The following is a 56,730-nucleotide window of genomic DNA, read 5'->3' as shown; positions in this document are numbered from 1 at the left end:
GTCCAGTACCAATCGACGCAGGGCCAGGGCCCGGCGCACGCTGTCGAGCAGGTGATCGCTGGCGAAGGGTTTTTCCAGAAAATCGTAGGCACCGGCGCGCATGGCCTGGACCGCTAGCGGCACATCGCCGTGGCCGGTAATCAACAGTACCGGCAGCTCCGAATCCTGGGCGTGGAGCTGGCTCAGCAGTTCGAGGCCGTCGATGCCCGGCATGCGGATGTCGCTGACCACCACGCCCGGCCAGTCACGTGGCAGCTGTTGCGCAAGATTCCTGGCCTCGGGCAGAGGCAGGACTTTCAGGCCGGCCAGGTCGAGGGTCTGGCTCAGCGCCTGGCGCAGATGGGGATCGTCATCGATCAACACCACCTCAATCCGGTTATCGATGGTCATACGCTACGGTCCTCGGACGGTTGCAGGCTCACTCCGGGCGCGCCGGCGCGCAGCTTGAGGGTGATCAGGGCGCCGCCCTCCTTGTGGTTGGCGAACGACAGTTCGCCGCCGAAGGCGCGCATCAGGGTTTCGCAGATTGCCAGCCCCAGGCCGAGCCCCTGGGTACGGGTCTTGGTGGTGTAGAAGGGTTCGCTGGCGCGGCCCAGGGCTTCCATGCAAAAGCCTGGGCCGTTATCGCGGATATACAGGATGACGCCGGTTTCGGTGGCCTGGGCACTGAGCCAGAGCTTACGCGGCGGACCTTTTTCGGTCAGGGCGTCGAGCGCGTTGGCCAGCAGGTTGCCCAGTACCTGGCGCAAGCGGGTTTCACCGGCTTCGACCCACAGTGTGGCGGCCGGAAGGTCACGGATCAGCTCTACCTCCATGGTGCGCCGGCGTTTGGCAAGCAGCGCCAGGGCGTCGTCGAGCGCCGGCTGCAGGGCGACGCTTTCCGGGGCATGGCGGTCGCGGCGGGCAAAGGCACGCAGGTGGGCGATGATCGAGGCCATGCGCCCGGTCAGCTCGCTGATCTGCTTGAGATTGCCGCGGGCATCCTCGGTACGCTGGTGGTCGAGGAGGATCTCAGCGTTTTCGGCATAGCTTCGAATCGCTGCCAGCGGCTGGTTGAGTTCATGGCTGATGCTGGCCGACATGGTGCCCAGGGCAGAGAGTTTGCCGGCCTGTACCAGGTCGTCCTGGGCGCGGACCAGTTCCTGCTGTGCGTGCTCGCGCTCCAGCACTTCTTGTCTCAGCCGCCGGTTCAGTCCTTCCAGGTCGCTGGTGCGTTCGGCCACGCGGCCCTCCAGCTCATGACGTGCCTTGGCTTCGAACGCGATCCGATCCAGGTAATGACGCCTGCGCTGCATCATCAAACCGAGCAACGACATCAGCACCAATAGTGCCGCGCCGCCGGTGGCGACCACGGTGCGCACCGGGCGGTCGATCAGTGTGCGCGGCGCCAGAATGCTCACGCTCCAGCCTGTCTCCTCGATAGACTGGGTTTGTGTCAGCCAGGCGTTGGCATCCAGGTTCAGTGGCTGGGGATCTCGGGTCGGGTAAGGCTGCACGGCGCTGATGGCGATGCGTTCCTGATCGTTCAAGGGACGGGTCGCGCGGAATCGCCATTCCTGCCGTGAAGTCAGGATGACCACGCCGTTGTGGTCGGTGACCAACAGTTGCTCCGGCGTCTTGCCCCACAGGCTTTCGGTGTGGTCCAGATCGACCTTGACCACCAGTACGCCGATGACTTTTTCATGGTCGCGCACCGCGGCGGCAAAAAAGTAACCCCGCTTGCCCGACGTGGTGCCCAGGCCGAAGAAGCGGCCCAGGCGGCCGGCCATGGCTTCGATGAAATACGGCCGGAAGGAGAAATTGCGCCCGACGAAGCTGTCGTGCTTGTCCCAGTTCGACGCCGCCAGGGTCTTGCCGGTAGGATCCATCAGATACATCACTTCTGCGCCGCTCTGGCCAGAGATGTTCTTGAGCAACCGATTGGCGTTGCTTTGGGTCACGCTATCGTCTGGAGCCGATAACGCCGCGCGCAGGGCGGGTAGATCACCGAGAATCTGCGGCAGCACTTCATAGCGATGCAGGGTGCCCAGCAGGTTGGCCACATAGAGATCCAGGGTCTGGCGGTTCTGTCCGGCCAGTTCGCTGCGGTAATACCGTTCGGCCAGATGTTCCAGCGGCCATAGCAAGGGTGCCAGGCACAGCGCCAACAGGGCCAGGCTGCGCCAACGGGGTCTGCGGGGAAGAGTGGAATTCATAAACGTGCGCCTGTAGGAACAGGCGCATTATGCCCGGGCTTGTACGAAAAATACCCGCATGCGACGTACAAAGCCTAGGTTTGTCCGGCGAGGCACTGGTGCAGTGCAATTCGCCAGTTCGGTTGACTCACTTTCCATTCCTGGAGCAGGCGTGTGCAATCGAGCCGTGAGTTCAGCGGACGATGGGCCGGCGTCGGATAGGCACTGGAGGGAATGGGGTCGATCACGGCACAAGGCTTTTGCTGCTCGACCAGATGTTCGCCGATGGCCTGGGCGAAGCCGTACCAGGAGGTTTCGCCCCTAGCCGTCAGATGGTAAGTGCCCCAGGCCCCAGGCTGCCCGACCCGCCAGCGTTCGATGAGCTTTGCGGTGCTTTCGGCGATGGTGGCGGCCCAGGTCGGCGCTCCGACCTGGTCGGCCACCACCTGCAGATTTGGTTTTTCCTGCAGCAAGCGCTGCATGGTCAATAGAAAGTTGCGGCCGTGGGTGGAATACACCCAGCTGGTGCGCAGTATCAGGTGCTGACCTGCTGCTCGACGGATGGCTTCTTCACCGGCCAGCTTGCTGCGCCCATAGACACTCAAGGGATTGGGGATGTCCTCCTCGGTGTATGGCTCGCGCTTGTAACCATCGAAGACATAATCGGTGGAGTAATGGATCAACGGGACGCCCAGGGTGACCGCTGTTTCAGCCAGGATCCCAGGGGCGGTGGCGTTGATGGCAAACGCCAGCTCCGGCTCGCTCTCGGCCCGGTCGACGGCCGTATGGGCCGCGGCATTGATGATCAGGTCCGGTCCCAGGAGGGGGATGGCGGAGCGCAGGTCATCCGGGCGTGTGAGGTCGAGCTGGCCACTGCCGCGCACGATCAGCTCAGCGGTGTCCGCCAGGCGCGATTGAAGCGCCTGGGCCAGTTGGCCGTTTTGGCCAATGATCAAGATGCGCAGGGAGGCTTTCATGGAAACAGATCGGCCTCGTTCAGGAATTTTCCGTTCTGGTCTTTGGGCGACAGGGTCGGGGTGCCCTGCAGTTCCCAGTCGATGGCCAGTTGCGGGTCGTCCCAGCGAATACAGCGTTCGGCCGACGGGGCATAGTAGTCAGTGGTCTTGTAGAGAAAATCCGCCGATTCGCTCAGTACGACGAAACCGTGGGCAAACCCTGGCGGAATCCACAATTGCCGTTGGTTCAGCGCTGACAGACGTACGCTGGCCCATTGGCCGAAAGTGGGCGAATGGCGCCGTATATCCACCGCGACGTCCAGCACTTCACCTGCGGTGACCCGTACGAGTTTCCCCTGGGGTTGTTCGATTTGGTAATGCAGGCCGCGCAGCACGCCCCGGCTTGATCGCGAATGGTTGTCCTGGACGAACTGCAGGGTGCAGCCTGTGGCATCGGCAAACGCTCGGGCATTGAAGCTCTCGTAAAAGAAGCCGCGATCATCACCGAAGACTTTCGGCTCGATGATCAGCACTTGCGATAATCGCGTGGCGATGACGTTCAACGTGACTCTCCGGCGATTTTGAACAGATATTGGCCGTAGCCGGTCTTGCCGAAATATTCGGCGCGCTCAAGAAGATGCTCACGGCTGATCCAGCCCTGTTGATAGGCAATCTCTTCCAGGCACGCTACCTTCAGGCCCTGACGATGCTCGATGGTCTGTACGTACTGCGAGGCTTCCAACAAGCTGTCGTGGGTGCCGGTATCCAGCCAGGCGAAACCCCGGCCGAAACGCTCGACGTGCAGGTCACCGCGTTGCAGATAGGCGTTGTTGACATCGGTGATTTCAAGCTCGCCTCGTTTGGAGGGTTTGATGCCCTTGGCAATCCGGATCACGTCGTTGTCGTAGAAATACAGGCCGGTCACCGCGTAGCTGGATTTAGGCGTGGTCGGTTTTTCTTCGATGGAAATGGCATGGCCTTCGGCGTCGAAGTCGATCACGCCAAAACGCTCGGGGTCCTTGACCCAATAGCCGAATACGGTCGCGCCACGTGGTCGGTTGACGGCGGTTTGCAATTGTTCGCTGAAACGCTGGCCGTGAAAGATGTTATCGCCCAGGATCAGGCACACCGGGTCGTTGCCAATGAATTGTTCACCGATCAGGAACGCCTGGGCGAGCCCGTCCGGCGAAGGTTGCTCGGCATAACTGAACTGCACGCCGAACTGGCTGCCGTCGCCGAGCAGGTTTCGGTATTGCGGCAGGTCCTGCGGCGTGGAAATCACCAGGATCTCCTTTATGCCGGCCAGCATCAGCACCGAGATCGGATAGTAGATCATCGGTTTGTCATAGATCGGCAGGAGCTGCTTGGAAACGCCCAGGGTGATGGGGTGCAGTCGAGTGCCGGAACCGCCCGCCAGAATAATGCCTTTCATCATGCAATCGACTCCTTGCCGTCGAGCGAGCCCAGGCGCTCGCCCTGGTAGCTGCCGTCCTGGACACGTCGGCACCACATCAGGTTTTCAAGGTACCACTGCACGGTTTTACGCAGGCCGGTGGCAAAGGTTTCCTGTGGCGTCCAGCCCAGTTCCCGTTCGATCTTGCTGGCATCGATTGCGTAGCGCAGGTCGTGACCGGGGCGATCCTTGACGAAGGTGATGAGATCGGCATAGCGCTCGACGCCTTCGGGCTTGTGTGGCGCAAGTTCTTCCAGCAGCGCGCAGATGTTGCGTACCACATCGATGTTTTTCTGTTCGTTGTGACCGCCGATGTTGTAGGTCTCGCCGACGCTTCCCTCGGTCACGACCTTCAGCAGTGCCCTGGCATGGTCTTCGACGTACAACCAGTCCCGTACCTGTTGTCCATCGCCATACACCGGCAGGGGCTTGCCCGACAGCGCGTTGAGGATCACCAGTGGGATCAGCTTTTCGGGGAAGTGAAACGGGCCATAGTTGTTCGAGCAATTGGTCAGCAGCACAGGCAAACCGTAGGTGCGCTGCCACGCCCGGACCAAATGGTCAGACGCCGCTTTGCTGGCCGAATAGGGCGAGCTGGGGGCATAGGCAGTGGTTTCGGTGAACAGATCGTCCACGCCATGCAGGTCGCCGTAGACTTCGTCGGTGGAAATATGATGGAACCGAAACGTGCGCTTGCGTGGTTCGGGAAGGGCCTGCCAATAGGCGCGGGTCGCTTCCAGCAGGCTGTAGGTGCCTACGATGTTGGTCTGGATGAAGTCCGCCGGGCCATCGATGGAGCGATCCACGTGGGACTCGGCTGCCAGGTGCATGATTGCGTCAGGCTTGAACCGCTCAAGCACTGCGCTGACAGTCGGTTGATCGACGATATCGGCCTGTACGAATTCATAGCGACTGTCATGATCGATACTGCTCAGCGATTCGAGGTTGCCAGCGTACGTCAGCTTGTCGAGGTTCAGGACGTGGTGTCCCGTATCGTGGATCAAATACCGTATAAGGGCCGAGCCGATGAAGCCGGCACCGCCAGTGATGAGAATGCGCATCCGGTTAAGCCTTTTCCATGAGGCGACAAAGCATGGAGCATAGCTTGTCGAGGTGACGTAGGCGATGCCAGCCGGATGATTCGAGTGGTTTCCTTGAGCAGTGGAATCTCTGGAGCCGGCCGGTGCGGCATGTTGTTTGCGCACAGGGGTTGCTTATCCCCTGACTCAATGGCGAGATAGGCATTCAACAAACCACCCCAGGGGTCGTTCTATGCCACTCGCCACGTTGGTTCACCGTGCCAGTTTGCCAAGCCCACAGCTCAGCGCCGATCAGGCGGTGGTGCTGCTGCGCTCGAATTACGGACTCAGCGGTGACCTGCGACCCCTTGGCAGTCAGCAGGACCTCAATTTCCGCGTCGACAGCGAACGCGGGCGATTTGTACTGAAGATTTGTCATGGCGACTATGCCATTCAGGAGTTGCAGGCTCAGCATGCAGCCCTCAAGCAACTGGCCGGACACGGTGCCGTGAAGGTGCCGCAGGTCATTGCCGCCAGCAACAGCCAGGATCTGTTGACGCTCGATGTGGACGGGCAGGCGGTGCATGTCCGGTTACTGGAGTACATTGACGGTCAACCACTGACCCGGCTCAAACACCTCGGACCTGAGTTGGTAAGCGGCCTGGGGCGCTTGTGTGCGCAAATCGACCTGGCCCTGGCCTCGTTCGACCATCCCGGCCTGGAGCGTACCCTGCAATGGGACCCTCGCCATGCCAGCGCCTTGATCGAGCATTTGTTGCCCGTCATCCCGGATGAGCAACGGCGCCGTCTCGTCGCCGAGGTCGCGCAACAGGCCGAGCGACGCTTGCATCCGCTCAAGGCCCGCCTGCCGGTGCAGGCGATACACATGGACCTCACCGATGACAACGTGGTCTGGCAACGTGATGCCCAGCGCCAATGGCAGGTTCAGGGGGTCATCGATTTCGGCGATCTGATCCGTACCTGGCGCATCGCTGACCTGTCCGTGACTTGCGCGGCGTTGCTGCATCACGCTGATGGCGATCCATTCTTCATTCTGCCGGCGGTCCAGGCTTATCACGCGGCCAATCCCCTGCAGCATGAAGAACTGTTGGCACTTTGGCCATTGATCGTGGCGCGTGCGGCTGTATTGGTGCTCAGTGGTGAACAACAGGCCTCCATCGATCCGGATAATGTCTACAGTCGCGATAACCTGGAACATGAATGGGAGATCTTCCGGGTCGCTCATTCGGTGCCGTTCGAGCTGATGGAGGCGGCGATCCTGTCTGCCGTTGGCCACAGTTTGCCCCCGGTTGCCAGCGAGGGCTTCGCGCCGCTGTTGCCGACCCTGGTGGGCCGTGAGTTTGCCTTGATCGACCTGGGTGTACTGAGCCCGCACTTCGAGGCCGGGAACTGGGAGGCTCCAGGCATCGACCGACGCTTGCTGAGCGAGGCCGCCACCGTCCATGGGCTGGCCGCCAGCCGTTATGGACAATACCGGTTGTCCCGCACCCGGCCGGACAGTGCTGTGGAACCGGATACCTTTGCGTTGCATGTGGAACTGCATATACCCCAGGGCACGCCGCTGGAATCGCCGTTCGCCGGGGTGGTTCACAAGACCGTCGACGGCATGTTGCAACTGGACAGCGCCCAATTGAGCGTGCGGCTCTGGGGCGTGTCGTCGCCGTTGCATTCGGGCGCCGCCCTGGTGAAGGGGCAGGTGCTGGGTGAAGCGACCGGCCCGTTGCTGGTCCAGTTGTGCCGAGGCGCGCAACTCAATCCGCCGCTTTTTTGCACGCCATCCCGGGCCGCGGCCTGGCAGGCATTGTGCCCGTCGCCCTCGGTGTTGCTGGGGCTGGCGTGCGATGCCGAGGCAGAAGTGGACGCCAAGACGCTGCTGGCCCGTCGCGACGCGAGCTTTGCCCGGACGCAGAAGCACTACTACGTCGATCCACCGCGCATCGAGCGTGGCTGGCGCAACCATCTGATCGACATGCAGGGGCGCTCCTATCTCGACATGCTCAACAACGTCGCGGTACTGGGACATGGCCACCCGCGCATGGCGGCGGTGGCCGCCCGGCAATGGTCGCTGCTCAATACCAACTCGCGTTTTCACTATGCATCGGTCACCGAATTCTCCGAACGCTTGCTAGCGCTGGCGCCGCCGGGCATGGACCGGGTTTTCCTGGTCAACAGCGGCACGGAGGCCAATGACCTGGCGATCCGCCTGGCCTGGGCCTACAGCGGTGGTCGGGACATGCTCAGTGTGTTGGAGGCCTACCATGGCTGGTCGGTTGCGGCCGATGCGGTATCGACATCCATCGCCGATAATCCCAAGGCGCTGAGCAGCCGTCCGGACTGGGTGCACCCGGTCACCGCGCCCAACACCTATCGCGGTGAGTTCCGCGGTCCGGACAGCACGCCGGACTACGTGCGTAGCGTCGAACACAACCTGGCGAAAATCGCCGAGCGCAAGCGTCAACTGGCGGGCTTTATCTGTGAGCCTGTGTATGGAAATGCCGGGGGGATCGCCCTGCCACCCGGTTACCTGAAGCAGGTCTATGGGCTGGTGCGGGAGCGGGGGGGCGTGTGTATCGCCGATGAGGTACAGGTCGGCTACGGGCGCATGGGCGAGTTTTTCTGGGGCTTCGAAGAGCAGGGCGTGGTACCGGACATCATCACCATGGCCAAGGGCATGGGCAACGGCCAGCCCTTGGGTGCGGTGATCACCCGGCGGGAAATCGCCGAGGCGCTGGAGGCGGAAGGATATTTCTTCTCGTCAGCCGGTGGCAGCCCGGTGAGTTGCCAGATAGGCATCGCCGTGCTGGACGTCATGGAGGAAGAAAAACTCTGGGAAAACGCCCAGATGGTGGGCCGCCATTTCAAGGCACGGCTGCAAGCCTTGATCGACCGGCATCCCTTGGTGGGCGCTGTGCATGGCTCGGGGTTTTACCTGGGGCTGGAGCTGATCCGCAATCGCGACACCCTGGAGCCGGCCACCGAAGAAACCGCGGCATTGTGCGATCGCCTGCGGGAGCTGGGTATCTTCATGCAACCGACCGGAGACTACCTGAACATCCTCAAGATCAAGCCTCCGATGGTCACCACGCGCCAGAGCGTGGATTTCTTCGTCGATACACTGTCGAAAGTGCTGGACGAAGATCTATGACCGTTCAACAGGGCTGACGCCCGCACCAGGGCTTGCCCGTGACGGCAGCGGACTGATCGATCTTCAGGATCGACGGTCCATTGCCTGCGCGGGCAAGCCCGCTCCCCGAACAATCAAGCTCTTAAATCGATATTTGTCGACTTAAGTCTGCGGATATAGGTCTCAATTAAAATAATATGCTTCTAAAGCCGATTTTTATCGGCTATAAAGTCTTCCGTGAATCGGTGCCTCTGCTCGCGCCTGGGTTCACTCTTCCATCATCGATCGAAGCCAGACTCGGCCCTGCCTGCCACCAGGAGATGATTCATGAGTCGTATCGTTACCGTTGCCGCCACTCAGATGGCCTGTACCTGGGACCTCGAAGCCAATATCGAAAACGCCGAGAGGCTGGTACGTGAAGCTGCGACCAAAGGTGCCCAGATCATTCTGATCCAGGAACTGTTCGAGACTCCCTACTTTTGCCAGAAGCCGAACCCGGACTATTTGCAACTGGCGACCACGGTGGAAGAGAACGTCGCCATCAGGCATTTCCAGAAGTTGGCGAAGGAGTTGCAGGTCGTGCTGCCCATCAGCTTTTTCGAGCTGGCCGGACGGGCACGCTTTAACAGCATCGCGATCATCGATGCTGACGGTCGGAACCTGGGTATCTACCGCAAGAGCCACATCCCGGACGGCCCTGGCTATCATGAGAAGTATTATTTCAACCCAGGCGATACCGGCTTCAAAGTGTGGAACACCCGTTACGCCAGGATCGGCGTGGGGATCTGCTGGGACCAATGGTTCCCCGAGTGCGCCCGCAGCATGGCGCTGCTGGGTGCGCAAATCCTGTTTTATCCGACAGCCATCGGCAGTGAGCCCCACGATGCCACTATCTCGTCCCGCGACCATTGGCAGCGGGTGCAACAAGGCCATGCCGGCGCCAACCTGATGCCGCTGGTGGCCAGCAATCGTATCGGCAACGAAGAGCAGGATGGCTATGACATCACCTTTTACGGCTCGTCATTCATCGCCAATCAGTTCGGTGAGAAGGTTCAGGAACTGAGCGAAACCGAGGAGGGTGTGCTGGTGCACAGCTTTGACCTCGACGAGCTGGAACACATTCGCAGTGCCTGGGGCACTTTCCGGGATCGCCGGCCGAACCTGTACGGTCCGATCAAAACCCTCGACGGCTCACTGGAGTCCTGATTCATGACAACTTTGCATAGCACGCCCCGCACGGATGGTTTCCATATGCCCGCCGAATGGGCGACCCAGACGCAGGTCTGGATGATCTGGCCCGAACGTCCGGACAATTGGCGCCTGGGTGGCAAGCCTGCGCAGGCTGCTCACGTCGCGGTGGCCAAGGCCATCGCCCGTTTCGAACCGGTCACCGTGGCGGTGTCTGCGGCTCAGTACGAAAATGCCCGGGCGCGCCTCGATGTGCCGAATATCCGTGTGGTGGAAATGTCCAGCGACGACGCCTGGGTCCGGGATACCGGCCCGACGTTCGTCATCAATGACAACGGCGAAGTACGCGGCGTCGACTGGGACTTCAACGCCTGGGGTGGTTTCGACGGTGGCCTGTATTCGCCGTGGAACCGGGACTCGCAAGTGGCCAGCAAGATCCTGGAGATCGAGCGCAGCCCGCGTTATCGCACCGAGGGTTTCGTGCTGGAAGGCGGTTCGATCCACGTCGATGGCGAAGGCACCCTGATCACCACCGAGGAGTGCCTGCTTAATCGCAATCGCAACCCGCACTTGAGCCGCGAGGAGATCGAGGCGGTACTCAGTGCGCAACTGGCGGTGAATAAGATCATCTGGTTGCCCGACGGCCTGTTCAACGACGAAACCGACGGCCATGTGGATAACTTCTGCTGCTACGTGCGTCCGGGTGAAGTCTTGCTCGCCTGGACCGATGATGAGAAGGATCCGAACCATGCCCGTTGCCATGCGGCCATGAAGGTGCTCGAAAACAGCACCGATGCCAAGGGGCGCCCGTTCATAGTGCACAAGATGCCGATTCCGGGGCCGCTCTATGCCACCGAAGAAGAGTGCGCCGGCGTGGATGCGGCGGAAGGCTCCCAGGAACGCAATCCGACGGTGCGACTGGCCGGTTCCTACGTAAACTTCCTGATCGTCAACGGCGGCATCATCGCGCCGAGCTTTGACGACCCTATGGACGCCAGGGCAAAAGAGATCCTGCAGAATCTGTTTACAGAGCACGAAGTGGTCATGGTTCCGGGTCGGGAGTTGTTACTGGGGGGCGGGAATATCCATTGCCTTACTCAACAGCAACCGGCGCCACACACAAAATGAGTGGCGATGTAACAGCTGGGTGATATTCACCTCGCCGGCGCTGCGCCGAGGTTTTTGGATCCATTCCAGCGAGCCCGCGTCCCTATTGGGGGTGCGGGCTTTTTTGTGTCCTGGTGTCGCGGGCGCCGATAGATTGGCATAGCTCTTGTATCTGCACACCGGCAGTTCTGGGGAGCGGAGCTGAGTTGTTTTGTCATAAACCTTGGATAGATTAGCCGCTCATCAACCAGGAGAGGGCGCTGGAATGAATATGATAGGCGAGAGCGCATGCCATCCCTTGGCCGTTAATGGTGAGTCGCTTCAAGTATTGGCGCAGTGGTTGAAGTCCAATGGAACGCGTCAGATCAGAGAGCCTGATCCGCGTCGGATGATCATGGAGCGCTACCCCGCTGGCCTGTTCAGCGAGGCGGAGCTGGAGGCGTTGTGGGATGTGATGCAAGGATAGGAATTCGACGGATTGATAAGAAGCGCTGGCCGGCATGGCAGCGCTTTTTTTTATGCCGGGTGTCCGGAGCTGCTTTCGCTGATTGGTTGAAACATGCCTCGACGACGCAGGCATCGACCGACGCGTCAGTGGCCTGCGGTCCGGATGGCTGTTCCAGTTAACGTGTTCTTATACTTTTTTTGCCTGATTAAAGACGATTAACGAAATTGACACATTGTTGAGGGCGCGAATAGGATTCGCCCACGCCTGTGGCTAACAGCCATGATTCTTAAATAATAAAAAGGCCCGACACGATCACTCGTGGGCGGGCCTTTTCATTATTTTCCAGGAGCAAGAGTCCGAAAAAAGAGCGCAACAAGCGCCGTTTCGGTTGTCGGTTGCAGTGCGTATCAACCCGCACAAGGAAAATAAATATGTTGAACAAGCGCATCAGTTTGATCGCACTGGGGATTTTGAGCACCACTCACGCCATGGCCAACGACCAGGCAGAGTCCAAGGGTTTCGTTGAGGACAGCAGCCTGAAAGTGCTGTTGCGCAACGCCTACATCAATCGCGACTACAAGGACGGCAACCGGGACAAGGCCGAATGGGGCCAAGGTGTAATTGGTACGTTCTCGTCTGGTTTCACCCAAGGCACCGTGGGGGTGGGCGTGGATGCCTTCGGCCTGTACGCGCTGCGCCTGGACGGCGGCAAAGGTCGCAGCGGTGCGCAAGGCATCGACTTCTTCAAACAAGGTGACAGCGGCAACGCGGCGGATGACCTGTCCAAGTTCGGTGCTGCGGTGAAATTCCGTGTTTCCAATACCGTGCTGGCCTATGGCGACCAGATGCCGGCCCTCCCGGTGTTGAGCTACGACAACTCACGCCTGCTGCCGGAAAGCTATACCGGTACGCTGATCACTTCCAAGGAGATCAAGGGTCTGGAACTGAATGCCGGACGTTTCACCGCCGAATCGCGCAAGAGCGCCGAAGGCCGTGACAGCGGAGGGCTGAAGTCGATCAACGTGTTGGGCGGCAGCTATCAGTTCACCGAGCAGTTCAAGGCGTCGTTGTATGCGTCGGACGTCGAAGACGTGTTGAAAAAACAGTACGTGAACGCCAACTACGTGTTCCCGCTGGCCAAGGATCAGTCCCTGACCCTGGACTTCAACGGCTATCGCACCCAGTTGGATAACAGCTACGTTCGCGAAAACAACGTCACCGGCGATGACAACAAAATCTGGAGCCTGGCTGCGACATTCGCCACCGGGCCACACAGTTTCACCCTCGCCCATCAGCGCAGCACGGGCGACAGTAACCTGGGCTACGCCTATGGCGGCTATCAGCGTGGACAGAACCGTGTAGGCGATGGTGGCAATACAATCTACCTGGCCAACTCCTACTGGTCGGACTTCAACGCCGAGGACGAGCGTAGTTGGCAGTTGGGCTACGGACTGGATTTCACCACCTTCGGCATACCGGGCCTGACCTACAACGTTGCTTACGTGCGCGGCGATAACATCACCACGTCCACCAGCGAAGGCGGGACCGAGCGCGAAATCTTCAACCAATTCAAGTACGTGGTCCAGAGCGGCCCGGCCAAGGACCTGAGCGTCAGGTTGCGCAGTTCGGTGCTGCGTGTTTCGCAGAAATCCAGTGAATACAACGTCAGTGGTAACGAGCTGCGGGTATTCGTGGATTATCCGATCAACGTCTTCTGATAGCAGGTCGCTTCAGTTGGATTGAAAAGACCCCCGAAGCCGATTCGGGGGTCTTTTTGTCTTTTGGCGCCAGAAATATCACTGAAAACGACCATTTTCCCGATAAAAAGATCGTTTCCACGGGCATTCAACCAAGGTTTCAAGCAAGGCTTGAAATGCCTCAAATTCTTTCTCATGGACGTAAATTCTGCACCTACTAGATTAGGCCGCTCAATGCAGTGGAGACCTGATAAAAAATGATCGTTCTGAACAGGGAAGTGGGCGAAGCGCTTCGACGTGACAAATACGTTAACGTCCGCGGTGGAGACTTCAATCTCTACGGTCATTTCGGCGATTTTGTCCGGCTGACCAAAAGCTGGGAAAACATGGAGCCCGACAGTTATTACGGCCAGGCCGAGTCAGGCATGCGTTTTCGTCGTTACAGCGACTTCGAATACGACCCGAAGACCCGTGAACTCAAGCAACTCGAACACCGGGCCTACATCCAGTCCAAGGCCAACAACAGTTATGTCGGTGGGTTGGAGCGGCACTTCCAGGACTTTTCCGACGAGGTGATCAACTCGCCGGTGATGCGCAGCCTGATCGACACGGACTTCGAGGTCTACAAGAACGTCCTGCCACAGGAACTGCATGATGAAATCTGGCAGTGCCAGATTCATCAGATCCGCATCGAGATCAAGCCGGGCAAGCAATTGGAGATTACTCCCGAAGGGATCCACTGCGACGGCTACCCGTTCAGTGGCGTGCACTTCTGGGGCCGTCATAACGTGACAGGCGCAGAGAGCCGGTTGTACACCGCCCAGGAAGAGCAACTGGCCGCGATTACTTACGAAGACATTCTCGACACGACGTTCTTCCTGGATCGCGACATGCGCCACTATGTCACCCCTGCCCGCAACGTTCACAGCCATGAAATGGCGTTCAGGCAGATCCTGGCGATCTCCTTCTCGCGGCCCGGGACCGCTTTCGACATTGTTCGCTGAACAGCTGGAAACCATGGACGATCCGGTGCAGCAGGTCCTGCTGCGCCGGGCGATGGTCAGGGACGCCGAACGAATGGAGCAGTTCTTTCGCGGTTTCGACGAAGTGTCGTTCTGCGAATGGCAGGATGCCCGATTTTTGCGTGGAGTACTTCTCCAGGAGACCACCACTGCCTACCTGGCCATCGATGCCCGCGGTGAAGTGGTTGGCGCGGTGATTGGCGGCAGGCTGGGTACCCGCGGCACCATCAACCACCTGGCGGTGAGTCCAGGCTATCGCACCCGAGGCCTGGGTCAGCGTTTGGTGGAAGCGGCATCGGCCGACATGAAACGGGTAGGCGTGCTACGCATGTTCCTGTTCGTCGATGATGCTAACCTGGCCGGCAAGCGTTTCTGGGCGGCACAGGGGTTCTACGAACCCCGGGGTGAAATCACTTTCGAGAGGGATCTATGAGCAAGACTTCCAGCCAGCCGCTGGCGGTCGAACCACAAGCCTCGCGCACCTTCGCTGAAGCCAGTCCGGTGGTAGCGGGTTATTTTACGGTGTCGTTCGTGTTCGGTCTGATGGCGGTCAACGCCGGGTTGCCTTTGTGGCTGCCAGTCGCGATGTGCCTCTTCGTCTATGCGGGCGCTTCGCAGTTCGCCGCGCTGGCGTTGCTTTCCAGCGGGGCGTCGCTGACCACCATCGTGCTCACTACATTCCTGATCAATGCGCGGCACATGCTGATGTCGGTCTACATGGCCAAGGCCCTGCGTGCGCTGGGCCTGAGTCGTTTCGAGCGCTGGTGCTATGCTTCCGGGCTCACGGACGAATCGTTTGCCTTCCACAGCGTCAAGCTCGGTAGCGGGGCACCCGTGAGTGTGCGATACCTCATCGGCTTCAACCTCTTCTGTCACACCTCATGGGTGCTCGGGGGCTTGTTGGGCGCCGTTTGTGCACAGTACGCCGCGCATCTGATCAAGTATCAGCTCGACTATGCGCTGACGGCGATGATGCTCTATGTGCTGGTTTCGTTGTGCAACACCCGCAACAAACTGATCGCGGCCCTGGCAGCCGTTGTCTGCATGGGCGTGTTGAGCCTGTTGGGCAGTTCACCGTTCAACGTCTTCATTGCCACTTTCGTTGGCTGCGGGGTGGGCGTATGCCTGACCAAACGTTCCTGATCCTGGTGGTGGCCCTGATGATGGCCGTGACCTTCCTGCCCCGTGCCTTGCCGTTGCAGGTCAATACGGAACACTGGCCGCCCTTCGTCGCCCGTGCGCTGGAATACCTGCCGGTGGCGATCGTCGCTGCCATCAGCATCACCCCGCTGCTGATCAAGGATCAGCAGATACAACTGGACCGCCCAGAGTTCTATGCCGCGATTCCTACGCTGTTATGTGCGTATTTCAGCCGTAACCTGTTTCTCAGTGTGGCGGTGGGCACGGCGGCGTATATCGCGCTCGGTTCGTTCATGTAGCTTCAGGTCCACAACGTCGTGTAGCGCCTGGCTGGACAGCTCCGGATTGTTCACGGCCAGGCGGACCTCGAGAAAGTCCTCGAAGTCCGGGAAAATTGCCAGGCCGTTATGCAACGCCGCCTCTCTGGAGACCAGTCCCAGCCCATCGAGCTGCGTGATCAAGGACAAGGTCAGCGTTTCACTGCAGGAATACACCATCCGCTGGCTCGAGCCATAGTCGCCCAGGCCGGCATCGAGGAAACGAAGGAAGCTGTGGGAGTACGGACATTCCTGTGCCGGACGTACCTGAAACCTGTCGCCAATCGACCCCAGAGAATCGTCCTCGCCGCCGCAATGAGCGCCTACCACTCGCACTTGTACATCCGGCATCGTGATGCTGGGAAAGCCACTCTGCTGCGGCCCGATCAGGATCGCCAGGTCAAAACCTTCGTTCTTGAGCTTGCTCAGGTTCTCCATTGACTCGGCGTAACTGAACTCCAACTGGAATTGAGGAAAAACGGCAATCAACCGATCTATCAGTCGTCGATTGAATTCCGCCGCGAGAGTGGTATTCAGCGCCACTTTAAGTGTGCGTTGCCGAGGTTTCTTGAGTGCTGCGACCTTCTCTTCCAACTGTCGCGTGGCCACCAATACCTGATCCATGAAGGGAGTCAGTTCCGAGCCTTGGCTCGTCAACGTCAACCCCTTGTTCGAACGCCGGAACAATCGAAAACCGAACTGCTCCTCTACCTTGTTCAATTGCGCCGCCAATGCTTGCACCGTGAGGCACGAATGCTCCGCTGCCGCCGACAAAGAGCCGGTCTGCACGATGCGCATAAGGTTGCGTAAGGTTCTGCTATCCATGAGGTAATGCCCTCTGCGTAAGTGGGCTCGCTGTTGTTATGTACCTGGCCCGGGTACAGGCTGTACAGGTGGCTATCATCATGCACCTCGCCGCGGTTGTCGCGATTTTGTGGCGAAAAGCCTTGGCAGGCGATGGTTGGAGCTTATGCGCAATTCATTTTTTTTGCCGGTTCGGTACTTTGTTTGTCCGTTTACGAATTAAATATTAAATTATGTCCGTATATGTACTACTCTTGCGGTATCACGGTAACAACGGAGTCTCATCCCATGGCAACGCCCTCCATTACTTTCAATGCACAGCAACAGCTAGAGTCTCCGGATGCCGGTCGGGTCGCCTTGAAGTTTTTCTTCAATCTCATGGCGCTGTGGGGCTGTAGTGTCGAGCAACAGCGCACGTTGCTGGGCAAGGTAGGAAACACGACCTTCTACAAATACAAGCAACTGCCGGCCAACATACGCTTGCCGCGTGACACTCTGGAGCGCATTTCCTATCTCATGGGTATTCACAAGGCATTGAGTATTATCTTCAGCAACAGCCGGGATCGTGCATACCAATGGGTCAGCACGCCCAACACCGCTGCGCCATTCAATGGCCAGTCGGCGTTGTCCTATATGTTGGCCGGACGGGTGGTAGATATTGCAGATGTGCGGCGATACCTCGATGGAGTGCGCGGTTGATGATGCCTCCACTGGCGGACCCGCAATGGACGCGCGCCTATCGCATCGTCAACAGCTGCTTTCCACCGATTACGCTGTTCGAAGACGTGCTGGACCCGGACGATTTGCCAACGGCCTACGCCTTGGAAGCATTGACCAATGACCGGTTGATGGAGGAAGCGGGGGTGCTGTCCCGTGTACGTCCAGAAGATCGTGTTTCCGGGCCGGGTTCCTCGCCGGTCATGGCGGCGTTTACCCACATCGGCAAGAGCAGCCGCTTCAGTGATGGCACTTTCGGCGTCTATTACGCCGCCAGCAGCCAGGAAGCCGCCATTGCCGAAACTTGCTATCACCAGGCGCGATTCCTGGGAGCGACCAACGAACCGGACCTGGAGTTGACCATGCGTACCTACGTCAACCAGGTCATCAAGCCGCTCCACGACATCCGCCATGATTACCCGCACCTGCACAACCCGGACCCCGACGCCTACGGCCCGTCCCAGGTATTTGCCCGGCAATTGCGTGAAAGCCTGTCCTGGGGCCTGCTCTATAACAGCGTTCGCCTGCCTGGCCATGAGTGCGTCGCCGCGTTTCGCCCGCCCGCGGTTTCAATTCCGGTCCAGGGTAAACATATCCGATATGTCTGGAGTGCCCAGAAGCGCGAGATTTCGTTTGTGTTCGAGGTGAACCAGGTGTGAGTCGCCGTTGGCCCTGCGACATCCCGCGGTGGCGAAGAGCGGATGCCCTCGCCACAAGAATCGAGCCAGGCTGCCATCAGATCTTGAATTGCTGCACCGAAGCTTGCATCGATCCAGCCGCATCGTTGAGCTGGTCCGCCGTTTGCGTCAGGTTGTGAATCGAACGGGTATTTTCCCGTGACTGTTCGGCAATCGATTCCACCCGCTGCGCCATTTCATCACTGGCTTTCGATTGTTCGGCAATGGTCAGGGATATTTCTTCCACCACTTCAGCGGCATGCCGGGCGCCGGTGCGTATTTCGCTGATGGATACGCCAGCCTGCTGAGCCAGGTTTACGCCTTCATCGACGCTGCTTACGCACGCCTGCATATTCGCTACCGCATCCCGCGCGTTGGCCTGGATGCGTTCGATCATCGCGGTGATTTCCTGAGTGGATTGGGTGGTGCGCGCCGCCAGATTTCGTACTTCATCGGCCACCACCGCGAAACCGCGACCGGCTTCGCCAGCGCGGGCGGCCTCGATGGCGGCGTTCAATGCCAGCAGATTGGTTTGCTCGGCGATGCCCTTGATCACCTGGATGATGGAATGAATATCTTCGGACGAAGCATCCAGCGCAGTGATTTTGACGGAGGACTGGTTCACCACCTCGGCAATGCGGCTCATGCCTTCCACTACCCCGAGAATCACCTGCCCGCCGCTGCTGGCAAGGTGTTCGGATTGTGCGGAAATCGTTCGTGCGTTGTCGGCATGTTCATGGATCTGGCTGATATTTGCCATCATCTGTTCCATGCTTGCCGCCATGCTGGTGGCACTCTGGGCCTGGTTGTCTGCGCTGGATACAATCTGCCGCGCGGTATCGCCCAAGGTTCGGGACGTGCCATGCAGTTCATCGCTCTGGCTGCGGATCGTGGCGATCATCTGGCGCAGGTTGGCCTGCATCTGCTCGATCACACCTTGCAATTGTCCCAGCTCGTCGTTGCCATGTGCGCCCATCGACCGCTGCAGGTCCCCTTGGGAAATCGCCTGGGTGTTGAGAATGATCTTGTTCAATGGCGTAAGCACAGCCTTGAGCAGGCTCCATGACAAGAGCACCAGCGCCACGCAGGTGGTCAGCAGTGTCACGATCAACCAGCGTTCCGAGGCATGGATGCTTTGATCCTGATGCTGGCGGGACGAATGGGCCTGGTTTTCGATCAGCTCACTCACGACCTCGTTGCGCTCTTCAAGGGCCGAAAACGCTTGGTCGAACTCCGCCCGTAACGCACGACCATCCTGGGCGCCACTCAAGGCTTTGCCGATGACCTGCCTGGCCCTGTCGATGTAGGTTTCGACCTGGGGCTTCAACTCGACGATCGCTTGCGCCACCTCTTGCGGCAGCTTCGCCTCGGCGTTCTCGGCAATGACCTTGCGCATCCGCGCTGTGTGCTCATCGAACGCTTCGGTGACCTCCCTGGCCGCCCCGGCATCGCCCGGCGCCACGAGCAACGCCGCCAACACATCGGCGCGGATGGCGTCGTGCATCATGTCCGCCTCCATGTGTTTGCGCATGGCGGAAATACTGGTCTCGTTCTGCGCCAGGGCTTCGGTCATGGCGTGATATCCCCACAACCCGATGCCACCGAGCAACAGCGCAAAGAACAGACTGACCAACCCCGAGCCGATGACCTTGGTGCGAATTTTCATCGCCGAATGCTCCTGAGGTGAGGATTTTTGGGCAAGTGTAGTTGAGCGTCAGCGGGGCCTCGTGTTCGGGGCGTGCTGTTATTCCATGGGTATCGGCGGGGAAAATGATTAGCTGAATGCGGTGCGGCATCCTTTCGGCGCAGGGACTTACTCCCGGAACGCCAAAAGCCATTCGTCGAGACTGTCATTTCTGACAGTAGCCATCCTGTCGAAAAAGCACTCAGGCTAGAGCAGGAAAATCGAACTTCACGGTTCCCGATTAACCGCAACGTACCTGCTCAGCCTGGGTGCAGCATAGGAATTCAATCGGCCTACGGTGGTGCCAAGAATGAGAAAGCTCATTATCTCCGCTATTTCATTGGCTATCTCGGGAATGTCCGCTCAGTTGCAAGCCGCAACGCCGACAGCTGACCCCCAGAGCGTTGTCATTGATGGCGCAACGTTTAAAAGTGAGTATGCGAACGTGAACGGCATTCGCATGCATTATCTAGTGAGCGGTAATGGCGACAAGCCGGTCTTGTTGGTGCACGGTTTCCCGGGAAGCTGGCGCAGTTGGGAGGCGTTGATGGGGAGGCTGGCGCGCGCTGGCTATACCCCCGTGGTTCCGGACTATCGTGGTGCCGGGGAAACAGAAATTTCGACAAGTGGCTATGACAAAAAAAACATGGCGCTGGATCTGCATGAATTGATTAAAGCGCTGAAGATGAAGCAGGTGGATATTATCGGCCATGATATGGGCTTGATTGTCGCCTATGCCTACGGTGCGCTTTATCCGCACGAAACAAAGCACATAATTCTAATGGATGGATTTATCCCCGGTATTCCAGGGTGGGAGGTTCCTTATAATGGTAATCCCCAAACCGGTATTTCGAGTAAGTGGCATTTTCGTTTCTATGGAAGCACGGCTGAAAAGATGACCCGAGGTAAAGAAAAAATATACCTCGATATGTTTTTCGATGAGTTCGTGTACGAGGGAAACCCTAAAGTACCCGCCGAGGTACGTGACGTTCTGGTTGCAGATTACTCCCGACCCGGACGCATGGAGGCGGCATTCAAGCTTTATTCTGCGTGGGTAGAGCATGACGCCAATGACAACCAGGCGTTCGCCGAAAACAAACTGACCATCCCGGTGCTCACCATTGGCGGGGATCACTCACGAGGCAAGACGTTGTCCGAACAGGTACAGCACATTACTACGCAGCCTCATTCTCTGATCCTGCAAAACACTGGGCATTGGGTGCTCGAAGAAAAAGCAGAGGCTACCAGCGGAGCGATTCTGGATTTCTTGCGAAAGTAGCGGGTCGCGATATCGACGGACGAACGACTTTTTACTGAATGCACCGTAACTCCCCGTGGCGAGGGAGCTTGCTCCCGCTGGGGTGCGAAGCAGCCCTTCTTCACCCGCGCTCACAGGACTCTCAGACGCAACGCTGCTCGCCCAACTGAGCAGCGCCGCCCTACCTCGCACCTAAGCGGAGTAACTCCCCGGCGTTTCCAGCACCTTCACCACATCATCAATAACGGCCTTGCTCATGTCCTGCAAATAGCACGACGCCCAGGCATAGCGATCCGTGTCGCGAATCATCGCGGCGTCTTCGGCCAGAAGCTTGGCGACGTGGAGTAGATCGGAGGCATGGGATAGGGCTTCGCCGATAGGGACGCCGCTGTTGACACGAAAGAGTGGTCGGTCGGAGTGGAACGAGAAGGGGGTTAGGCCTACGGTTTTTAAGTCTTGCGGGTTTGGCATTGTCTGGCTCCTTGACTATGAGAGCCGCAACCGTCCTTTCCTACGGGATTGGGTGGCGGCCATGCACGGGGTAGGAAAACCGGGAATCAAGGTACCCGGCACACCCGAAGGTGTCCCGCGCACAGCCGCCATGAAGCATTATCGCAGACACAAAAAAAGCGCCTGCAATAATAAGCGGGGCGCATTTGCTGCGCCTTGATTACTTCGGGTTTCCTACGCCCGGTCGCTGAATTGGCAGCGACCTCCGAAGCGTAGCGGGCAAGTGGCTAAGCTGCAATCGTGGCGCGATGCTGGCGTGTCCGGTTCAGGCAGTTTGGTGGCTATTGAGATGGGAGAGTGAGAATGAAACCCGCACTTCTAGCTTCTTATTCCAAGCACCATTGTTGCTGGCGTTTCCACTCATTGGGAAATCCCATGAGCCTCAAATAAGCCAGTTCCTGCTGGTCCATGATTTCGGCCAAGCGAAGCTTCCACTGACTGTCTGGACTGATCAAGTCGGTTAGGTAGGCCAACATTGTCAATACGATGTAGAGGCGCTGCTTAGGCTGGGGCCGGCCGACAGGTGCATTTGGGACGACCCACTCTTTGGGCAAGGCTGGTCGAATCGAGAGCTCTCGGTTCCAGAGTCGAGAATGATGGGCGCAGCAATTTCGAATGAAAGTCAAGGTGTGCAGCCAAGAGGCCAATACGTCGAAGGGCAGATTGAATCTGGCGGCGATAGCTTTCTTATCGGCACTTCTACCTATGGCATTGAAGAGAGTAGATACCGTCCCAAGGCTGAGCTCTTCCAGAATCGCCCAAGCAGGCGGCAACTCAGGGTGAGCATAGGTCGCTCCGTAATATCGAAAATAGTTATCGCGCATGCGGTTTTCTATGCGCTGCTGCTGGAGCCCTTCGGCCTGTCGGCCATTTTTTATGCGCTCAATCTCACGCCTCAGTTTGTTGCGCTCCTTATTCAATTGCTCCCGCAAGGGACGCAACAGATCGAGATGGGCGTATGACGAGGAGAAGGCCGACGCGTCAGCAATCCAGTCGGGCCCATATTTAGGGCACATGTGATTGCTGATAGTCGCTCGTATGGCGACTTCGACACGTTCGATGGCATTCATGGTTATGCGTCGCAACGAACCATCGAAGCGGTAGATGTCGACGACTGCTTTGAGCGTGCTGCCGGGCTTGAAGGTGTGTTCAGCGTCTGTCTCCTGGAAGGGACGCATGTAGGGGCTCAGACGAAACAGCGTGACCACTTCGAGAAAACGCATGGCCCGTTCGTCGTTGGCGACGTGCAGGCCTCGTTGCTTTAGCAGTTCCAATTGCTGTTCTACGCTGAGAGCCGGCTTGTCGAAGGGCCTCATGTAGTTTTCTCCAGGCAAAAAAAACCCGCACGATTTGAGCTTGCTGACTGGGTCAACCTAGGCTTGGCGGGTGTGTTGGGGTGCATTATAGGTAGCTGAAGAAGGTCGTCAACTTAAGGGTGAGGTGAAATTGTAACGGTAACGGGTACTGGAGCACGCAGATTTGGGCGCGGACTGAGCGTGCTCGCAGGGCATTGATCCGGCAAATCATGAGTGGATTTAACGGCCTAATCGCGAGCAGGCTCGCTCCCACACATGCAAAAAGGGGACGTGCAAAAAGGGGACGGATTTATTTTGCTGCTGATTTATTTTGCTGCTTAAAGAGTCGAGTACCCGCGCAAAGGAATGCTAGTTTTGATTACTACATTTCCACAAAGTATCGAGCCAACCCACCCCCTAAGGACACCCCCGCCATGGACCTGCACAATGAATTCGAAAACAGTAAATTCTTCCACAGCGCCCGTATTGATCGACGTGCCGCCGACGCCTTGGTGGGATTGGCAGCAGGGATTACCGCGGACGGCGTCGTAAACACCTCTGAGGCGACTTTTCTGAAGCAATGGCTGGAGAACAATCTCGCGCATCTCAACGACCCGGTGATCAATCTGCTTTATTCACGTCTGGCGTCCATGCTTCAGGACGACGCTCTGGACCCGGATGAGTCTCTTGAGCTGCTTAACATCCTGCGTAGCTTTTCTGGCGTGGGCATCGAGCGTGCGAAGGCCGGCGAAACGCTCCCCATTGCTTCTACCGACCTTCCATTCAATTCACCGGCCCCTGATCTGGTATGGGACGGCCGGATGTTTGTATTTACCGGTGTCATGGCCTTTGGGCCGCGTAAGGACTGTCAGGTGTTAGTCGAGGAACGGGGTGGTTTGATTGGCGGAGCCGTGAGTAAGAAAGTGCATTACCTAGTGGTTGGCAGCGTGGGTAATGAGCAGTGGCGCCACAGTACCTACGGAACGAAGATTATAAAGGCCGTGGAGCTGCGAGAGGCGGGTTCATCGATTGCCATTGTGGGTGAGGATCATTGGCAAAAGATGTTGTTTGGTTGAGGTTGTGACCTAAGAGGCGCAGCCCCGTCTTGGCCGGCAGATCGTCAGTGAATTTGACGGCCTCATCGCGAGCAGGCTCGCTCCCACAGGTTGGAGGTGCCATAAACAACAAAGCCCTCGCATTTCTGCGAGGGCTTGTTTTGTATGGTGCGGCACCAGGAGTCGAAAATAAGTTTAAGCCTATGAAATACAATACTTTTTAATTGAGGTATGAGTGAGTCTATCCCCATTAGTATCCTAATGAGGATGTGACTCAGTTTTTAGGCCGCTACGGCCCGAAGGAGTAATTTTAATTATTTCCCTATGATGCTTCTAAACTCGTTTAGGCATAGTTTCGGAAGGTCCATGGAGTTAATATTTATTGTAGAGAGAATCTCCAAGTAGTCTTCTACATCTACTGCGTCTGTGTTTCCAATTATTTTTTTTAAGCGAAGTGCTGTAAACCGCGAAAAGCCTAGAGACATCAGGCCTAGCTCGACTCGGTTACAAGAACCAAACTCTAAGAAAGTGTGGTATGGGGCTTGCTGAGCGTCGTCTTTTGAAAATCCTCTTTCCAGCAATGCTAGCTCTAAGATGTCTTCATATGCGCTAAGGTACTTAACAAGCCTAAATCTGATTGCGCTTTCGATAACTTTCAGTGTTTCTCTGATTATTGTTGAGGCGCTTTTCTTGTTGTCGTCGTCTCTGCGAACAAAATTCACGCGATCTCTGAGTATTGATCCAATGGATTTTCCTGTAACCCAGTCGTGTGCGAGATTGCATATAAGATTCCTATATTTTATAGAATCTATAGGTGCATCCCATGAGAAGTGACGACAAACGAGATCGATAGCATTTGACATTCTTTCTTTTCCGCCAGCTTCGAACGGGTGTAAAAGCGAAAGATGGTCAATGCTCAATACTCCAGCTATATGATTGTATAGGTTTTGGAGATGATCTGGTCTCAACGAGCGATGAGCTTCGAGTGTTTCATAAGGGAGCGTGATCTCAAGTGATCTTATATGAATTAAGTTTTCGCTGAAAGTGTCTGCTGTATCTGAGGTGCTGTACTTGTCTATCAGTTGTTCATCGTTCGATGCCATGCTTTCATGAAAAAGCTTGCTGAATCCAGCTTCAGCCACCTCTTTATCTTTTTCGTCAGTCAGAGAACGCTTTATAAGCTCTTGGATAATCGTGCCCCCATCGTCCATTATTTTAGCCATGGATGATTTGATTTCTTGTAGAGTATCGCCCTGATAGGACTCGTCGGCCCAACTTTTAGGTCTGATACACCAAATGTTGCCGTGGAACTCTTGAAGAAGTCTTCCGGCTCTACCTGCCAGATTTAAGAAGTCGGATCGCAGCATCGGTTTTGTGCCGCTATATGGATTTTCAATTACAATATGCTTCGCAGGAAGATTGACTCCTTGCAATAAGGTGCTGGTGCAGCATATATATTTTATTTCTCCAGACCGAAACAGGTCTTCAATGCCAGCTCTTACAATAGAAGGGATATCCCCATAGTGGAACGCTACGCCATTTTGAAGACTATTTATCAGTCCGTGCTCTTCGTGGATTTCCCCTTTAATGAAGCTGATAAATTCTTTTATGTTGTTGCTGGGTTCGAAGCTATTGTTGAGCTTGGAAAGTTCGAGTGCTATTTTTTCAGCATCGCTAGGGTCGTTTGCAAATATTATCGTCGAGTCGTCGTTCTTCGTAATCGCATAGGCTAAGTTCGCTCTTTGTTTGAAAATGCTATCTCTAAATCGAAAGCTTAAATTACGCTCTCCAATTGCAATTTCAAACTTGTCCGTAAGCAGCGAAACGTTAACCATGTTTGGCTTTCTGTTTACTTCAGATACTAATAAGATGTTTTGTGATACTGGCGATATCGTTTCTGTAAAAAACTGGCCATTGTCGTTGCGATTAAATAAGCTTAGTAGGTATCCAGGGTTTTTAATGAGGGGGCTAGCAAACATGAGCGATGTTTTAGGGTGTTTAGATAGCGCGATCTCAATCGCGTTATGCAACACAATGCCTCGATTCCCTTTCTGAATCTCATGCGCCTCATCTACTATTAGCGTGGAGATTTTTTGTGTGTTGTTTTTTGGTTTTAGGAGAGTTAAAAGTCTTTCTGGTGTGAGTACATAAACAATGCTTTTAAATTTTGATTCTATTTCCAGCGGAAAAGGTGCGGTCCGAACCGTGGTATCGTCTATGTTCTCGCGCTGAATTGTTTGCCGGATGCGGCTCGAAACTTCACTTATCAAGGCTCGTGTTGGGACTATATACACAACGGCTTTTTCTGTGCAGGATTTTAGTCGGCGGGCTAACTCTATGTTTAGGATGAACGATTTCCCCGCTGAAGTAGGTGCGGAGACGCTTAGAGATGATTGCTTTTGTAGGGCTGCTAAAAGTTTGTATTGAAAGTCTGTTAAAAGTATTCCGTCGCTGGTTGAGTTCTCGGCTTCGCGAGCAACTCTTTCCAGTGCTAGTGAAATTGGAATGCTAGGTTGTTCATCATCTGAATAACGATTGCGAAGCAGTGTGCGCCCAGGGAAATTCCCTAGTCTGGAAAGTATTATGTCTGCGGCGGGGGTTATGTCAAAAGCGGACTCTTTGCTAGACTCTAGGAGTCTGCTCATTATCTCGTAAGCTAAAATTAAGTCTTTGGGGTCTTCGGATAGGGAAAGCGCAGATGACACGCCGATGAGTTTTTTAATCTCATGCTCCGTAATACTGGCTGGGCTATCTGGAACTGGCAGCAGAGACTCTATGTTTAGTTTGTAAAGTTTTTCTATTTGAGGTTGGAACTGTTCGGCAATATTCATGATTTAGTCCAGGGCTGCATTGAATTCATCGCGAAACTGCTGGACAGATGGGAAAGGTAAGAAAAAAACCTCAAAGTTAAGATGTTTTTTTTCAAAGCCTTTAAATTTCGTGTTAAGTACTTTGGAAATGTTTTTGCTCTCGGTAAGCAAAATTTCGCGGAACTGACTGGATAGATCGCATTGCTTGACTTTATGAAGGTTTTGATATTCTTTCCAGTTGTAACCGATCAGGCATGCATGGTTTATTCGAGCTCCAGGGCCGGGTTCGCCTAGCTTAATCAAGTCAACCACTGCATTTTTTGTATTGTCGTCGGCATATTTGAAGTGCTTTGTTATCATTGTGAATTCATGTTTATAAATTTCTTTATCATGGAATTCATTGATGCTTTTTAGGGCGGATGTAATGGCTCCATCAATAGAGCTGTACAGTTTCGATTCGCCGAAATAAAAGTCAACTAACTGATCTTCTTCGCACCACCGCATATGAATGCCATCGGAGCCATTTGACTCTAGCCGTCTATTCGTTTTTAGTTCCATTTTTGCGACGATTTGAGGCGCTTTGAGAATTGCTTCTGTTAAGAAGAAAAGAAGAGTCTCACCAGCCTCGCCAGTTTTATCAGGGTCATCTTCTGAGGTTTCTGGATGTCTGAATAATTTCCGTGCTTCTTTTGTTAGTTGTGCTGACTGTCTATTTGTCAGAGTGTCAGGCCTGTTTTTAGACGCTATACAATAGTCAATGATGTATTGGTATAGTAACTCCGCAAGGGCCTTGGACATTGGCCTACCATTTCCATCAAACTTCAGATGATGAATCCGCACGTTTGCTTTAGCTTCATCAATTGTTTCAGTATGCTCGATTACGTCAATGCAGGATTGGTAGTCTAATTCATCTACTGAGACGTAAAGTGATGAGTTTTCTAAACTGCTCAATTGTATTCTTCCTTGACTTCGTTAAGTTTTAGTTAGAGCTAGTTATTTGGTTTCCACATTTAGAACTCGACGACCCAATGTGTAATCGCCAACTGGTTCAGCCTGACTGGTAATAAGGGTTATCGGATCATAGCCTTGAGAGGTGCTACTGGCCAGCATTCTGCCATCCTTTATGATGCCCGGTGGAATGAGCTGTGTATGGTGCGGTCCGCTGCGTGATGCGCCGGCACACCTCTTCCAGTCTGCATCGACTCAATTACGCTAATCCTCTCATCGTAACGACATTGCTACACCCGTGTGGCTCACCAGCAAGCGTACTCTGCGTCACTTGTCGTATTGCGTCGCTCAATTACATGCCGTGGTAGAAAACCTCTGCCATCGCTTCTACGCACCATGCCATGTCGTTCGCCTCATTTTTCTCCGACCCTCGCCCCACGTCATCCCGCCAAGAATGTTGAGTGTTATCAGGGATAAAGGCCCCTGCGACCTGTGAGGGTTGTCCACTAGCGCGGGACTGGCGGCTCTTTATGACCGAGAGCTTGGGCATCTCATGATCTGGCCTCCTGAACACTTCCGAGGAAGTGGGCGGGTGGAGGCTGCACTGGCTGACGAGACCGGCGCGGCGAGATCCTGGGTCGGGTGAAGGCAGTGAGGCGATGACCGGGGCGTGCCTGACTGTCAGTCAGGTGCAGTCCATTCCGTGGGCTGCGGCACCATCATCTGCATCGCTGTTGCTGGTGACTTCGGTGTTTGTCACGCCGATTGTCACAGAGGGAATTGCCGCAAAGCCTTATACGAGGTGGGCTGCAGCAGCGGTAGGAGCGCCCGTCTCTTTCCGGAAGAAAGAGACGGGCGCAGGTTGGCGCAAGGAAATGGCCAAGCGGATAGGTTGCTGCAGGGCAGCTATGAAAGGGGATGAGTTGCCGCAGTGGGCACACTGGTAAAAGTAGGCATCCATCACATCGCTGTGACCGTGCGAGCCGCCGGACGCTAATCGCACTTTGGGAGAACCACCACCGTGTGGCGTAGCCTTAAAGGTTCTGGCTACTTGGGTTGCTGTCGACGACAGCGCTTTGCCCGATCTTTTCTACGCCTGTGGATAATTCGGGTCAAGACTCCAATTTTCGGGAGTTCTGCGGCTGTGGATGAAATTATCCACCAGTGGAAATCAATAGTTTTCCACAGACAGTTTGCGTGAGCTTTAGATTTTTAAATGAGGTCCATCCAAGCAGGGCGGCTTTGCAGCCCCGCTTGGATGGACCCGCGTGGAAGGGCGGACTGCGGTGATCTCATTGGCTTACCCACGTTTGGATGCGCCACGGCTATTTTGTAGGGCCGTGATGTTGTCGCCGACTGGGTGAGCGAATTCGTGGGGGGTCACATGCCCATGGCGGTTGGCGTCGATGTAGTTGCTCCACCACGCCATGATTAGCCTGCGCTGTTCGAGGAATTCGGCCCTGTGGATATAAGCGGCGCGCACGCGGTTACGTTCCTTATGGCTCATTTGTCTTTCGATAGCTGCGTCGGTCCATAACCCGGACTCCAGTAGGGCGCTACAGGCCATGGTCCTGAAGCCGTGGCCGCACACGTCCTTGCTGGTGTCATAGCCGACGTTGCGGAGCATGGTGTTCACCGTGTTCTCGGACATGGGCTTCCAGTACTTATGGTCTCCCGGTAGCACCAACTCTGAAAAGCGACTGAGGCTGCGCAGGCGCTCCAGTATTTCGATGACCTGCGGCGATAGCGGAACCATTTGAATGTCGCCGTTCATTTTGGTCCCGCGTGTGGAGTTGCGTACCCCTTCAATCGGTGCGCGCGTATCGGGGATTTCCCACATGGCGCGTTGAAGGTCGAACTCACTCCATCGAGCGAAGCGTAGTTCGCTGGAGCGGACGAATACATGCAACGTCAACAGGACGGCAAGGCGCGTCAGCTCGCGACCGTTGTAGTTGTCGATGCGTTGTAGCAGTTCGGGTAGGCGGTTGAGGGATAGGGCGGGGCGATGGACTGTGCGCGGCGCGTGAATCGAGCCTGCCAGATCCAGTGCAGGATTCATGGTGATCTGCCGAGCCCTTTTGGCCCCGCGCATGATGGTGGATAAGTAGTTCTGTACCCTTAACGCCACATCCATGGTGCCGCGTTCCTTGATGCGCTGGGTGATCTCGAGCAGGTCATGGGTATCGAGTTCAGCGATGGGTCGTTGGCCGATCAGCGGGAAGACGTGGGTACGCAGTCGGCTCATCACGGTTTTTGCGTGGCCTTCGGTCCAGCGACGGGACATGTCGGCGTGCCACTCCAGAGCAACGGTTTCGAAAAGCAGTGCCGCCCGTTGGGCTACGATCTTGGCCTTCTTCTTTTCTTCCATTGGGTCGAGGTTGTCGAGCAGCAACGCCTTGGCTTCATCTCGCTTACGTCGTGCGACGGAAAGGGTAACGATGGGGTAATTGCCGATGATGAGCGTACCTTCCTTGCCGCTGGGCTTGGTGTACTTCAAGCGCCAGGTCTTCACGCCATTGGGTTTGACGAAAAGGTACATGCCGCCGCCGTCGAACAGTTTGTAGGCGCGTTCGCGGGTTTTGGCCGTGCGGCATTGCAGGTCGCTGAGGGGGATCGCTAGACGTGCATGGGGTACGCGCTCCTGACCGGGAAATCGCAGTACCCCTAACATACCCTCGGGGAAGGGGGATTTTGTTGGATCCCGACGGAGGGTTCTGGAACGAAAAAACCCGCCAAAGGGCGGGTTTTCGGGGCTTCCAGAGCATTCGGTAGAATGCAGTGGAGCCTAATGTGGTGCCGGCACCAGGAATCGAACCCGGGACCTACTGATTACAAGTCAGTTGCTCTACCAACTGAGCTATACCGGCGTGTGGGCGACGATTATAGCCATTGGGGGATTTCTGTAAACCCCTGAATTCTGACTATTTTTGCATGAGCCGTGGCAAGGGGTGGGGCAGGAGGTGGCGTAATTTGCGCAGGGCTCGCCAGGTGAGGCTGTTCTGGATGGCTGCCAGTTGGGCTTCGGCCTCTTCGGCGCGTTGCAGGGCGGTGGCGAGTTGCTGTTCGGTGTCGCTGAGGGGATGGCTGAATTTGTGACCTTTGCAAAACCGGAAACCATCGAGGTTGCATGGGGGAATGTCGAAGGCAGGTTTCAGGGCCAGGTGCTCTTCGGCGAGGTAGTAGGTGTTGATGCCGTCGAACAGGATGGACTGATAGCCGGCATCGGTGACGAGGGTTTCCCAGGTCTGGTCGCGGGCCCATGGGGTTTCGATCAGGATGATCCAGGGACGCCAGCGGGTGAAATCCATGCCCCGCAGCACAGTTTCTTCGTGGCCTTCGACGTCGATTTTCAGAAAATGGATGGGGCGGTCCGAGGCGTATTGTTCGCAGATCGAGGCCAGGGTACGGGACAGGACGGTCTGTTCGCGCACATCCATGCCTGCGTCGCGGTGTTGCTGGGCGACGCTGGCTTCTACGGTGGATAAGCCCGTGTCGGCAATGGTGTAGAAGGTCAGGCTTTCGGCGTTTTCGCCGGCCACGCATTGCAGGTTGATGTCGTTGGGGCGCTCCTGGCAGAGCGCATCGTAGTAAGCCGACACCGGTTCGATGTTGATCCCACACCAGCCATGGTCATAAAAGGCGCGGGTAACGGAGTCGTCTGTCGGATGGTTGGCGCCGACGTCGAGGTAAAAGCCGTTTTGCACCGACTGAAGGGCGCGCCACAGACGTATGTCTTCGAAATTTTGTGCGTAGGAAATGAACGTCACGACCGGTCCTTGAGTGCGTTGGCATGTGTCAATCAGGATACGTGCGGCTTGTTGTATAGCACGGGCGGGTTGGACGCAATTACTGACGCGGACCAGCACTGAAATCGGCGGTTATGTCGTTTTGCTTGGGCGCTTATGCACAACGGGATGGGCGGGGCAGGTGGCAACTGGTAGATTTTTGTGACGACTTTCTCATTTCGTCGCAAATGCCTGTTTTCATGGTTTTTTATCCATGTGAACAAAAAATGACCAGCCAAGGAGCGGTCAGGAAAATCGCGGAATTCTTGGATCCAGGTTTATTTCATCAACAGAGTTATCCACAGGGTGTTTCGTCTCGGCAACGCTCTGCCAGTAGCATCAGATTCCTCGGTGTCAGCGGCGTTTCGCAGAACGTGCCGAGGCGTACGTCGTAGCCTTTTTGCGTTAGGAAAAGTGCCCGGTCCAGCACCAGCCAAAGCTCAAGCGGCCGTCGGAATAGGCCTCGGACCAGTTCCAGATTACGCACCTCGGCCAGGCGTTGATAGCCAGCTGCTTCCAGCGCAACCCAATCAGGCGAGTCGACTGTGGATAAGTCTTTGAGCGCGGCCAGATCAATGCAGTATTGGGCGAAGGATTTTTCCAGCCAAACGCTGGGTAAGGACGGCGTGGGCAAGTAGTCGACACTGCCGCGAAGTTGACGTTGCAGCAGATCGAAGCCCAGGCGCCAAGCCATGGACTGGTCTCGTTGCCGTCGTACGCGAGCGCCGGCGGTGACGGTTTCGGTCATCGGCAGGCTGAGATCGTCGAGGGACAATTGTAGGGCAGAGCCCTTGGCGGCGTCGGACAGTGCTTGGTAATGCTCGGTGCTGATGCGGTTATAACAGCACGGCGCAATCGCCAGTTGTGCACAGCCGGCGGCATTCGCCAAGTGCATCAGTCGTACATGCAGCTCGCCGCAGGCATGCAACGCCACCGGCGTGTGTTCAGGTCGGATCGCCTGAACGGCATCCGCCGCCAGGACGTCTCGCTGCAGATGCGTGGCTGGCAACTGATGGCGTTGGCTCAGTTGCTGGCCGCCGGCGACCAGGAACGGGTTGTATTCCAGGCAGGTCAGTTGTTGTTCGCCACGCAGTAGGCGCCGACCGAGGTGGCCTTTGCCCGCGCACCAGTCCAGCCAGTGGGTCGGTTCGCTGGCGAAGTGCAGACGGCTGGCGAAGGCCTCGATCTGCTGCCATTTGCGGCCGGGAACATTGACGTTGAGGCGATGAGCGGGCGCTTCCAGTGTGTTGGCTGGCAGTTCCGCGACCGTACTCAGTGTCCGGGACATGGTCGCCAGTTCGCAGAAGGGCGCTGGCGCGTCCTCAATGAGCCATGGCTGATGGTGGTCGTGTTCCGCATCCTCCAGCGAACGCTGGCGTAGCCATTGGGCCAATTCCGGGTAGGCGCTTTCCCAGGGCAGTTGCAGATAAGTGAATGGACGTGGTTTCCACAGTGCCTGATGCGCTGTAAGAAAAGCATCCAGCGCCGTGAAGCGGGCGAGCAGTATCTCGCCCGTCAGAACGCCATTGTCAGCGCCCTTGGCAGGCATCGACGCGCAACCAGCGCTCCAGCTGCTTGAAGCCTTGTACCAGCAGGAATGCCATCAATAGATAAAACATGCCGGCCGCGAAGAAGATCTCCACCGGCAAGTAAGTCCGGGCAATGATCGTGCGGGCCATGCCGGTAAGCTCCAGCAGGGTCACGGTGCTTGCCAGGGCGCTGGCCTTGAGCATCAGGATCACCTCGTTGCTGTAGGCCGGCAGGCCGATTCGCGCGGCACGGGGCAGGATGATGTAAAACAGCGCCTTGGGCCGCGACATGCCCAGGGCTCGAGCGGCCTCGATCTCGCCACGCGGGATGGCCTGGATTGCACCTCGCAGGATTTCGGCGATGTAGGCGGCAGTGTGCAGCGTCATGGTAGCCGTAGCGCACCAGAACGGGTCCCGCAGGTAAGGCCAGAAAGCGCTGCTGCGCACGGCATCGAATTGCGCCAGTCCGTAGTAGACGAGGAACAGTTGGACCAGCAGTGGCGTGCCACGGAGAAAGAAGATATAGGCGTAGGGCAGCGCTCGTACGTACCACAGCCGGGAAGAGCGGGCGATGCCCAGCGGAATCGCCAGCAGCAGGCCGGCGAGCACGGCAATGGCCACCAGCTCCAGCGTCAGGGTCGCGCCCTGGGCCAGCTTCGGCAGCCACTTGATGATAACTTCCCAGTTCATTGGGTGCTCCTGGCAAAGCCGCGGGCGGCGCGTCGTTCCAGCAAATGCATGCCGGCCATGGCCAGGATCGTCAGGCCCAGGTACATGAAGGCGGCCACCATGTAGAAGGTGAACGGTTGCTTGGACACGGTCACGCCGATTTGCGCGTGGCGCATGATTTCTTCCAGGCCGATCACCGAGACCAGTGCGGTGTCTTTCATCAGGATCATGAACAGGTTGCCCAGGCCGGGCAGGGCAATGCGCCACATCTGCGGCAGGATCAATCTGGTGAAGATCCGCCATTTCGACAGGCCCAGCGCCACACCCGCTTCACGGTGGCCCTTGGGAATCGCCAGGATAGCGCCGCGAAACACTTCCGTGGCGTAAGCGCCAAAGCACATCCCCAAGGCAATCACGCCGGCGGCGAAGGCATCGAGGGCGAGGTCGGGATTGCCGAAATGTTCGCCCAATGCACGCATCAGGTTGACGGAGCCGAAATAGATCAGCAGCACCCAGAGCAGCTCCGGGACACCGCGGACCAGTGTCGAGTAAGTGCCGCCCAGCCACTGCAATGGCTTGTACGGGGAAGTCTTGGCCAGGGCGCCGAGCAGGCCGAGCAACAGCCCCAGGCACAGGGCCGAGAGCGCCAGCTTGACGGTCATCAGCGCGCCGGCGGCGAGCGCCGGGCCGAATCCGTAGAGATCGATCATCATGGGTGTGTGTTCATATCGCGGCAGGCTTTGCTAAGGGCCGATGCTGCGGTGCAGCACCGGCCGGGCACGTCAGCATCAATAGATGTTGAACGGGAAGTACTTGTCGTTGATCTTTTTATAGGTGCCGTCGGCCACGATTTCCTTCAATGCGGCATTGAGCTTGTCGCGCAGTGGGTCACCCTTGCGCACGGCGATACCGATCTTGTCACTTTCCACGACAGGATCGCCCTTGAATTCGTAAGCACGGCCGGCGTCGGTCTTGAGCCAGTCGTAGTTGACGTATTTGTCCGCCAGGATCGCGTCGACGCGGCCGGAGGTCAGGTCCAGGTAGGCGTTTTCCTGAGTGTCGTAGAGCTTGGCGGTGATGTCGCTGCCCAGTTCATCTTCCAGCCAGGTGCCAGCCAGGGTGGCTCGCTGTGCGCCAATGATTTTGCCCTTGAGCGAGTCTTTATCGGTTTTGAACTCGACGTTTTTCGGCGCGATGAACTGCAATTTGTTGGAGTAGTACGGGTCGGTGAAGTCCACGGCCTGCTTGCGCTCGTCGGTGATCGACAGTGAGGAGATCAGGAAATCGAACTTCTTGGCGTTCAGGGCAGGGATGATGCCGTCCCAGTCGGAGGTCACCACTTCGCATTCGACTTTCATCTTCGCGCACAAGGCATCGCCGATGTCCTTGTCGAAGCCCACGACCTGGCCGCTGGCGTCCTTGTTGTTGAACGGTGGGTAGGCGGCTTCGATGCCCATGCGCAGCTTTCCATCCGCCATGACGTTAGCCGAGAACACCAGGCCGGCGGCTGCGGCCAGGAGAAACTTCTTGTAGATCTGCATATGTAGTGCTCCGTTAGCGGTTGCTGGACATGAATTGTTTGCAGCGCGCCGAAAGCGGGTTTTCGAAGACCTGCTGTGGCGATCCCTGTTCCTCGACCAGGCCCTGATGAAGGAATACCACTTCGCTGGAAACCTGGCGGGCGAAGCCCATTTCATGGGTCACCAGCAGCATGGTACGGCCTTCCTCGGCCAGGGCGCGGATCACATTGAGTACTTCCTGGACCATTTCCGGGTCAAGGGCGGAGGTGGGCTCATCGAATAGAATCACTTTGGGCTGCATCGCCAGGGTACGTGCGATGGCCGCACGCTGCTGCTGGCCGCCGGACAATTCGGCAGGGTAGGCGTGGCGCTTGTCGGCGATGCCGACCTTGGCCAGCAGGGCCTCGGCCACTTCGACGGCTTCGGCCTTGCTCTGGCCGAGCACGCGGCGTGGGGCTTCGATGATGTTGTCGAGCACACTCATGTGCGGCCAGAGATTGAAGTTTTGAAACACAAAACCGATCTCGCTGCGCATACGATTGATCTGTTTGCCGTCGGCGGCCACCAACTCACCGTTTTTCGCAGGCTTGAGTTTGAGCTCTTCCCCAGCCACCAGAATTTGGCCCTGGTTGGGGTTCTCCAGCAAATTGATGCAGCGCAGGAATGTGGACTTACCGGATCCGGACGAACCCAGGATCGAGATCACATCGCCGTCGCGGGCGGTCAGCGAGACGCCCTTGAGCACCTCCAGCTGTCCGTAGCGTTTGTGCAGGTTGCGGATTTCAAGCGCGGGCGTGGCCTGGGCCATGTGCGGTCCTCATGATATGTGCTCCCTTGCTGTTGGCGGCCTTCCTGGCGAGGCGGCCAAGCTAGCATGCGTCCGAATGGTCGCCAACAGCGTTGCGGGTGGTAAACCGATGATGCGTGGCAGGTTGTCGCATCGGCGCAGCAGACTGTCGCGCCATCAACAACCGAACGGTCGTTTGACTCCGTTTACCGACGAAAAGCCTGGGGGAGTTGCGTAAAAAAAGGCGCGATGGTGCCAGCTTTGGGTTGGGGTGGGAAGGGTTAATCGGATGAGCGTAGCCGCATTAGAAAAACTGGCACTTCTGGTAAGTCCCAATGAATCTAAACCCAGGCACATAACCACAATCAAAAGAGAACTCATGTGAGCCGTTTCCATCACTGGAGTCCTCGCCATGAAGCCCATCCATTTCTTTATATTGCCTCTCATCGCATTGGGCGCGCTGTTGCTGCCCATCACACTCAATGCCACCAACCTCGCGCCCATCGACAACTCAGGCGTGCAAGTCCAACCGCTCCAGCAGAACGGCATTACTTATCTGTCTGGTGGCATCGGTGAGGATGAAGCGCGTGCCATCGGGCAGGCACAGGGTTACAACCTGCACATGACGTTTTCGGTCGGGCCTGAGAGCAAATACATCCCGGACGTAGACGTCACTGTCCAGAATGCGTCGGGACAAACGCTGTTGACGCTTGAGGACGCGGGCCCGCTGGTATATGTGCAGCTACCGCCGGGCAAGTACAAGGTCGTGGCGACGCGTAACGGCGAGGAGCGCCGCGACACCGCTGATGTAGACAGCGGCGCCGTTCGTAACCTGGTGTTTCATTGGGATGGCGACGAATAGCCGAGCGGCTTATTCGCTGGCGGGGCCTTCCATTGACTGGCGATAGCGGTCCAGCGCCTCGCTGAAGTCCTTGATGAATTCCGGGGTGCTGAGCCAGCGCTGGGCCGTTTCACGATCCATATCATCGGCCCACATGCGGTAGTCCACCAGCATGTCGGCGGCCAGGTTGGTGGCTGCCATGCTTTCGTTTTCAGCGTTCTTCAGGTCCAACAGACCTGGACGTTCAGTGATCATCACGCTCAGGGACGACAGCAGTGTGTCGAGCAATTCGCTTCGACCTATAGCCTCGGCTTCGCGCAGTTTGGCGAACAACTCCAATACATAAACGGGTGGCTGTGCGGTGGCGTAGGCCGGATCACCGTACATCGGAATCGCTTTGCGACCGGTCATGCGGATCTGCTTGGCTTTGTCCTTTGCGCGTTTGGCGCGCTTTTGCTGCTTGTTCAATGAGGCCATCGGGCTTCGGTTTCCAATTCGTTAAAAAGTGATGCCTGGCTCAGTTGACTCTCGGCACGGTAAAGCGGAATTCGCTGCCCTTGCCCGGCTGGCTTTCGGCGTGCAGTTTACCGCCATGGGCCTGGACAATCCCCTTGGAAATGTACAACCCCAGTCCGGTGCCGTTGGGGTTGCCTTCCTTGATTGTCCAATAGCGATCAAAAATATGAGGCAACTGCTCCGGCGCGATGCCTTGGCCGGAATCGCGGACGCTGAACACGATTTCATCGCCCATCGACATCGCGCTGATGCCAATGACACCTTCTTGGGGTGTGAACTTGATGGCGTTTCCAATCAAGTTGGACAGCACTTGGAACAATCGCTCGGGGTCAGCCTTGATTTTCAGGTCGGGTTCGGCGTGGAACGAGATATCGATGGCCTTGGCGTTGGCCAGCGGTGTCAGGAGCGAGCAGGCGTCGTCGAATATCTGGCTGACTTCCATCGGCTGGGGATTGATGGTGTAACGCCCGGCGTCAATACGCGAGGTATCGAGCAGGTCCTCCAGCAGCGCGTTCATGCGGCTGGTCGCCTGTTGCATGGTATCGATGGCCGAGGCAATTCGCTTCGAACTGTGGGAGCCGTCGGAGCTGAAGGACTTCTGCATCATGCCGCAGAGCATGGAGATGGCCGTCATCGGACTGCGCAGGTCATGGGAAACCACTGCCACCAGCTCATCGCGAGCTTGCACGGCCTGACGTTCCTTGAGCACCTGCCGGGCCAGATCGTTTTCCAGGGCCGAACGCCGCAGGTCGTTGGCGGCGAAGAGGTCGCCATGGCTCCATTTGGCGCTGATGCCGGCCATTTCGACTTTCCAGATTTCGAAGGACGTCCGGGGTCGCAGGCGCAAGCCGGTGTTGCTGTCTTCCAGGTCCAAGGGTTTTTGCGGGTCACCGCTCCAATGGATGGTTTCCTTCACTTCGGGCCGAAACCACAACACGCCGTTTTCCACTGGCTTGGGCAGGTGAATTGCCAGCACACCGCTTGCCACGTCCTGGTAACCCAGGGCTGGCGAGTAAACGCTGCCCAACTGATGGTGGGAGAATACCGGTTGACCGCTTTCAAGAATCCATTGGTGCAGCGCCCGGATCTGCTCCGGTTCAGGACACCGGCCGTGACGGTGCAGCTTGTTGTCTTCGAAAATCGCGACTCCGCTGGCCCCGGTCAGATCCATCAAGCGATGTGGTTCGTGGGACAAACCGTCGAAGACGTTATCGCTGGACTCGGCCATGGCTTTGGCCAGTATGTCGAGATCGTCAAGCTTGGCGTCTCGTTGGCGGCTCAGCGCCAGGGCCTCCATGGCACTGATCTGCAGCGACAGCACCTGGCCGATGGTCTGGCAGGCTTTGCGCATCTCATGGGGGACAAGCAGGGGCTGACGGTTGCCGCAACTGATCAACCCCCATAAGCGTTCACCATCCATCAGCGAGATGCTCATGGAGGACAGCACCCCCATGTTCTTCATGTATTGCCGGTGGATCGGCGAAACACTGCGCAGGGTTGCAAAGCTCAAATCCAACGGCGTCTGCGTATCGGGACGCAGCTCGGGAACCAGCGGTACCGGCGTGTAATCGGCGTTGGGGATGATTCGCAACCAGTTGGTGCGATACAGCTCACGGGCCTGCTCGGGAATATCCGATGCCGGGAAGAACAGTCCTTTATAGAGTTCCATCGAGGGCGCGCTGGTTTCGGCAATGACCTGCCCATGGCCTTCTTCTTCGAAGCGATAAATCAGCACGCGATCGTAGCCGGTCATGGCCTGGATTTCCCGAACGCTGATGTCGTACAGGGCTTGGAGGGTTTTCGCGCCTTGCAGACGCTGCAGCATGCGGCCCATGTTGGCCTCCCCGTTGACGCCTTCGGGGCGGTAGTCGCTCAGGTGTTGCTCCATTTCGACGATCAGGACACCCTGATGGCGATGGACCAGGGCGTCGAAACGCTGCTGGTTCACCAGGATTTCCAGAGGGGCGTTGTCGTCTCCTGCCTCGACGCGACAGGCGTCACGGATGGCTTCGGCTTGTTTCGACCCGAACAGTTCGTCCAGCGTCTGCCCCAACAGTCGGTTGGCATCATGGCCCATCAGCTGCGTTACGTTGGCGCTGATCTGGCGGATCACGAAGTCGGGTTCGGACAACATCAACAGCACGCCGTGAGGCTGAATGGCCCCGGGGAAGCGAATCGGTTCGTCTGCGCAATTGGCCAGCAGTTCTTCGAAGGCTTCTTGGTTTTCCGGGTTCATAACAGGACCTCCTGGCTGTCCAGCCAGCGTTCAAAGCAGGTAAATGTCGCCTTGGCGGCGCGTGTGACTTCGAGCGTCTGGGCGCTGCCAAGGTTCCTGTCACCCAGGTAATCGAGAAAATCCTTCCAACGCCGCCCGGTCAGTTCGCCGTACACATCGAGAAACGCCGCACCGCTGGAAGCGTCCAGATCAAGCTGTTCGGCTACCCGGCGCCGCAGGATCTGCCCGCCCAAGGTTGCCCCTTCCAGCACATAGGACACGCCGAGCGCGGCGGTGCGAGACTCTATCTCGGGCAGTAGGTGGCAGGTGGGCAGCGCCTCGATGGCGGCGTCATCCAGGCCCAGCGCCACGAGATCCGCCCGCAGGACGGGGAGCTTGATTCGCAGGGACTGATCCAGTCCGGTCGGTGTCAGCGACAGGACATGCAGGCGTTGTTCCAGCGGCTGGTAAAAACCGTAGTAGGCCGCCATCAAGCGCCGGTAGAACTCAAGATCCAGGCCAGCGGAGAAAAACGGCAGACGTTTTTCCAGGGCGACGTGGAGCTCGGCGGTTTCGGTCCGCAATGCCTGGATCAGAGAGGAAGATGATGCAACCGTTGGCATGCGGAAAAGGACTCTTGAGGTGAGGCGTTGCTGAAAAAGCGCATCAAAGCTTACAGGGGTTTTTAAAGTTAGCGGTCATCAGGCGTCGACTTTCGCCTTTCGTTGTCGTGCCGCTCCCCAAGCCGCGCCCGCTCGCGATCCAGCTCAATGCGCAACTCTTCTTTGGGCACAGAGGATAATACCGACGGTGGGTTTGTCGTCGGGGCTGCGCTTCAGGTCGTCGTAGAGGCGCACGTACATATCCATCTGCCCGATGTCCTGGTGGCTCAGTTCGCCGCGCTTGATGTCGACGATCACGAAGCATTTGAGCAGGTAGTTGTAGAAGACCAGGTCCAGGTAGAAGTCCTTGCTATCGGTGCTGATACGTTGCTGACGGGCTATGAAGGCGAAGCCCTTGCCCAGTTCAAGAAGGAAGCCCTGTAGTTGATCGATGAGGGCCTGTTCCAGATCGGTTTCCAACAAGATGCCGGCGTTGGGCAGCCCGAGAAATTCCAGGACGACCGGGTCCCTGACGATATCCCTGGGGCCAAGGTCGAGGGATTTGAGATGGGTGTCGGCCTCTTGCTGCACTGCCGGACGATCGCGGCTCGCCAGCAGGCGTTCGTAGTAAAAGGTGCCAATCTGGCGTTCGAGGGCGCGAGTGGACCAGTTCTGCATGGCCACTTCGTTCATGTACCAATGACGGGCATTGCCATCTTCTATGCGTAAAAGCGTACGGTAATGGGTCCAACTCAATTCGGTACGCACTGCGTTCCAAATCGGAAACTTTTGATAGAAGTCTCTCATGTGGCGCAAGTTGCGCTCATCGAACCCTTTCCCGAACCTCCCCGTTAGCACCTTCGCCAGCGTCGCCAGCAGTCGGGTCCCATAAGCCGCCCGCTCCGCGCCTCCCTGTTCGAATTCAATGATGTGCCGGCCGATCTGCCAGCACGTTTGCACCTGGAGGGTGTCGACGGCGCGCAGGACCTTCTGGCGAGCCTGGCGGATCAGTTCACCGAGTTCGTTGATCAGGGGGGCGAGTTCTGGGTCGTCTTGAGGCAGTAGGGGAGTCATCGAAATGGCAGCCGTAGTGTTGGGCGGCCCAAGAGAATGCTCTAACGGTCGTTTCGATGATGCAGGGCGATGCTGTTTGGCCTGGAGGAATCATTGCAAACTCATGCAGGGCCGGGATGACGGAGCGGCCGGGTGGTGGAGTCTGTGTTGTAGGACATAGTCCTGGAGAATGTCATCCAGGCGTTCGAGGGGCTGCTGCGCAGCCCAGCGGGGATGAATCCCCTCGCCACAGGGCGATGTTTGCAGTTTCAGCTGTTCGCCAAGGCTTGGGACGCGGCGACGTAATCAGCCTGGAATTGCGGGCTCTCGACCCAGTCCAGTGCCGTCTGCTCGTCGACACCCGTGGTCATGCGTCGATATTCGATCAAGGCGGTAATGATAAAGTCGGTGGCTTCCTCTTCGCCTTCCTGCTCCAGCACGAGTGCCAGCAAAGGGTGGCCCAGGAAAACTGCGCACATGGCCTGTTGGCTGACCTTTTCGGCAGCGCGCATGACTTGGAACAGCTCCGACAGGTCCACAGTCTCCAAGTCGATGCGCTCATCATTCGGGTCCAGGAAATCGTTCGGCGCAGCGGCGCGCTGGATCCGGTTCTTCTTGGCTTTCGCCTTGGCGCGCTGGTTTCGCTTCTGCTGTTTGTCTGGCGATGACATGGGTCAGATTCCTGCCATGAGAAATAAGGCCATCTATCCTACAGCTTCACGGCGAGGGCTTCGAATCTTAAGGGAGGTAGCGACGGGAATGTAGCCGGGTCGATGCAGGGGGGGAAGGAAACCCCGGACAATAAAAAACCCGATCAATTGCTTGATCGGGTTTTCGGTATTTGGTGCCCAGAGACGGAATCGAACCGCCGACACGGGGATTTTCAATCCCCTGCTCTACCGACTGAGCTATCTGGGCAACGGGGCGCATTAAACGGGTTTTTCGGGGGGGCGTCAAGCACGTTATCGAAAAATATTTAATTATTACCGTCGCTTACGATTCGCCCCGGCGTCGAGCGGCTTATTCGGACGGCGGCACGTAGCCTTCGGCCTTGGCGTATTCTTCGCCGGAAAAGAACTTGTCCATCTCGCCCTGGATGTATTTGCGGTCTTCGGCATTCATCATGTTCAGGCGTTTTTCGTTGATCAGCAGGGTCTGGTGTTTCTGCCAGTCCGCCCAGGCCTTGGCCGAGACATTGTCGTAGATGTCCTGGCCCTTGGCGCCAGGGAACGGAGCACGCTCCAGGGCGGGCAGTTCTTCTTTGTACTTGCGGCACATGATGGTGCGGGTCATGACGATTCTCCTGCATTCAATACGACGGCCGCGCGTTCGAGCAAGGTTTTGACCGGGGCGGCAAGGCCCAGGCGCGGCGGGGTGGCGAGGTTATACCAGAGCCAGTCGGCCTCGGCCACGTGATGGCCGGTTTCCCGGACCCGGACCAGCCAGGGTTCGATCGCCAACTGGAAATGGCTGAAGGTGTGAACCAGGCTCGGCAGTTCCTGTTGCTTGCCCAGCTCCAGCGAATGCTGCAAGGCCAAGTGCTGCAGGTCTTCAAGGTCGTCGAGTTCCGGCAGGCTCCACAAGCCACCCCACAGGCCGGTGGAGGGGCGACGGTAAAGCAGGATCGCGCCTTCACGGTTGGCCAGCATCGGCATCAAGGTACGTTTCCTGGGGACTTCCTTGCGAGGCTTGGGTATCGGGTAGCGGGTTTCCAGGCCCAACATGTGAGCTTCACAGCCGACTTTCAGTGGGCAGAGCAGGCAGCTGGGTTTGCTGCGGGTGCAGAGTGTTGCACCCAGGTCCATCATCGCCTGGGTATAGGCATTGACCCGATCCTGGGGCGTGAAGCGCTCGGCAGTGGCCCACAGTTGTTTCGCTACCTTGGGTTCGCCCGGATAGCCTTCCTGGGCGGTGAAGCGCGCCAGCACCCGTTTGACGTTGCCGTCCAGGATCGGCGCCCGCAAGCCCATACTGATGCTGGCAATGGCACCGGCGGTGGACAGGCCGATCCCCGGCAACTCAGTAAGCTTCTCCACGTCCCGGGGGAATTCGCCGCCGTACTGGTCGACGACGATCCTGGCGGTTTTCTGCAGATTGCGTGCGCGGGTGTAGTAGCCCAGCCCGGTCCACAGGTGCAGCACTTCATCCTCCGGCGCGGCGGCCAGGGCCTGTACCGTGGGCAGCGAGGCCATGAACCGGTCGAAGTAATTGAGCACGGTGCTGACCTGGGTCTGCTGCAACATGATTTCCGAAACCCACACCCGGTATGGGGTGATGTCTTGCTGCCAGGGCAAATCGTGGCGCCCGTGGCGATCGAACCAGTCCAGGACGGCGGTGGAAAACTGCTCGGCTCTCATCGCTTGAACAGTCCCTTGAGCGCATCCTTCAGCTCGGGGCTGACTTTGTCTCCCAGCTTCTCGTCGATCTTGTCGCCGAGACGGTCGCCTGCCAGTTTCGCCGCGACCTTGCCCAGGCCGTCATTGTCCAGGCGGCAGGCCTTGGCGCCGAGCTCCAGCGGGCCGCGGCAGCGCAACGGCCATTCGACATCGACGTAGCGTTCGTTGACCTGGCAGGCCGGGTCGGGCATGTCGCTCTTGTCGCCTTCGACGATGACGCCAACCCGGTAATCCATGCCCAGCACCCGCAGGTCGATATCGCCGTTGCCGTTCACGGTCATGCCAGGGATGCGGACTTTCAGGTCCGGGTTGCTGGCAACGCCATTGTGGAACACAAGGTTACCGTTGAGCTGCTGGAACGGCGTGTCCTTGCCCCGGGGTTCGCCACTGAGGTTCTTGCGGTTCAGCAGGGCGATGCCTTTGCACAGCTGCTGTTCGAGGTTGGCATTGAGCAGCACGCCATCATTGATGACGAAACCGGCATTGCCGTTGAGGCTTTCGATCAGCGCCTTCTGGCTGTTGCCGCTGGCGGTCACTGCACTGTTGAGCGTCACCAGGCCTTTGACCGGTGGATTCTTGCCTTGGCTCTCGATGATTTTTTCGGCCGGTACCCGATTGATCCGGGTTTGCAGGTTCAATTGCGGCGTGGTCTGGCGTACGTCGAGGGTGCCTTTGGCTTCGAAGTTGCCGCTATACAGATCGCCCCGCAGGTTCTCCAGGGTCAACAGGCCACCCTGGCCGGTAGCCTTGAGGGCGGCATTCTGGATTGGCAGTTTATCCAGCGTCAGTTGGCCAAAGGTCAGGTCGGCATCGATGTCCAGTTTGCTCAAGCGCTCCACCGGAAACAGCCGGTCGTTGCTCCAGGCACCTTGGGTCGGCGAGCTTGGCAGGGGCGTGCTGCCCGCGCCCGCCATGGCACTGGCTTCGGTGTTGTTGACTTCCGCCTCGCGAGCAGCCTTGGCACTGTCGGTCTCGGCGGATTTCGGTGGCAGATAGCGGTCGACGTTGAATGTGTCGGCCTTGAGCTGCGCACGCAAGGACTGCTTGGCGAAATCCTGCACAGCGATGCGGCCGCTGAAGGTGCTGTCGTCGATCTTCAGATTGATGTCATTGAGTTCGACGCTACTGGGCGTACCGGCAATGCGGCTGGCCAGTTCCACTTTGGTCAGACTGCCCTCGGCCATGGTTGGCAGCTTTTGGCCAATGCTGTCGACAAAGTTCGCCAGGTCGAATTGGGCGATCGATACGCCGCCGTTCAGTTGCGGGGTCTTGTCGAGGTCGTTGACCTTCAGTTCGCCCAAGGCACGCAACTGGTTCAGGGACAGCTTGATGCCGGTCCATTCGGCCACGTTGGCGGCCTTGTCCAGGAATAGCTGGCCCTGGGCGTTGAAGTTCAGGGTCTTGCCCTGCAACGGATCCCCCGTGACTTCGCCGGACAATTTGAGGTCTTCGAACTTGTAGCGCTTCAAGGCACGTTCAAAGCGCAGTTCGCCGTTGACTTCGGTGCGCACGCGCACGGCAGGCTGGTTGCTGGAAAGAAAGGCAGTGAGTTTGACCGGAATATTGGTGGAGTCGTGGACCGGCCCGGTGCTCAGCTGGATGCTTTCGGCGCTGAACTGCTTGCCGGTTTGCTCGTCGGTGTATTCGACCCTGGCGTTGTTCACGGTCAGGCTGTCGATGTCCAGCCGGGTCGGCTGCGCAGGTTTTTCCGTCGGGGTGCTGGCGGGCGGGGCGGGTTGGTCGGCCGGTGCAGGAGCGCTCGCCGTCGTGGCGGCCGGTGCCGGCACTTTGCCGATGTCTTCCCAATTGCCGTGGCCACTCTTGTCGCGGTTGAGCCGCAGGTTCAGGCCTTCGACCCGGACATCGCTCATTTGCACTTCTTTGCGCAGCAGAGGAATCACGCGTACCGAAAGGCCGAGCATCTGCAGATCGGCAAAAGGCTGTGTCGGGTTGGCCAGCGTAGCGACGCTGGCGTCGTGCAATTCAAGACCCAGCCATGGAAACAGGCTCCAGCCGATATCGCCATTGAGGGTCAGCTCAATGTGGGCCTTGTCGCGGGCAATCTGGCGGATCTCTTCCTTGTAGTCGTTGGGATCAAAGAGGTGGGTCAGGGCAAAGCCCAAGGCCACAATGATCAGCAACAACCCGAGAAGTACCAGACCCAGGATTTTGCCGAACGCTTTCATGGGCGAATCCTTGTAGGTTGAGTTCAAAATTTAGCCTTGGAGTATAACGCCGTGGATTTGTGTTCGGCTTTAGTCAGTACTCATCCAGCGGCAGTTTCAATTTCGCCGCCAGGGCCTGGGCTATCAGATGCCCGGCCGGGGCCCGCAGTCTTAGCTGGGCGCCGTCTTGCAGGGCCAACCTCTGCGCTTCGCTCACGAGTCGTTCAGCCACGCCACGGCGGCGAGTGATGTTTCGTATGCACATCTGAGACAAGTGCCAAGCGTCCTGGTGCCGTTGCAGGCGAGCGGCGCCGAGTAACCGGTCATTGAAGCGTGCCGCGATTAGCGAGCCCTCATCCAGGCAGGTGTGGATCAATTGGGCGGCGTCGCTGAACGGCTCCAACAACCAGGAGGGGGCATCCTGAAAGATTTTTTGCAGGTCCTGTTGATCCTGACGTGTGGCTTCGCTCACGTGTTCGACGACGATGGGCATGGAAATTCCTGAGAAATAAAAAAGATCTGCGCCCTACAGAAAGCCGACAACGGCGCGATAAGACAGGTGGCATGAAAAAAGGTGATATCACTTTGGTTTTTCTGTCACGAGCAAATGGTAACCTTTACCCGTTCGCCCGTCCTTCTGCGACTTGATGTCGCACCAAAATGGAGCTTCACCGGAAAATACAGTCGTGCCTGCGTGCAATGAAGGCTGAGGGTGATGCGTGGCTGGCGAACCATTCTAACAACTGGGGGATACACAATGAGCACGAGCATTACGGCGGACGGCGTTGCCGACCAGCCAGCATTCCTCTCCAAGGAACGCATTATTGCCAAGCCCGGCTTCAACCGCTGGTTGGTGCCACCGGCCGCACTGGCCATTCACCTGTGCATCGGCATGGCCTATGGCTTTTCGGTGTTCTGGCTGCCACTGTCCAAGGCGCTGGGCATCACCAAGCCCGTGGCCTGCGCGCCGGATATGAGTTTCATCTCGCAAGTCTTTTCGTCCCAATGCGACTGGCCGATCTCGATGCTCGGCTGGATCTACACCTTGTTCTTCATCTTCCTGGGTTGCTCGGCAGCCATCTGGGGCGGCTGGCTGGAACACGCCGGACCGCGCAAGGCAGGTGTCGTGTCGGCCTTGTGCTGGTGCGGCGGACTGCTGATTTCCGCGCTGGGTATTTATACCCACCAGATCTGGCTGATGTGGGTCGGTTCCGGCGTGATCGGTGGTATCGGCCTGGGCCTGGGCTACATCTCGCCCGTCTCCACCCTGATCAAATGGTTCCCGGACAAGCGTGGCATGGCAACCGGCATGGCGATCATGGGTTTCGGTGGCGGCGCGATGGTTGGTGCTCCGTTGGCTGCAGCGCTGATGAACCACTTCGCTTCGCCGACTGACGTGGGCGTTTGGCAAAGCTTCCTGGTCATGGCTGCGATCTATTTCGTGTTCATGATCGGTGGTGCCTTGTCCTACCGCGTTCCGCCGACTGGCTGGAAACCTGAAGGCTGGACCCCAGCCCCGAAAAAAGCCGCCAATGCGATGATCACCCATCGCCATGTTCACGTGAACGTTGCCTGGAAAACCCCGCAGTTCCGTCTGGTATGGCTGGTGCTGTGCCTGAACGTGTCTGCCGGTATCGGTATCCTGGGCATGGCTTCGCCACTGCTGCAGGAAGTGTTTGGCGGCAAATTGCTCGGCAACGACCTGCCCTTTGGTCAACTGGACGCCGCGCAACTGGGCCAGATCGCTGCCATCGCGGCCGGCTTTACCGGTCTGTTGAGTCTGTTCAACATCGGTGGGCGCTTCTTCTGGGCATCCTTCTCGGATTACCTGGGCCGTAAAAACACCTATTTCGTGTTCTTCGCCTTGGGCGTTGCTCTGTATGCGTTGATTCCGAACCTCGGGCACCTGGGCAGCGTCGCGCTGTTCGTGGCGGCGTTCTGCATCATCCTGTCGATGTACGGCGGCGGCTTCGCCACTGTTCCGGCCTACCTGGCCGACCTGTTCGGTACGCAGATGGTGGGCGCGATCCACGGTCGTCTGCTGACCGCCTGGGCCGCAGCAGGCGTGCTTGGTCCGGTACTGGTGAACTACCTGCGTGAATATCAATTGAGCATCGGCGTTGAACGTGCCGCGGCCTACGACATCACGCTGTACATCCTCGCCGGCCTGCTGGTGCTGGGCTTCCTGTGCAACCTGATGGTTCGCCCGGTCGCCGACAAATACTTCATGACCGACGCCGAACTGGCCGCCGAACAGGCGCTGGGTCATGACAAAGGCGCCGACAGCACCACTTCGCTGGAATGGAAAGCCGCACCAGGCACCAAGCCGCTGGCGGTCGCTGCCTGGCTGGTGGTGGGCATTCCGTTGGCGTGGGGTGTGTGGGTGACCCTGCAGAAGACGGCGGTGTTGTTTCACTAACGCATAGCTGAAGCAAACCCTGCGATCCTGTGGGAGCGGGCTTGCTCGCGAAAGCGGTATGTTAGTTAACGATGATGTGGACTGATACACCGCCTTCGCGAGCAAGCCCGCTCCCACATTTGTTTCCGGGTGGTGGCAAAACTGCTTGTATGGACATGTCTATCCCCGACGACACGGCATCCAGCCCGTCAGCGATATCACCGTTCGTGTTTCTGTTTGCCGCTCGCACCTCTATAATGGCTGCCTTTTTCGCCCAATGATTTTGCGGAGCTGGTGATGGCCGAACGTAAGGCGTCTGTCGAGCGCGATACTCTGGAAACCCAGATCAAAGCCTCGATCAACCTGGATGGCACCGGTAAGGCCCGGTTTGATATCGGCGTGCCTTTCCTTGAGCACATGCTGGACCAGATCGCCCGTCACGGGCTGATCGACCTGGACATCGTCAGCAAGGGCGACCTGCATATCGACGACCACCACACAGTGGAAGACGTCGGCATCACGCTGGGTCAGGCCTTTACCCAGGCCATCGGCGACAAGAAGGGCATCCGTCGTTACGGTCATGCCTATGTGCCTCTCGATGAGGCGCTGTCGCGTGTGGTCATCGACTTCTCCGGCCGTCCTGGCCTGCAAATGCATGTGCCGTACACCCGTGCCACCGTTGGCGGCTTCGATGTCGACTTGTTCCAGGAGTTCTTCCAGGGCTTCGTCAACCACGCGAATGTCACCCTGCACATCGACAATCTGCGTGGGCACAACACCCACCACCAGATCGAAACCGTGTTCAAGGCCTTCGGCCGCGCACTGCGCATGGCCGTAGAGCTGGATGACCGCATGGCCGGCCAGATGCCCTCCACCAAAGGCGTCCTGTGATGCAGACCGTCGCGGTTATCGACTATGGGATGGGCAACCTGCACTCGGTGGCCAAGGCCCTCGAACACGTGGGTGCCGGCAAGGTACTGATCACCAGCGATGCCGAAGTGATCCGCGAAGCCGACCGGGTGGTCTTCCCCGGCGTCGGTGCGATTCGCGACTGCATGGCCGAGATCCGTCGCCTGGGCTTCGACTCGCTGGTACAGGAGGTCAGCCAGGACCGCCCGTTTCTCGGCATTTGTGTAGGCATGCAAGCCTTGCTGGAGCGCAGCGAAGAGAACTCCGGCGTCGATTGCATCGGCATGTTCCCCGGCCAGGTGAAATTCTTCGGCAAGAACCTGCATGAAGAGGGTGAGGACCTGAAGGTCCCGCACATGGGCTGGAACGAAGTGAAGCAGGCGGTGGACCATCCGCTGTGGCACAACATTCCGGACCTGGCCCGCTTCTACTTCGTACACAGTTACTACATCGCGGCCGGCAATGCGCGGCAGGTGGTGGGCAGCGGTCATTATGGCGTCGATTTCGCCGCCGCCCTGGCTGATGGTTCGCGTTTCGCCGTGCAATTCCATCCCGAGAAGAGCCATACCCATGGCCTGCAGCTGTTGCAGAACTTCGCGGCGTGGGACGGTCGCTGGTAATGGCACGCAAGCAGCCGTCGATCCTCACCCTCACGCCCGAGCAGGAAAGTGAGGCGAACCGCAAGATCCAGCGGTTCATGAAGGAGCGTTTCGAACTGGACCTGGGCTCGTTCGAAGCGGCGGAAATTCTTGACCTGTTTACCCGCGAAATTGCTCCGCACTACTACAACAGGGCGATTTTCGACGTGCAGACGCACCTTAAGGAAAGGTTCGAAAGCATCGAAAGCGACCTGTGGGCGCTCGAGAAAAACTGATTTCCGAGCCAAGCTGAACATTCGTATTTGAAGGTTTGCCAGATGCTGATTATTCCCGCTATCGATCTCAAGGACGGCGCTTGCGTACGTCTGCGTCAGGGCCGGATGGAAGACTCCACGGTGTTCTCCGATGACCCGGTGAGCATGGCTGCCAAGTGGGTGGAGGGCGGTTGCCGTCGTCTGCATCTGGTGGACTTGAACGGCGCTTTCGAAGGGCAACCGGTCAACGGCGAAGTGGTCACGGCCATTGCCAAGCGCTATCCGAACCTGCCTATCCAGATCGGTGGCGGTATTCGCTCGCTGGAAACCATCGAGCACTACGTCAAGGCTGGCGTGAGCTACGTGATTATCGGCACCAAGGCCGTGAAGGAGCCTGAGTTCGTCGCCGAAGCCTGTCGCGCTTTCCCGGGCAAGGTCATCGTTGGCCTGGACGCCAAGGACGGTTTCGTCGCCACCGACGGCTGGGCTGAAGTCAGCAGCGTGCAGGTAATCGACCTGGCCAAGCGTTTCGAGGCCGACGGCGTGTCCGCCATCGTTTACACCGATATCGCCAAAGACGGCATGATGCAGGGCTGCAACGTCCCGTTCACCGCCGCCCTGGCTGCCGCCACGAAGATCCCGGTCATAGCATCCGGCGGCATCCACAACCTGGGCGACATCAAGGCCCTGCTCGACGCCAAGGCGCCTGGCATCATCGGGGCGATCACCGGTCGTGCGATCTACGAAGGCACCCTGGACGTCGCCGAGGCCCAGGCCTTCTGCGATTCCTATAAAGGCTGAGGACTGACCATGGCGCTGGCCAAACGCATCATCCCTTGCCTGGACGTGGACAACGGCCGGGTGGTCAAGGGTGTCAAGTTCGAGAACATCCGTGACGCCGGCGATCCGGTGGAAATTGCCCGTCGCTACGACGAGCAGGGTGCGGACGAGATTACCTTCCTGGACATCACGGCCAGCGTAGACGGCCGCGACACCACGCTGCACACCGTCGAACGCATGGCCAGCCAGGTGTTCATTCCGCTGACCGTGGGCGGTGGCGTACGCACCGTGCAGGACATCCGCAACCTGCTCAACGCCGGCGCGGACAAGGTGTCGATCAACACCGCCGCGGTGTTCAACCCGGAGTTCGTCGGCGAAGCGGCCCAGCGTTTCGGTTCGCAATGCATCGTCGTGGCCATCGACGCGAAGAAAGTGTCCGGCCCGGGCGAAACCCCGCGCTGGGAGATCTTCACCCACGGTGGCCGCAAGCCCACCGGGCTCGACGCCGTTGAATGGGCGAAGAAGATGGAGGGGCTGGGCGCCGGTGAAATCCTGCTGACCAGCATGGACCAGGACGGTATGAAGAATGGCTTCGACCTGGGCGTCACCCGCGCCATCAGCGATGCCCTGGGTATCCCGGTCATTGCGTCCGGCGGTGTCGGCAACCTGCAGCATTTGGCCGACGGGATCATCGAGGGCCATGCCAGCGCAGTATTGGCGGCGAGCATTTTCCACTTCGGCGAATACACCGTGCCCGAGGCCAAGGCCTATATGGCGCAGCGCGGTATCGTCATTCGTTAGTGCAATCGAACCCGGTTTCCTGCGTCAATGGGCAGCCGGGATCGCATCGCGGGGGGCGCTCGCAGAGCTCAGGATATCGACCCTCGGTTCGGATGGCTGCCCCGAACGGTCATAAGCGATAGTGCAGAATTTCAGCGGCAGTTCTTCATCTATAAACCAGAAGTCCAGGTATGTATGGGTGGTGTACTGGTCTTTTTCTGCGCAATCAGTCTCGTCCACCGAGCCAAACTTGACGGCATAGGTTCGATATTCTTCATTGCGCGCCAGTTCTACTCCAACGCCGGTGCTGATGGCTAATTCAGGCCGCGCCACGGGAAGATCTTCCAGCACTTCGACAGGAAGGGAAAGGGCGTTCTTGATGAGCCCGAATTCAGCTTCCTGGGCGGCGGAATCCACCCCCACGATACACAGAAAGTAAAAGCCGGGCCGGGTGCCAATCGAGGAATCGATAAATGCGTTGCTGGAACTGATTGCATCACTGTAATGATGACCATTTTCGCAGTCCTTCGCGGTGCGAACGGTTTTGTGACGGTAAAAGGCAGTGCTGATGGAAAATCGGTAGTCCCATGTCGGGGACTCAATTGTCCCGTCATCCCTTTTTTTAACTCGCTTGTATCTTTCCAGCCCCTTCGAGTCTGCAGTCACGGTAAATGCTGGATAGAGGGGGCAAGAGGCTATCGCGTCACTGGTTATACGGCCCCGTATGAAACAACTATTTAGAAACGCTATCGGGTTGCCATATACATTGTTTGGAATGGCTTTGTAGGCCTCTCCAACCCGCATACAAGGCGCATGCTCCTGGCAGGGTGCGAATCCGCTGGCCAGGTTTCCGGTGTTCACGACGCCAATGATTTCGTTGGAGTGGCGTCCAAGAATCGGTGCTCCCGAACTCCCTCCCGCTATGTCCTGGCAGCGAGTCATCACGTTGTTTCGCCATACCCATGGTCCTTCGACAATTTCTTCGGCCGACTGCAGCGTGCAGGCCGCCATGCGCAATGTGGCGTTTTCGAAACCCAGCGGGGCACTCACAATCAGGACGTCAGTTCCGTTGTCGGGTTTTTGCCGGGCCAATTCCAATGGTTGTATGCCTGCCTTGAGCAGTATCTGCAGGCTGACATCCAATTCAATGATCGCCAGGTCCACGCCTTGCATGCTTCGCCACGCCACTTCCTTCAACGCATAGGTTTTATAAAGGGGCGTGTCGGCGAAGTAGTCGAACTGCATGACTCCACTGAGCCGTTTATGAGTAACGATGTTTCCGTTGCCTTTCTCGATACAGTGCCCTGAAGTGAGTACATAAGCGGGCGTTGGTTCGACTACAGAGGCATCCCTGGTATCCAGAAGCGTTGCGGTGCAGGCGCCGTTGATATAAAGGCGTCCGATACCTCGCCAATGGTTATGGGTTTCACCGGCATTCTCAAGGACCTTGGAAGCCGTGAAGTTTTGCAGCTCTTCACCATAGTCTTTGCTGTAGGCATTGTCTGGCTCGACCAGCGAGCAGAGCGCGGCGATAAGCAGTGAGAGGATCGATTTCATCGAGCGGTTCCTGTAATCAATTAGATAAAAGAGCGTTGTGGCCGACGTCTTTAATTAATCAGGCAGGGACCGAGAGTAGGTGGTAGATAAATACCTCAACTGTGAGGAAGGTGATTCGTATCCTGGACGGTTCAGTGAGAATTCAAAGTGCGGTGGACACGATGGCGTGCTCAAGGCACTCTTGGGTTCACCATGGATTGCGGTAGTCCGACATGTTCAAACGCTTCGTTCTAGCCTTTGCAGGCGCCACGTTGCTGCTCGCAGGTAGTGCCCGCGCCGCCGATACATCATTGGTGCTGCTGACCGAGAACTTCCCGCCGTACAACATGGCGAAGAATGGCAAGAACTTCGCGCAGGACGAAAATATCCACGGTATCGCCGTGGACATCGTCCGCGAGATCTTCAAACGCGCCGATATCAGCTACACCCTGACGCTGCGTTTTCCCTGGGAGCGAATCTACAAGCTCGCCCTGGAAAAACCCGGTTATGGTGTGTTTGTCATGGCGCGATTGCCGGAGCGCGAGAGGCTGTTCAAATGGGTTGGCCCTATTGGCCCGGACGACTGGATCATGCTCGCCAAGGCGGACAGCAAAATTGCCCTGGACTCACTGGAGCAGGCGCGACGCTACAGGATCGGTGCCTACAAGGGCGATGCGATTGCCGAGACGTTGGCCAAGCAAGGGCTGAATCCGATTGTGGTCCTGCGCGACCAGGACAACGCCAGGAAACTGCTCAACGGGCAGATCGACCTGTGGGCCACTGGGGACCCGGCCGGGCGATATCTGGCGCGTCAGGAAGGGGTGAGTGATCTCAAGACCGTATTGCGATTCAACAGTGCGGAGCTGTACCTGGCCTTGAACAAGGATGTATCCGACGAGATCGTTGCCCGCCTCCAGGCGGCCCTGGATGAGCTGCGCAAGGAAGGTAAAGTGGATGCGATCATGGCGCGGTATCTATAAGACCAAGCGCTACCGATAAACCCCATCTTTCCCATGTCCGATCATGGCCCGGTTGCTGCGCAGGCTGATCATCGACTTGATATCGATCCATTCCACCCCCTGAGCCTGGAGTTTGGGTAGCTCGCGTTCGAGCACCGCCAGGGTCTGCGGGTAGGGATGACCGATCATGACGGCCGAGCCCTGTCGCCGGGCCAGATCAATCGCGATTTGTAATTGATGGGCGATGGCGGCTTCGGTGCGTTCATCATCGAGGAACACATCCCGAGACACACTGGCCAGGCCGATTTTCTGCGCTTGGGCGGCTGCAACGGTCTGGGCGCTGGTGCGGCTGTCGACGAAAAACTTGTGGCGCTTTTGCAAGTCGGCCATCAACCACGCCATGGCCTGGGGCTGGGCGGTCATGCGGCTGCCCATGTGGTTGTTGATCCCGCTGGTGTAGGGCACCGCAGCAAACGCAGCGTCGAGACGCTTGCCCAGTTCCTCGATGGATAGCTCCGGATGCCAGGCGAACGGCCCCGTGGCCGGGTCCATCGGCATGTGCAGCATGACGATTTTGCCGGCGCGATGGGCTTCGCGAGCGAACTCGGCCGCGTGGGGCGTATCGGGCATGATCGCCGCGGTCACCGGGCCGGGCAGGGCCAGGACCCGGCGGTCCCGAGGCAGGTTCTGCCCCAGGTCGTCGATGATCAGACTCAGGTAAGCCTTGTGCGGGGAAGTGGGTGGCGTGTCGGGCGCCGCAAGAGCGGCGCCGGCCACACAGCACAACAGGCCAAGGAGGAACCGCAGGCGCATCTCAGCGGCCGGAAGTGATATTCAGTCCCTTGAGCAGGCTCAGGGCCTGGGCCAGCTGATAATCGTCGTCCTGTGGCATCGGCTTCGCCTTGGCGCCGGAGCCGGTCGGTTTATCGGCACCGCCGTTGCCATTGCCCAGGTGACCTTGCAGGTCGGCTTCCTTGAAGTACTCGCTGTCCTGCTCGCTGGTAATCTTGGCCTTGCGCACTTCGATGTCCGGGACAATTCCCTGGGCCTGGATAGAGCGGCCATTGGGCGTGAAGTACAGCGCGGTGGTGATCTTCAGGGCGCGATCGTTATTGAGTGGCAATACGGTCTGCACCGAGCCCTTGCCGAAGCTGGTAGTGCCCATGACAACACCGCGCTTCTGATCCTGCAGGGCACCGGCGACGATTTCCGAGGCCGAAGCGCTGCCGCCGTTGATCAGCACTACCAGCGGCACGGCTTCGCTCAGGTCGTTGCCGGTGGCCGAGAAGCGCAATTCGGAGTTGGCGATACGGCCTTTGGTATAGACGATCAGGCCCTTGGTGATGAAGTGGTCCACCACTTCCACCGCCGCTTGCAGCACGCCGCCGGGGTTGTTGCGCAGGTCCAGGACCAGGCCGTTGAGTTTCTTGCCGTTGTCCTTGCGCAGCTTGGCCAGGGCCTTGGCGACTTCTTCACCGGTCTTGACCTGGAACTGGGTGATGCGGATGTAGCCATAACCCGATTCCAGCAACTGGCTCTTCACGCTTTTGACCTGGATGACCGCTCGCGTCAGGGTGACATCGAACGGCGTGCCGCCGTCGCGAACCAGGGTCAGGGTGATCTTCTGGCCGATCTTGCCGCGCATCTTGTCCACGGCTTCGGTCATGCTCTGGCCGCGGGTGGGTTGGCCGTTGATCTTGACGATGAAGTCGCCGGCCTGGATGCCTGCCTTGGAGGCAGGCGTGTCGTCGATGGGCGAGACCACTTTGACGAAGCCGTCTTCGCTGCCAACTTCGATGCCCAGGCCGCCAAACTCGCCGCTGGTGCTTTCCTGCAACTCGGCAAAGTCCTCCGGCCCGAGGTAGGCCGAGTGCGGATCGAGGTTGCTGAGCATGCCCTTGATGGCGTTTTCCAGCAGCATCTTGTCATCCACCGGCTCGACGTAGGCAGCCTTGATCCGGTCCATGACTTCAGCAAAGGTACGCAGTTCGTCCAGCGGCAGCGGGGCCTTGGTGGTGGCAGCCGTAGCTGCGGTGGACGATGGGGCCGGTTCGGCGGCGAACGCCAGGGGCGCGCCGATCACAAGGGCGATCGTCAGGGCCAGCGAGGTGAGGCGGGACAAGTGCAGCATGTCGAACGAACTCCTTAATTGGATGGGCACGCTTATCCTTGCGCACGACACCATTGGGCCGGATCGCTGGGGCGACCCTGCTGACGAATAGCAAAATACAGTGCTGGCGTATCCTGCCCGCCACTGTTGCCGACCGTGGAAATGGACTCGCCGGCTTTTACCACATCGCCGGCGCTCTTGAGCAGCGTCTGATTGTGGCCGTACAGGCTAAGGTAACCGTTGCCGTGATCCAGGATTACCAGCAGGCCTGCGCCGCGCAGCCAGTCGGCGAAGACCACGCGCCCGCCGTGAACGGCATGGACCTGGCTGCCGGCGGAGGCACTGATCATCACGCCGTCCCACTTTGTACGGGTATCGTCGCCGCGGGTTTCACCAAAGCGTGCAAGTAATCGACCATTGACCGGCCATGGAAGTTTGCCTCGGGCGGAAGCGAAAGCGCCGCCGAAGGTTTCTCCTTCACTGGAAACCAATGCGCCAGGGCTTGACCTGGATGGCTTGCGGGGCTCATCGCCGGTGTCGGCCTGTGCCTCACGTAAACGCTTTTTTTCGGCTTCCTGCTGGGCGATCAGCGCTTTCTGACGCGCTTCTTCCGCCTCCCGAGCCTGGCGGGCCAGGGTTTCCTCGATGGTCTTCAATACCTTGGCCAGCTCGGCCTGATCCTGCTCACGGGCCTTGAGCTTGCTATCGCGGGCCTTTACGTCATCGTTGAGCCTGGCCAGGACCACCTGGCGCTCCTTGCGAACCTTGTCGAGTTCCTCGCGCTGGGTGTCGAGGCTGCTTTTCTGCACCAGCAACTGGGCCTGTTGCAGCTCGATCTCCTTTTCGACATTGGCCAGTTGGCGCAGGGTCTCGTTGAAGGTCTTGAGTTGCTCCAGGCGCGCC

At 57.9% G+C, this 56,730-nt stretch carries 53 protein-coding genes and 2 tRNA genes (2 of these 55 cut by a window edge); 21 read left to right on the top strand and 34 right to left on the bottom strand.

All coding sequences use genetic code 11. The features are described 5' to 3' along the window. The 6 genes from AD666_RS04460 to rfbB form a co-directional block, all read right to left on the bottom strand. Positions 1-390, bottom strand: the beginning of a protein-coding gene (locus tag AD666_RS04460; protein ID WP_053147960.1) for a sigma-54 dependent transcriptional regulator. The gene continues 1,002 nt to the left of window position 1, outside the view; only the first 390 of its 1,392 coding nucleotides appear in the window; the start codon lies at positions 388-390; its stop codon lies off the left edge, out of view. Then, positions 387-2,195: an ATP-binding protein gene (locus tag AD666_RS04455; protein ID WP_053147959.1), complete on the bottom strand. Its 1,809-nt coding sequence runs from the start codon at positions 2,193-2,195 to the stop codon at positions 387-389. Before AD666_RS04455 ends, AD666_RS04460 begins: the two co-directional genes overlap by 4 nt. A 74-nt stretch (positions 2,196-2,269) precedes the next feature. Beyond that, a complete protein-coding gene (gene rfbD, locus AD666_RS04450) occupies positions 2,270-3,151 on the bottom strand; it encodes a dTDP-4-dehydrorhamnose reductase (protein WP_053147957.1) in 882 nt (293 codons plus the stop codon). Further along, positions 3,148-3,693, bottom strand: coding sequence for a dTDP-4-dehydrorhamnose 3,5-epimerase (gene rfbC / locus AD666_RS04445; RefSeq protein WP_053147955.1), 546 nt, complete (start codon positions 3,691-3,693; stop codon positions 3,148-3,150). The genes rfbD and rfbC overlap by 4 nt, the downstream gene beginning before the upstream one ends. After that, the gene (gene rfbA / locus AD666_RS04440) at positions 3,690-4,565 is read right to left on the bottom strand and encodes a glucose-1-phosphate thymidylyltransferase RfbA (RefSeq protein WP_053147954.1); all 876 of its coding nucleotides are present in this window, start codon (positions 4,563-4,565) and stop codon (positions 3,690-3,692) included. Before rfbA ends, rfbC begins: the two co-directional genes overlap by 4 nt. Continuing rightward, positions 4,562-5,644: a dTDP-glucose 4,6-dehydratase gene (gene rfbB / locus AD666_RS04435; RefSeq protein WP_053147952.1), complete on the bottom strand. Its 1,083-nt coding sequence runs from the start codon at positions 5,642-5,644 to the stop codon at positions 4,562-4,564. The genes rfbA and rfbB overlap by 4 nt, the downstream gene beginning before the upstream one ends. 211 nt (positions 5,645-5,855) lie before the next feature. Between rfbB and AD666_RS04430 the strand changes: the two genes are divergently transcribed. From AD666_RS04430 to AD666_RS04390, 9 genes are all read left to right on the top strand, one after another. Next, positions 5,856-8,768 (top strand): aminotransferase, encoded by a 2,913-nt coding sequence (locus tag AD666_RS04430; RefSeq protein ID WP_053147950.1) that lies wholly within the window; start codon positions 5,856-5,858, stop codon positions 8,766-8,768. 306 nt (positions 8,769-9,074) lie between these two features. After that, on the top strand, positions 9,075-9,953 hold the full coding sequence (aguB, locus tag AD666_RS04425) for an N-carbamoylputrescine amidase (protein ID WP_053147949.1): 879 nt from the start codon (positions 9,075-9,077) through the stop codon (positions 9,951-9,953). A 3-nt stretch (positions 9,954-9,956) separates the two neighbouring features. Next, positions 9,957-11,063, top strand: coding sequence for an agmatine deiminase (gene aguA / locus AD666_RS04420; RefSeq protein ID WP_053147947.1), 1,107 nt, complete (start codon positions 9,957-9,959; stop codon positions 11,061-11,063). A 244-nt stretch (positions 11,064-11,307) separates the two neighbouring features. Then, positions 11,308-11,508: a hypothetical protein gene (locus AD666_RS04415; protein ID WP_053147946.1), complete on the top strand. Its 201-nt coding sequence runs from the start codon at positions 11,308-11,310 to the stop codon at positions 11,506-11,508. Positions 11,509-11,921: 413 nt separating this feature from the next. Beyond that, on the top strand, positions 11,922-13,208 hold the full coding sequence (locus AD666_RS04410) for an OprD family porin (protein WP_053147944.1): 1,287 nt from the start codon (positions 11,922-11,924) through the stop codon (positions 13,206-13,208). Between the two features lie 236 nt (positions 13,209-13,444). After that, the gene (locus AD666_RS04405; RefSeq protein ID WP_053147943.1) at positions 13,445-14,191 is read left to right on the top strand and encodes a 2OG-Fe dioxygenase family protein; all 747 of its coding nucleotides are present in this window, start codon (positions 13,445-13,447) and stop codon (positions 14,189-14,191) included. A 13-nt stretch (positions 14,192-14,204) separates the two neighbouring features. After that, complete coding sequence (locus tag AD666_RS04400; RefSeq protein ID WP_172679594.1) at positions 14,205-14,642, top strand: GNAT family N-acetyltransferase; 438 nt, start codon at positions 14,205-14,207, stop codon at positions 14,640-14,642. Then, positions 14,639-15,352, top strand: coding sequence for an AzlC family ABC transporter permease (locus tag AD666_RS04395; RefSeq protein WP_053147941.1), 714 nt, complete (start codon positions 14,639-14,641; stop codon positions 15,350-15,352). The genes AD666_RS04400 and AD666_RS04395 overlap by 4 nt, the downstream gene beginning before the upstream one ends. Continuing rightward, positions 15,331-15,648 carry an AzlD domain-containing protein gene (locus AD666_RS04390; RefSeq protein ID WP_053147939.1) on the top strand — a complete coding sequence of 106 codons (318 nt, stop codon included), beginning with the start codon at positions 15,331-15,333 and terminating at the stop codon, positions 15,646-15,648. Before AD666_RS04395 ends, AD666_RS04390 begins: the two co-directional genes overlap by 22 nt. On the opposite strand, the gene AD666_RS04385 is transcribed toward AD666_RS04390, so the two are convergent. Continuing rightward, the gene (locus AD666_RS04385) at positions 15,565-16,491 is read right to left on the bottom strand and encodes a LysR family transcriptional regulator (RefSeq protein WP_053147937.1); all 927 of its coding nucleotides are present in this window, start codon (positions 16,489-16,491) and stop codon (positions 15,565-15,567) included. The genes AD666_RS04390 and AD666_RS04385 overlap by 84 nt on opposite strands. Before the next feature lie 267 nt (positions 16,492-16,758). On the opposite strand from AD666_RS04385, the gene AD666_RS04380 reads away from it, so the two are divergent. Beyond that, positions 16,759-17,169 carry an MbcA/ParS/Xre antitoxin family protein gene (locus tag AD666_RS04380; RefSeq protein WP_053147935.1) on the top strand — a complete coding sequence of 137 codons (411 nt, stop codon included), beginning with the start codon at positions 16,759-16,761 and terminating at the stop codon, positions 17,167-17,169. Next, a complete protein-coding gene (locus AD666_RS04375; protein ID WP_053147933.1) occupies positions 17,169-17,846 on the top strand; it encodes an RES family NAD+ phosphorylase in 678 nt (225 codons plus the stop codon). Before AD666_RS04380 ends, AD666_RS04375 begins: the two co-directional genes overlap by 1 nt. A gap of 76 nt (positions 17,847-17,922) precedes the next feature. Here the strand turns inward: AD666_RS04375 and AD666_RS04370 are convergent, their stop codons facing one another. Next, positions 17,923-19,530 (bottom strand): methyl-accepting chemotaxis protein, encoded by a 1,608-nt coding sequence (locus AD666_RS04370; protein WP_053147931.1) that lies wholly within the window; start codon positions 19,528-19,530, stop codon positions 17,923-17,925. A 328-nt stretch (positions 19,531-19,858) separates the two neighbouring features. Here AD666_RS04370 and AD666_RS04365 point away from each other — a divergent pair, with 328 nt between their 5' ends. Beyond that, entirely contained in the window at positions 19,859-20,827 is a 969-nt protein-coding gene (locus AD666_RS04365) for an alpha/beta fold hydrolase (RefSeq protein ID WP_082339666.1), read from the top strand. 171 nt (positions 20,828-20,998) lie between these two features. Here the strand turns inward: AD666_RS04365 and AD666_RS04360 are convergent, their stop codons facing one another. Both AD666_RS04360 and AD666_RS04355 read right to left on the bottom strand, forming a co-directional pair. Beyond that, positions 20,999-21,277 carry a DUF3077 domain-containing protein gene (locus AD666_RS04360; RefSeq protein WP_053147929.1) on the bottom strand — a complete coding sequence of 93 codons (279 nt, stop codon included), beginning with the start codon at positions 21,275-21,277 and terminating at the stop codon, positions 20,999-21,001. Between the two features lie 365 nt (positions 21,278-21,642). Next, the gene (locus AD666_RS04355) at positions 21,643-22,632 is read right to left on the bottom strand and encodes an Abi family protein (protein ID WP_053147927.1); all 990 of its coding nucleotides are present in this window, start codon (positions 22,630-22,632) and stop codon (positions 21,643-21,645) included. Positions 22,633-23,045: 413 nt separating this feature from the next. Between AD666_RS04355 and AD666_RS04350 the strand changes: the two genes are divergently transcribed. Next, entirely contained in the window at positions 23,046-23,687 is a 642-nt protein-coding gene (locus AD666_RS04350; RefSeq protein WP_053147925.1) for a BRCT domain-containing protein, read from the top strand. Between the two features lie 293 nt (positions 23,688-23,980). Here AD666_RS04350 and AD666_RS25800 read toward each other — a convergent pair whose 3' ends face one another. From AD666_RS25800 to AD666_RS04295, 10 genes are all read right to left on the bottom strand, one after another. Continuing rightward, positions 23,981-26,497, bottom strand: coding sequence for a DEAD/DEAH box helicase (locus tag AD666_RS25800; protein WP_082339664.1), 2,517 nt, complete (start codon positions 26,495-26,497; stop codon positions 23,981-23,983). Positions 26,498-26,500: 3 nt separating this feature from the next. Next, entirely contained in the window at positions 26,501-27,427 is a 927-nt protein-coding gene (locus AD666_RS04340) for a DUF1837 domain-containing protein (RefSeq protein WP_053147922.1), read from the bottom strand. A gap of 1,297 nt (positions 27,428-28,724) precedes the next feature. Continuing rightward, positions 28,725-30,095 (bottom strand): integrase arm-type DNA-binding domain-containing protein, encoded by a 1,371-nt coding sequence (locus AD666_RS04330; RefSeq protein WP_053147919.1) that lies wholly within the window; start codon positions 30,093-30,095, stop codon positions 28,725-28,727. 120 nt (positions 30,096-30,215) lie between these two features. Next, positions 30,216-30,291: transfer RNA gene (locus tag AD666_RS04325), tRNA-Thr, on the bottom strand. 54 nt (positions 30,292-30,345) lie between these two features. Next, positions 30,346-31,191 carry an FkbM family methyltransferase gene (locus tag AD666_RS04320; RefSeq protein ID WP_053147917.1) on the bottom strand — a complete coding sequence of 282 codons (846 nt, stop codon included), beginning with the start codon at positions 31,189-31,191 and terminating at the stop codon, positions 30,346-30,348. Between the two features lie 313 nt (positions 31,192-31,504). After that, positions 31,505-32,758: a methyltransferase gene (locus AD666_RS04315; protein WP_053147915.1), complete on the bottom strand. Its 1,254-nt coding sequence runs from the start codon at positions 32,756-32,758 to the stop codon at positions 31,505-31,507. After that, entirely contained in the window at positions 32,739-33,428 is a 690-nt protein-coding gene (locus AD666_RS04310; RefSeq protein ID WP_053147913.1) for an ABC transporter permease, read from the bottom strand. The genes AD666_RS04315 and AD666_RS04310 overlap by 20 nt, the downstream gene beginning before the upstream one ends. Then, complete coding sequence (locus AD666_RS04305; protein WP_053147912.1) at positions 33,425-34,120, bottom strand: ABC transporter permease; 696 nt, start codon at positions 34,118-34,120, stop codon at positions 33,425-33,427. Before AD666_RS04305 ends, AD666_RS04310 begins: the two co-directional genes overlap by 4 nt. Before the next feature lie 75 nt (positions 34,121-34,195). Beyond that, the gene (locus AD666_RS04300) at positions 34,196-34,948 is read right to left on the bottom strand and encodes an ABC transporter substrate-binding protein (protein ID WP_053147908.1); all 753 of its coding nucleotides are present in this window, start codon (positions 34,946-34,948) and stop codon (positions 34,196-34,198) included. A gap of 13 nt (positions 34,949-34,961) precedes the next feature. After that, positions 34,962-35,735: an ABC transporter ATP-binding protein gene (locus AD666_RS04295; protein WP_053147905.1), complete on the bottom strand. Its 774-nt coding sequence runs from the start codon at positions 35,733-35,735 to the stop codon at positions 34,962-34,964. 391 nt (positions 35,736-36,126) lie between these two features. On the opposite strand from AD666_RS04295, the gene AD666_RS04290 reads away from it, so the two are divergent. Further along, a complete protein-coding gene (locus tag AD666_RS04290) occupies positions 36,127-36,576 on the top strand; it encodes a hypothetical protein (RefSeq protein ID WP_053147903.1) in 450 nt (149 codons plus the stop codon). A gap of 9 nt (positions 36,577-36,585) precedes the next feature. Here the strand turns inward: AD666_RS04290 and AD666_RS04285 are convergent, their stop codons facing one another. The 10 genes from AD666_RS04285 to panM form a co-directional block, all read right to left on the bottom strand. Next, entirely contained in the window at positions 36,586-37,032 is a 447-nt protein-coding gene (locus tag AD666_RS04285; protein ID WP_053147901.1) for a hypothetical protein, read from the bottom strand. Between the two features lie 40 nt (positions 37,033-37,072). Next, the gene (locus tag AD666_RS04280) at positions 37,073-39,307 is read right to left on the bottom strand and encodes an ATP-binding protein (RefSeq protein ID WP_053147898.1); all 2,235 of its coding nucleotides are present in this window, start codon (positions 39,305-39,307) and stop codon (positions 37,073-37,075) included. Beyond that, positions 39,304-39,909 (bottom strand): biliverdin-producing heme oxygenase, encoded by a 606-nt coding sequence (locus AD666_RS04275; protein WP_053147897.1) that lies wholly within the window; start codon positions 39,907-39,909, stop codon positions 39,304-39,306. Before AD666_RS04275 ends, AD666_RS04280 begins: the two co-directional genes overlap by 4 nt. A gap of 144 nt (positions 39,910-40,053) precedes the next feature. Then, on the bottom strand, positions 40,054-40,962 hold the full coding sequence (locus AD666_RS04270; protein WP_371259563.1) for a YhcG family protein: 909 nt from the start codon (positions 40,960-40,962) through the stop codon (positions 40,054-40,056). Between the two features lie 248 nt (positions 40,963-41,210). Beyond that, entirely contained in the window at positions 41,211-41,612 is a 402-nt protein-coding gene (locus AD666_RS04265; protein ID WP_053147895.1) for a hypothetical protein, read from the bottom strand. 171 nt (positions 41,613-41,783) lie between these two features. Further along, positions 41,784-41,859: transfer RNA gene (locus tag AD666_RS04260), tRNA-Phe, on the bottom strand. 102 nt (positions 41,860-41,961) lie between these two features. Beyond that, entirely contained in the window at positions 41,962-42,234 is a 273-nt protein-coding gene (locus AD666_RS04255; protein WP_053147893.1) for an oxidative damage protection protein, read from the bottom strand. Continuing rightward, positions 42,231-43,298, bottom strand: coding sequence for an A/G-specific adenine glycosylase (gene mutY, locus AD666_RS04250; RefSeq protein ID WP_053147891.1), 1,068 nt, complete (start codon positions 43,296-43,298; stop codon positions 42,231-42,233). Before mutY ends, AD666_RS04255 begins: the two co-directional genes overlap by 4 nt. Further along, on the bottom strand, positions 43,295-45,523 hold the full coding sequence (locus tag AD666_RS04245) for an AsmA family protein (RefSeq protein ID WP_053147889.1): 2,229 nt from the start codon (positions 45,521-45,523) through the stop codon (positions 43,295-43,297). Before AD666_RS04245 ends, mutY begins: the two co-directional genes overlap by 4 nt. A 73-nt stretch (positions 45,524-45,596) precedes the next feature. Continuing rightward, complete coding sequence (panM, locus tag AD666_RS04240) at positions 45,597-45,995, bottom strand: aspartate 1-decarboxylase autocleavage activator PanM (RefSeq protein WP_053147887.1); 399 nt, start codon at positions 45,993-45,995, stop codon at positions 45,597-45,599. Between the two features lie 264 nt (positions 45,996-46,259). Here panM and AD666_RS04235 point away from each other — a divergent pair, with 264 nt between their 5' ends. From AD666_RS04235 to hisF, 6 genes are all read left to right on the top strand, one after another. Beyond that, positions 46,260-47,921: an OFA family MFS transporter gene (locus tag AD666_RS04235; protein WP_053147884.1), complete on the top strand. Its 1,662-nt coding sequence runs from the start codon at positions 46,260-46,262 to the stop codon at positions 47,919-47,921. A gap of 276 nt (positions 47,922-48,197) precedes the next feature. After that, positions 48,198-48,791, top strand: a complete 594-nt coding sequence (gene hisB, locus AD666_RS04230; protein ID WP_024778052.1) for an imidazoleglycerol-phosphate dehydratase HisB — start codon at positions 48,198-48,200, stop codon at positions 48,789-48,791. Next, positions 48,791-49,429 (top strand): imidazole glycerol phosphate synthase subunit HisH, encoded by a 639-nt coding sequence (hisH, locus tag AD666_RS04225; RefSeq protein ID WP_053147882.1) that lies wholly within the window; start codon positions 48,791-48,793, stop codon positions 49,427-49,429. The genes hisB and hisH overlap by 1 nt, the downstream gene beginning before the upstream one ends. Continuing rightward, positions 49,429-49,683 (top strand): DUF2164 domain-containing protein, encoded by a 255-nt coding sequence (locus tag AD666_RS04220; protein ID WP_053147880.1) that lies wholly within the window; start codon positions 49,429-49,431, stop codon positions 49,681-49,683. Before hisH ends, AD666_RS04220 begins: the two co-directional genes overlap by 1 nt. A gap of 42 nt (positions 49,684-49,725) precedes the next feature. After that, on the top strand, positions 49,726-50,463 hold the full coding sequence (hisA, locus tag AD666_RS04215; RefSeq protein ID WP_038605771.1) for a 1-(5-phosphoribosyl)-5-[(5-phosphoribosylamino)methylideneamino]imidazole-4-carboxamide isomerase: 738 nt from the start codon (positions 49,726-49,728) through the stop codon (positions 50,461-50,463). 9 nt (positions 50,464-50,472) lie between these two features. Beyond that, positions 50,473-51,243 (top strand): imidazole glycerol phosphate synthase subunit HisF, encoded by a 771-nt coding sequence (hisF, locus tag AD666_RS04210; protein ID WP_053147878.1) that lies wholly within the window; start codon positions 50,473-50,475, stop codon positions 51,241-51,243. A gap of 24 nt (positions 51,244-51,267) precedes the next feature. Here the strand turns inward: hisF and AD666_RS04205 are convergent, their stop codons facing one another. Continuing rightward, positions 51,268-52,779, bottom strand: a complete 1,512-nt coding sequence (locus AD666_RS04205) for a serine protease (RefSeq protein WP_053147876.1) — start codon at positions 52,777-52,779, stop codon at positions 51,268-51,270. Between the two features lie 212 nt (positions 52,780-52,991). On the opposite strand from AD666_RS04205, the gene AD666_RS04200 reads away from it, so the two are divergent. After that, positions 52,992-53,738, top strand: coding sequence for an ABC transporter substrate-binding protein (locus AD666_RS04200; protein WP_053147874.1), 747 nt, complete (start codon positions 52,992-52,994; stop codon positions 53,736-53,738). Positions 53,739-53,747: 9 nt separating this feature from the next. On the opposite strand, the gene AD666_RS04195 is transcribed toward AD666_RS04200, so the two are convergent. The 3 genes in view from AD666_RS04195 to AD666_RS04185 are tightly spaced (at most 32 nt apart) and all read right to left on the bottom strand, a layout consistent with a single transcriptional unit that may run on beyond the window. Further along, on the bottom strand, positions 53,748-54,530 hold the full coding sequence (locus AD666_RS04195) for a divergent polysaccharide deacetylase family protein (protein ID WP_053147872.1): 783 nt from the start codon (positions 54,528-54,530) through the stop codon (positions 53,748-53,750). A gap of 1 nt (position 54,531) precedes the next feature. Continuing rightward, entirely contained in the window at positions 54,532-55,848 is a 1,317-nt protein-coding gene (locus AD666_RS04190; RefSeq protein ID WP_053147870.1) for a S41 family peptidase, read from the bottom strand. Between the two features lie 32 nt (positions 55,849-55,880). Further along, positions 55,881-56,730, bottom strand: partial view of a murein hydrolase activator EnvC gene (locus AD666_RS04185; protein ID WP_053147869.1) — the 3' portion only. 437 nt of this gene lie beyond the right edge of the window; 850 of the gene's 1,287 nt are visible here — the last part of the coding sequence; its start codon lies off the right edge, out of view; its stop codon occupies positions 55,881-55,883.

This window comes from Pseudomonas sp. Pf153 (assembly GCF_001269775.1).
Lineage (GTDB): Bacteria > Pseudomonadota > Gammaproteobacteria > Pseudomonadales > Pseudomonadaceae > Aquipseudomonas > Aquipseudomonas uvaldensis.
This window is presented reverse-complemented; position numbering and strand designations above follow the sequence as displayed.

Excerpts from the sequence above, each read along its gene's own strand:
- AD666_RS04315 (WP_053147915.1), bottom strand. The coding sequence starts at position 32,758 with ATGCCTGCCAAGGGCGCTGACAATGGCGTTCTGACGGGCGAGATACTG.
- rfbA (WP_053147954.1), bottom strand. The coding sequence starts at position 4,565 with ATGATGAAAGGCATTATTCTGGCGGGCGGTTCCGGCACTCGACTGCAC.
- AD666_RS04350 (WP_053147925.1), top strand. The coding sequence starts at position 23,046 with ATGGACCTGCACAATGAATTCGAAAACAGTAAATTCTTCCACAGCGCC.
- AD666_RS04280 (WP_053147898.1), bottom strand. The coding sequence starts at position 39,307 with ATGAACCCGGAAAACCAAGAAGCCTTCGAAGAACTGCTGGCCAATTGC.
- AD666_RS04300 (WP_053147908.1), bottom strand. The coding sequence starts at position 34,948 with ATGCAGATCTACAAGAAGTTTCTCCTGGCCGCAGCCGCCGGCCTGGTG.
- rfbB (WP_053147952.1), bottom strand. The coding sequence starts at position 5,644 with ATGCGCATTCTCATCACTGGCGGTGCCGGCTTCATCGGCTCGGCCCTT.
- AD666_RS04390 (WP_053147939.1), top strand. The coding sequence starts at position 15,331 with ATGCCTGACCAAACGTTCCTGATCCTGGTGGTGGCCCTGATGATGGCC.
- AD666_RS04430 (WP_053147950.1), top strand. The coding sequence starts at position 5,856 with ATGCCACTCGCCACGTTGGTTCACCGTGCCAGTTTGCCAAGCCCACAG.
- AD666_RS04265 (WP_053147895.1), bottom strand. The coding sequence starts at position 41,612 with ATGTCATCGCCAGACAAACAGCAGAAGCGAAACCAGCGCGCCAAGGCG.
- AD666_RS04290 (WP_053147903.1), top strand. The coding sequence starts at position 36,127 with ATGAAGCCCATCCATTTCTTTATATTGCCTCTCATCGCATTGGGCGCG.
- AD666_RS04405 (WP_053147943.1), top strand. The coding sequence starts at position 13,445 with ATGATCGTTCTGAACAGGGAAGTGGGCGAAGCGCTTCGACGTGACAAA.
- panM (WP_053147887.1), bottom strand. The coding sequence starts at position 45,995 with ATGCCCATCGTCGTCGAACACGTGAGCGAAGCCACACGTCAGGATCAA.
- AD666_RS04330 (WP_053147919.1), bottom strand. The coding sequence starts at position 30,095 with ATGTTAGGGGTACTGCGATTTCCCGGTCAGGAGCGCGTACCCCATGCA.
- AD666_RS04415 (WP_053147946.1), top strand. The coding sequence starts at position 11,308 with ATGAATATGATAGGCGAGAGCGCATGCCATCCCTTGGCCGTTAATGGT.
- AD666_RS04385 (WP_053147937.1), bottom strand. The coding sequence starts at position 16,491 with ATGGATAGCAGAACCTTACGCAACCTTATGCGCATCGTGCAGACCGGC.
- AD666_RS04285 (WP_053147901.1), bottom strand. The coding sequence starts at position 37,032 with ATGGCCTCATTGAACAAGCAGCAAAAGCGCGCCAAACGCGCAAAGGAC.
- AD666_RS04355 (WP_053147927.1), bottom strand. The coding sequence starts at position 22,632 with ATGAGGCCCTTCGACAAGCCGGCTCTCAGCGTAGAACAGCAATTGGAA.
- AD666_RS04455 (WP_053147959.1), bottom strand. The coding sequence starts at position 2,195 with ATGAATTCCACTCTTCCCCGCAGACCCCGTTGGCGCAGCCTGGCCCTG.
- rfbD (WP_053147957.1), bottom strand. The coding sequence starts at position 3,151 with ATGAAAGCCTCCCTGCGCATCTTGATCATTGGCCAAAACGGCCAACTG.
- AD666_RS04190 (WP_053147870.1), bottom strand. The coding sequence starts at position 55,848 with ATGCTGCACTTGTCCCGCCTCACCTCGCTGGCCCTGACGATCGCCCTT.
- AD666_RS04375 (WP_053147933.1), top strand. The coding sequence starts at position 17,169 with ATGATGCCTCCACTGGCGGACCCGCAATGGACGCGCGCCTATCGCATC.
- AD666_RS04395 (WP_053147941.1), top strand. The coding sequence starts at position 14,639 with ATGAGCAAGACTTCCAGCCAGCCGCTGGCGGTCGAACCACAAGCCTCG.
- AD666_RS04200 (WP_053147874.1), top strand. The coding sequence starts at position 52,992 with ATGTTCAAACGCTTCGTTCTAGCCTTTGCAGGCGCCACGTTGCTGCTC.
- AD666_RS04370 (WP_053147931.1), bottom strand. The coding sequence starts at position 19,530 with ATGAAAATTCGCACCAAGGTCATCGGCTCGGGGTTGGTCAGTCTGTTC.
- hisH (WP_053147882.1), top strand. The coding sequence starts at position 48,791 with ATGCAGACCGTCGCGGTTATCGACTATGGGATGGGCAACCTGCACTCG.
- AD666_RS04380 (WP_053147935.1), top strand. The coding sequence starts at position 16,759 with ATGGCAACGCCCTCCATTACTTTCAATGCACAGCAACAGCTAGAGTCT.
- aguA (WP_053147947.1), top strand. The coding sequence starts at position 9,957 with ATGACAACTTTGCATAGCACGCCCCGCACGGATGGTTTCCATATGCCC.
- AD666_RS04310 (WP_053147913.1), bottom strand. The coding sequence starts at position 33,428 with ATGAACTGGGAAGTTATCATCAAGTGGCTGCCGAAGCTGGCCCAGGGC.
- AD666_RS04270 (WP_371259563.1), bottom strand. The coding sequence starts at position 40,962 with ATGACTCCCCTACTGCCTCAAGACGACCCAGAACTCGCCCCCCTGATC.
- AD666_RS04195 (WP_053147872.1), bottom strand. The coding sequence starts at position 54,530 with ATGCGCCTGCGGTTCCTCCTTGGCCTGTTGTGCTGTGTGGCCGGCGCC.
- AD666_RS04410 (WP_053147944.1), top strand. The coding sequence starts at position 11,922 with ATGTTGAACAAGCGCATCAGTTTGATCGCACTGGGGATTTTGAGCACC.
- AD666_RS04220 (WP_053147880.1), top strand. The coding sequence starts at position 49,429 with ATGGCACGCAAGCAGCCGTCGATCCTCACCCTCACGCCCGAGCAGGAA.
- hisB (WP_024778052.1), top strand. The coding sequence starts at position 48,198 with ATGGCCGAACGTAAGGCGTCTGTCGAGCGCGATACTCTGGAAACCCAG.
- AD666_RS04245 (WP_053147889.1), bottom strand. The coding sequence starts at position 45,523 with ATGAAAGCGTTCGGCAAAATCCTGGGTCTGGTACTTCTCGGGTTGTTG.
- AD666_RS04255 (WP_053147893.1), bottom strand. The coding sequence starts at position 42,234 with ATGACCCGCACCATCATGTGCCGCAAGTACAAAGAAGAACTGCCCGCC.
- AD666_RS04295 (WP_053147905.1), bottom strand. The coding sequence starts at position 35,735 with ATGGCCCAGGCCACGCCCGCGCTTGAAATCCGCAACCTGCACAAACGC.
- AD666_RS04275 (WP_053147897.1), bottom strand. The coding sequence starts at position 39,909 with ATGCCAACGGTTGCATCATCTTCCTCTCTGATCCAGGCATTGCGGACC.
- AD666_RS04360 (WP_053147929.1), bottom strand. The coding sequence starts at position 21,277 with ATGCCAAACCCGCAAGACTTAAAAACCGTAGGCCTAACCCCCTTCTCG.
- hisA (WP_038605771.1), top strand. The coding sequence starts at position 49,726 with ATGCTGATTATTCCCGCTATCGATCTCAAGGACGGCGCTTGCGTACGT.
- AD666_RS04305 (WP_053147912.1), bottom strand. The coding sequence starts at position 34,120 with ATGATGATCGATCTCTACGGATTCGGCCCGGCGCTCGCCGCCGGCGCG.
- AD666_RS04365 (WP_082339666.1), top strand. The coding sequence starts at position 19,859 with ATGAGAAAGCTCATTATCTCCGCTATTTCATTGGCTATCTCGGGAATG.
- AD666_RS04400 (WP_172679594.1), top strand. The coding sequence starts at position 14,205 with ATGGACGATCCGGTGCAGCAGGTCCTGCTGCGCCGGGCGATGGTCAGG.
- AD666_RS04235 (WP_053147884.1), top strand. The coding sequence starts at position 46,260 with ATGAGCACGAGCATTACGGCGGACGGCGTTGCCGACCAGCCAGCATTC.
- AD666_RS25800 (WP_082339664.1), bottom strand. The coding sequence starts at position 26,497 with ATGAATATTGCCGAACAGTTCCAACCTCAAATAGAAAAACTTTACAAA.
- mutY (WP_053147891.1), bottom strand. The coding sequence starts at position 43,298 with ATGAGAGCCGAGCAGTTTTCCACCGCCGTCCTGGACTGGTTCGATCGC.
- AD666_RS04205 (WP_053147876.1), bottom strand. The coding sequence starts at position 52,779 with ATGAAATCGATCCTCTCACTGCTTATCGCCGCGCTCTGCTCGCTGGTC.
- aguB (WP_053147949.1), top strand. The coding sequence starts at position 9,075 with ATGAGTCGTATCGTTACCGTTGCCGCCACTCAGATGGCCTGTACCTGG.
- hisF (WP_053147878.1), top strand. The coding sequence starts at position 50,473 with ATGGCGCTGGCCAAACGCATCATCCCTTGCCTGGACGTGGACAACGGC.